The organism is Shinella sp. JR1-6 (assembly GCF_004284735.1).
GTDB lineage: Bacteria > Pseudomonadota > Alphaproteobacteria > Rhizobiales > Rhizobiaceae > Shinella.
This window is the reverse complement of sequence record NZ_SHMI01000018.1, coordinates 55,792-102,579: the sequence shown is the minus strand read 5'-3', so window position 1 is coordinate 102,579 and position 46,788 is coordinate 55,792. Positions and strand designations below refer to the sequence as shown.

47 protein-coding genes (1 of these 47 only partly in view) are annotated in these 46,788 nt (G+C 62.8%); 15 read left to right on the top strand and 32 right to left on the bottom strand.

What is annotated here, in order from left to right:
- The first annotated feature begins 94 nt into the window (after positions 1–94).
- Positions 95–1,293 (top strand): IS3 family transposase gene (locus EXZ48_RS24895; protein ID WP_371687678.1). Its coding sequence is split into 2 segments (ribosomal slippage): positions 95–406 and positions 409–1,293, totalling 1,197 coding nucleotides; the frame shifts between segments, so codons are not numbered across the junction.
- A gap of 304 nt (positions 1,294–1,597) precedes the next feature.
- Here the strand turns inward: EXZ48_RS24895 and EXZ48_RS24890 are convergent.
- The 4 genes from EXZ48_RS24890 to EXZ48_RS35515 all read right to left on the bottom strand — a co-directional run bounded on the left by EXZ48_RS24890 (position 1,598) and on the right by EXZ48_RS35515 (position 3,901).
- On the bottom strand, positions 1,598–1,930 hold the full coding sequence (locus EXZ48_RS24890; RefSeq protein WP_130519047.1) for a hypothetical protein: 333 nt from the start codon (positions 1,928–1,930) through the stop codon (positions 1,598–1,600).
- 621 nt (positions 1,931–2,551) lie between these two features.
- The gene (locus tag EXZ48_RS35520; protein WP_130519065.1) at positions 2,552–2,851 is read right to left on the bottom strand and encodes a hypothetical protein; all 300 of its coding nucleotides are present in this window, start codon (positions 2,849–2,851) and stop codon (positions 2,552–2,554) included.
- 420 nt (positions 2,852–3,271) lie between these two features.
- Positions 3,272–3,490 (bottom strand): hypothetical protein, encoded by a 219-nt coding sequence (locus tag EXZ48_RS24875; protein ID WP_130519043.1) that lies wholly within the window; start codon positions 3,488–3,490, stop codon positions 3,272–3,274.
- A gap of 93 nt (positions 3,491–3,583) precedes the next feature.
- The gene (locus EXZ48_RS35515; RefSeq protein WP_245462351.1) at positions 3,584–3,901 is read right to left on the bottom strand and encodes a hypothetical protein; all 318 of its coding nucleotides are present in this window, start codon (positions 3,899–3,901) and stop codon (positions 3,584–3,586) included.
- A 269-nt stretch (positions 3,902–4,170) separates the two neighbouring features.
- On the opposite strand from EXZ48_RS35515, the gene EXZ48_RS24865 reads away from it, so the two are divergent.
- From EXZ48_RS24865 to EXZ48_RS24850, 4 genes are all read left to right on the top strand, one after another.
- The gene (locus tag EXZ48_RS24865; protein ID WP_023517599.1) at positions 4,171–4,380 is read left to right on the top strand and encodes a cold-shock protein; all 210 of its coding nucleotides are present in this window, start codon (positions 4,171–4,173) and stop codon (positions 4,378–4,380) included.
- A gap of 125 nt (positions 4,381–4,505) precedes the next feature.
- Positions 4,506–4,793 (top strand): hypothetical protein, encoded by a 288-nt coding sequence (locus tag EXZ48_RS24860; protein ID WP_037406336.1) that lies wholly within the window; start codon positions 4,506–4,508, stop codon positions 4,791–4,793.
- A gap of 44 nt (positions 4,794–4,837) precedes the next feature.
- Positions 4,838–5,080: a 30S ribosomal protein S21 gene (gene rpsU / locus EXZ48_RS24855; protein ID WP_130519041.1), complete on the top strand. Its 243-nt coding sequence runs from the start codon at positions 4,838–4,840 to the stop codon at positions 5,078–5,080.
- Positions 5,081–5,114: 34 nt separating this feature from the next.
- Complete coding sequence (locus EXZ48_RS24850; RefSeq protein ID WP_130519039.1) at positions 5,115–5,351, top strand: hypothetical protein; 237 nt, start codon at positions 5,115–5,117, stop codon at positions 5,349–5,351.
- Between the two features lie 1,336 nt (positions 5,352–6,687).
- On the opposite strand, the gene EXZ48_RS24845 is transcribed toward EXZ48_RS24850, so the two are convergent.
- Together EXZ48_RS24845 and EXZ48_RS24840 are read right to left on the bottom strand one after the other, a co-directional pair.
- Positions 6,688–6,954: a hypothetical protein gene (locus EXZ48_RS24845; protein WP_024270345.1), complete on the bottom strand. Its 267-nt coding sequence runs from the start codon at positions 6,952–6,954 to the stop codon at positions 6,688–6,690.
- Entirely contained in the window at positions 6,954–7,244 is a 291-nt protein-coding gene (locus tag EXZ48_RS24840) for a hypothetical protein (RefSeq protein WP_023515404.1), read from the bottom strand. The genes EXZ48_RS24845 and EXZ48_RS24840 overlap by 1 nt, the downstream gene beginning before the upstream one ends.
- A gap of 70 nt (positions 7,245–7,314) precedes the next feature.
- On the opposite strand from EXZ48_RS24840, the gene EXZ48_RS24835 reads away from it, so the two are divergent.
- Positions 7,315–7,776: a hypothetical protein gene (locus tag EXZ48_RS24835; protein WP_023515403.1), complete on the top strand. Its 462-nt coding sequence runs from the start codon at positions 7,315–7,317 to the stop codon at positions 7,774–7,776.
- Between the two features lie 40 nt (positions 7,777–7,816).
- Here the strand turns inward: EXZ48_RS24835 and EXZ48_RS24830 are convergent, their stop codons facing one another.
- A complete protein-coding gene (locus EXZ48_RS24830) occupies positions 7,817–8,026 on the bottom strand; it encodes a hypothetical protein (RefSeq protein WP_130519037.1) in 210 nt (69 codons plus the stop codon).
- A gap of 135 nt (positions 8,027–8,161) precedes the next feature.
- Positions 8,162–9,748, bottom strand: coding sequence for an MFS transporter (locus tag EXZ48_RS24825; RefSeq protein ID WP_130519035.1), 1,587 nt, complete (start codon positions 9,746–9,748; stop codon positions 8,162–8,164).
- 53 nt (positions 9,749–9,801) lie between these two features.
- Between EXZ48_RS24825 and EXZ48_RS24820 the strand changes: the two genes are divergently transcribed.
- The gene (locus EXZ48_RS24820; RefSeq protein WP_245462348.1) at positions 9,802–10,626 is read left to right on the top strand and encodes a helix-turn-helix transcriptional regulator; all 825 of its coding nucleotides are present in this window, start codon (positions 9,802–9,804) and stop codon (positions 10,624–10,626) included.
- A gap of 82 nt (positions 10,627–10,708) precedes the next feature.
- On the opposite strand, the gene EXZ48_RS24815 is transcribed toward EXZ48_RS24820, so the two are convergent.
- A complete protein-coding gene (locus tag EXZ48_RS24815; RefSeq protein WP_130519033.1) occupies positions 10,709–12,166 on the bottom strand; it encodes an MFS transporter in 1,458 nt (485 codons plus the stop codon).
- A gap of 83 nt (positions 12,167–12,249) precedes the next feature.
- Between EXZ48_RS24815 and EXZ48_RS24810 the strand changes: the two genes are divergently transcribed.
- Complete coding sequence (locus EXZ48_RS24810; protein ID WP_245462347.1) at positions 12,250–13,086, top strand: helix-turn-helix transcriptional regulator; 837 nt, start codon at positions 12,250–12,252, stop codon at positions 13,084–13,086.
- A gap of 99 nt (positions 13,087–13,185) precedes the next feature.
- Here EXZ48_RS24810 and EXZ48_RS24805 read toward each other — a convergent pair whose 3' ends face one another.
- Together EXZ48_RS24805 and EXZ48_RS24800 are read right to left on the bottom strand one after the other, a co-directional pair.
- Positions 13,186–13,665 (bottom strand): SRPBCC domain-containing protein, encoded by a 480-nt coding sequence (locus tag EXZ48_RS24805; RefSeq protein WP_130519031.1) that lies wholly within the window; start codon positions 13,663–13,665, stop codon positions 13,186–13,188.
- Between the two features lie 271 nt (positions 13,666–13,936).
- Positions 13,937–14,551 (bottom strand): TetR/AcrR family transcriptional regulator, encoded by a 615-nt coding sequence (locus EXZ48_RS24800; protein ID WP_130519030.1) that lies wholly within the window; start codon positions 14,549–14,551, stop codon positions 13,937–13,939.
- 131 nt (positions 14,552–14,682) lie between these two features.
- On the opposite strand from EXZ48_RS24800, the gene EXZ48_RS24795 reads away from it, so the two are divergent.
- Positions 14,683–16,149, top strand: a complete 1,467-nt coding sequence (locus EXZ48_RS24795) for an MFS transporter (RefSeq protein WP_130519057.1) — start codon at positions 14,683–14,685, stop codon at positions 16,147–16,149.
- A 258-nt stretch (positions 16,150–16,407) separates the two neighbouring features.
- On the opposite strand, the gene EXZ48_RS24790 is transcribed toward EXZ48_RS24795, so the two are convergent.
- Positions 16,408–16,611 carry a hypothetical protein gene (locus EXZ48_RS24790; protein ID WP_207900483.1) on the bottom strand — a complete coding sequence of 68 codons (204 nt, stop codon included), beginning with the start codon at positions 16,609–16,611 and terminating at the stop codon, positions 16,408–16,410.
- Between EXZ48_RS24790 and EXZ48_RS24785 the strand changes: the two genes are divergently transcribed.
- A complete protein-coding gene (locus tag EXZ48_RS24785; RefSeq protein ID WP_245462346.1) occupies positions 16,610–18,073 on the top strand; it encodes a peptidase S41 in 1,464 nt (487 codons plus the stop codon). The genes EXZ48_RS24790 and EXZ48_RS24785 overlap by 2 nt on opposite strands.
- A 68-nt stretch (positions 18,074–18,141) precedes the next feature.
- Here the strand turns inward: EXZ48_RS24785 and EXZ48_RS24780 are convergent, their stop codons facing one another.
- Both EXZ48_RS24780 and EXZ48_RS24775 read right to left on the bottom strand, forming a co-directional pair.
- Positions 18,142–21,315: an efflux RND transporter permease subunit gene (locus EXZ48_RS24780; protein ID WP_130519027.1), complete on the bottom strand. Its 3,174-nt coding sequence runs from the start codon at positions 21,313–21,315 to the stop codon at positions 18,142–18,144.
- Positions 21,312–22,562 carry an efflux RND transporter periplasmic adaptor subunit gene (locus EXZ48_RS24775; RefSeq protein WP_050746217.1) on the bottom strand — a complete coding sequence of 417 codons (1,251 nt, stop codon included), beginning with the start codon at positions 22,560–22,562 and terminating at the stop codon, positions 21,312–21,314. The genes EXZ48_RS24780 and EXZ48_RS24775 overlap by 4 nt, the downstream gene beginning before the upstream one ends.
- A 399-nt stretch (positions 22,563–22,961) precedes the next feature.
- On the opposite strand from EXZ48_RS24775, the gene EXZ48_RS24770 reads away from it, so the two are divergent.
- The gene (locus tag EXZ48_RS24770) at positions 22,962–23,162 is read left to right on the top strand and encodes a glutaredoxin family protein (protein WP_082342705.1); all 201 of its coding nucleotides are present in this window, start codon (positions 22,962–22,964) and stop codon (positions 23,160–23,162) included.
- Positions 23,159–24,190 carry a 2Fe-2S iron-sulfur cluster-binding protein gene (locus EXZ48_RS24765; protein WP_130519025.1) on the top strand — a complete coding sequence of 344 codons (1,032 nt, stop codon included), beginning with the start codon at positions 23,159–23,161 and terminating at the stop codon, positions 24,188–24,190. The genes EXZ48_RS24770 and EXZ48_RS24765 overlap by 4 nt, the downstream gene beginning before the upstream one ends.
- 58 nt (positions 24,191–24,248) lie before the next feature.
- Here the strand turns inward: EXZ48_RS24765 and EXZ48_RS24760 are convergent, their stop codons facing one another.
- Together EXZ48_RS24760 and EXZ48_RS24755 are read right to left on the bottom strand one after the other, a co-directional pair.
- Positions 24,249–24,641 (bottom strand): DUF305 domain-containing protein, encoded by a 393-nt coding sequence (locus tag EXZ48_RS24760; RefSeq protein WP_024270339.1) that lies wholly within the window; start codon positions 24,639–24,641, stop codon positions 24,249–24,251.
- 14 nt (positions 24,642–24,655) lie between these two features.
- The gene (locus EXZ48_RS24755) at positions 24,656–24,850 is read right to left on the bottom strand and encodes a heavy-metal-associated domain-containing protein (RefSeq protein ID WP_023512868.1); all 195 of its coding nucleotides are present in this window, start codon (positions 24,848–24,850) and stop codon (positions 24,656–24,658) included.
- Between the two features lie 160 nt (positions 24,851–25,010).
- Here EXZ48_RS24755 and EXZ48_RS24750 point away from each other — a divergent pair, with 160 nt between their 5' ends.
- Both EXZ48_RS24750 and cueR read left to right on the top strand, forming a co-directional pair.
- Complete coding sequence (locus EXZ48_RS24750; protein ID WP_130519023.1) at positions 25,011–27,506, top strand: heavy metal translocating P-type ATPase; 2,496 nt, start codon at positions 25,011–25,013, stop codon at positions 27,504–27,506.
- 61 nt (positions 27,507–27,567) lie between these two features.
- Positions 27,568–28,017: a Cu(I)-responsive transcriptional regulator gene (gene cueR / locus EXZ48_RS24745; protein ID WP_023512870.1), complete on the top strand. Its 450-nt coding sequence runs from the start codon at positions 27,568–27,570 to the stop codon at positions 28,015–28,017.
- A gap of 171 nt (positions 28,018–28,188) precedes the next feature.
- Here the strand turns inward: cueR and EXZ48_RS24740 are convergent, their stop codons facing one another.
- The 6 genes from EXZ48_RS24740 to EXZ48_RS24715 all read right to left on the bottom strand — a co-directional run bounded on the left by EXZ48_RS24740 (position 28,189) and on the right by EXZ48_RS24715 (position 33,954).
- Positions 28,189–28,974: an inositol monophosphatase family protein gene (locus EXZ48_RS24740; protein ID WP_130519021.1), complete on the bottom strand. Its 786-nt coding sequence runs from the start codon at positions 28,972–28,974 to the stop codon at positions 28,189–28,191.
- Positions 28,971–29,942, bottom strand: coding sequence for a TIM barrel protein (locus EXZ48_RS24735; RefSeq protein WP_165909416.1), 972 nt, complete (start codon positions 29,940–29,942; stop codon positions 28,971–28,973). The genes EXZ48_RS24740 and EXZ48_RS24735 overlap by 4 nt, the downstream gene beginning before the upstream one ends.
- 98 nt (positions 29,943–30,040) lie before the next feature.
- Complete coding sequence (locus EXZ48_RS24730; RefSeq protein ID WP_130519018.1) at positions 30,041–31,099, bottom strand: ABC transporter ATP-binding protein; 1,059 nt, start codon at positions 31,097–31,099, stop codon at positions 30,041–30,043.
- Between the two features lie 2 nt (positions 31,100–31,101).
- Positions 31,102–31,890 carry an ABC transporter permease gene (locus tag EXZ48_RS24725; protein WP_023512874.1) on the bottom strand — a complete coding sequence of 263 codons (789 nt, stop codon included), beginning with the start codon at positions 31,888–31,890 and terminating at the stop codon, positions 31,102–31,104.
- Positions 31,887–32,771, bottom strand: coding sequence for an ABC transporter permease subunit (locus tag EXZ48_RS24720; RefSeq protein ID WP_024270337.1), 885 nt, complete (start codon positions 32,769–32,771; stop codon positions 31,887–31,889). The genes EXZ48_RS24725 and EXZ48_RS24720 overlap by 4 nt, the downstream gene beginning before the upstream one ends.
- 64 nt (positions 32,772–32,835) lie before the next feature.
- Positions 32,836–33,954 (bottom strand): ABC transporter substrate-binding protein, encoded by a 1,119-nt coding sequence (locus EXZ48_RS24715; RefSeq protein WP_130519016.1) that lies wholly within the window; start codon positions 33,952–33,954, stop codon positions 32,836–32,838.
- A gap of 223 nt (positions 33,955–34,177) precedes the next feature.
- Here EXZ48_RS24715 and EXZ48_RS24710 point away from each other — a divergent pair, with 223 nt between their 5' ends.
- Complete coding sequence (locus EXZ48_RS24710) at positions 34,178–35,647, top strand: PLP-dependent aminotransferase family protein (RefSeq protein WP_165909415.1); 1,470 nt, start codon at positions 34,178–34,180, stop codon at positions 35,645–35,647.
- 471 nt (positions 35,648–36,118) lie between these two features.
- On the opposite strand, the gene hisN is transcribed toward EXZ48_RS24710, so the two are convergent.
- The 10 genes from hisN to EXZ48_RS24660 form a co-directional block, all read right to left on the bottom strand.
- The gene (hisN, locus tag EXZ48_RS24705; protein WP_130519012.1) at positions 36,119–36,892 is read right to left on the bottom strand and encodes a histidinol-phosphatase; all 774 of its coding nucleotides are present in this window, start codon (positions 36,890–36,892) and stop codon (positions 36,119–36,121) included.
- Between the two features lie 13 nt (positions 36,893–36,905).
- Positions 36,906–37,844, bottom strand: a complete 939-nt coding sequence (locus EXZ48_RS24700; protein WP_130519010.1) for a choline/ethanolamine kinase family protein — start codon at positions 37,842–37,844, stop codon at positions 36,906–36,908.
- 12 nt (positions 37,845–37,856) lie between these two features.
- Positions 37,857–38,768: a phosphotransferase gene (locus EXZ48_RS24695; protein ID WP_130519008.1), complete on the bottom strand. Its 912-nt coding sequence runs from the start codon at positions 38,766–38,768 to the stop codon at positions 37,857–37,859.
- Positions 38,755–40,023 (bottom strand): Zn-dependent hydrolase, encoded by a 1,269-nt coding sequence (locus EXZ48_RS24690; RefSeq protein WP_165909414.1) that lies wholly within the window; start codon positions 40,021–40,023, stop codon positions 38,755–38,757. Before EXZ48_RS24690 ends, EXZ48_RS24695 begins: the two co-directional genes overlap by 14 nt.
- Positions 40,016–40,774 (bottom strand): DeoR/GlpR family DNA-binding transcription regulator, encoded by a 759-nt coding sequence (locus EXZ48_RS24685; RefSeq protein ID WP_165909413.1) that lies wholly within the window; start codon positions 40,772–40,774, stop codon positions 40,016–40,018. The genes EXZ48_RS24690 and EXZ48_RS24685 overlap by 8 nt, the downstream gene beginning before the upstream one ends.
- The gene (locus tag EXZ48_RS24680) at positions 40,764–42,587 is read right to left on the bottom strand and encodes an ABC transporter ATP-binding protein (protein WP_130519002.1); all 1,824 of its coding nucleotides are present in this window, start codon (positions 42,585–42,587) and stop codon (positions 40,764–40,766) included. Before EXZ48_RS24680 ends, EXZ48_RS24685 begins: the two co-directional genes overlap by 11 nt.
- Positions 42,587–43,504 carry an ABC transporter permease gene (locus EXZ48_RS24675; RefSeq protein ID WP_023516186.1) on the bottom strand — a complete coding sequence of 306 codons (918 nt, stop codon included), beginning with the start codon at positions 43,502–43,504 and terminating at the stop codon, positions 42,587–42,589. Before EXZ48_RS24675 ends, EXZ48_RS24680 begins: the two co-directional genes overlap by 1 nt.
- 1 nt (position 43,505) lies before the next feature.
- A complete protein-coding gene (locus EXZ48_RS24670) occupies positions 43,506–44,486 on the bottom strand; it encodes an ABC transporter permease (RefSeq protein ID WP_050746207.1) in 981 nt (326 codons plus the stop codon).
- Between the two features lie 63 nt (positions 44,487–44,549).
- Complete coding sequence (locus tag EXZ48_RS24665; protein ID WP_023516188.1) at positions 44,550–46,115, bottom strand: ABC transporter substrate-binding protein; 1,566 nt, start codon at positions 46,113–46,115, stop codon at positions 44,550–44,552.
- Positions 46,088–46,788, bottom strand: the 3' end of a protein-coding gene (locus EXZ48_RS24660) for an amidase (RefSeq protein WP_207900481.1). The gene runs 769 nt beyond the window's last position; 701 of the gene's 1,470 nt are visible here — the last part of the coding sequence; its start codon lies off the right edge, out of view; its stop codon occupies positions 46,088–46,090. The genes EXZ48_RS24665 and EXZ48_RS24660 overlap by 28 nt, the downstream gene beginning before the upstream one ends.

The window sequence follows — 46,788 nt, the reverse complement described above, 5'->3', positions numbered from 1 at the left end:
ACTCGATCACACGTCAGAAGGGTTGGAAACTTCTTGCGCAACGGACGGCAACCACAGAAGTAATGTTGGTATTATGACTATCACCACCCATAAGATGCGGGTCCTTTCCGGGCCTGAACGGCGGCGACGCTGGAGCACGGCAGAGAAGCTTGCCATTATCCAGGAAACCTACGAGCCGGACGCGACGGTGAGCATCGTCGCGCGTCGGCATGGCATCCAGCCGAACCAGTTGTTCGCCTGGCGCAAGCTGGCGTCCCAAGGCGCACTGACGGCGACGGCCGCCGAAGAAGAGGTTGTCCCGGCCTCCGAATACCGGGCGCTTCAGAACCAGGTGAAGGAGTTGCAACGCCTGTTGGGCAAGAAGACGATGGAAGGCGAAATCCTCAAGGAAGCCCTCGAAATCGCCACCGGCTCAAAAAAACAGATGTTGCGCTCGCTCTCTCGTCCGAGGGGGATTTTGGGATGAAGACCGTCTGCGAGACTTTGGGTGTCGCCCGGTCGAATATCGCTACGCGTGCTGCGTGCTCCCCTTCCAGAGCCAGAGGACGCCCACCACTCCCGGATCGGGAACTGGTGGAGGAAATCAAGGCCGTCATCGCCGACATGCCCACCTACGGCTATCGGCGTGTCCATGCCATTCTTCGCCGCAACGCCCGGAAAGACGGGCGTTCGTGGCCCAATGCCAAGCGCGTCTACCGGGTCATGAAGGTGCATGATCTGCTGTTGGTGCGCCACACCGGAGTGGTCGACGACCGCCGCCATGACGGCCAGGTCGCCGTCGAACGCTCGAACATCAGATGGTGCTCCGATGGCTTTGAGATCGGCTGCGACAACAAGGAGAAGGTCCGCGTCGCCTTCGCCCTCGACTGCTGCGACCGCGAGGCCATCGCCCATGTCGCCACCACCGAGGGTATCAAGAGCCAGGACGTGCAGGACCTCGTGATCACCGCCGTCGAGAACCGGTTCGGCCGCATCAACATGCTGTCCGAGCCCATCGAATGGCTCACCGACAACGGCTCCTGCTTCATCGCCAGGGACACCGCATCCTTGCTCCGCGAGATCGGCATGGAGCCATGCACGACGCCGGTGCGCAGCCCGCAATCGAACGGGATGGCCGAGGCCTTCGTCAAAACCTTCAAGCGCGATTACGTCTCGGTGAACCCCACCCCGGACGCCGAAACCGTCATGGCGCAACTGCCGTTCTGGTTCGACCACTACAATAATCTTCACCCGCACAAGGCGTTAGGATATCAATCCCCGCGCGAGTTCATCAGCTCGCAATCTCAAACCTGAGCATGTCCGGTCTTTTGGGGGCAACTCCACTTCGCAATTCCGATCAACTGCGCATCAGTGGAGCTCACATCCAACCCAAAGAAAGGAAAGAGCGCGATGAGGGGATGACTCTCCTCACCTCCAAAAACATGTACGAGTACCATCTTAAACATATTGCGTCCTCGCCGGACTTGCCGCGTTCCTGAACCTAAGTCCGCCCCGGTTAGCGACGACCCCACCTTCTATCTTGTTTTCGAAGATGGCGGTCGCCGCCCCCCCCAAAAAAGACGAGTGCCGCTGACACCGGAGGACCACAGGGAAAGCGTTAGGCGTCGTAGTGTCGGCGCAGATATCTGAGTTCGATCACCTCTGTAGCGTCGTCAATGCGATATCCGCAGACGATAGATCGAAGAGGATACATGACGAGCGTTTGCTCGCAGATTGTGAAGGCGGATGTTGTGTCGATACCCAAGAGTTCAACGGGAAAGAGCCGGGTGTTTCCCATCTTATCAATGGTCTCGATCACCACGCGCGCCGTCCTAAGGTAGGAACGGGCGTCATGCGCGACTACTGAAATCAATCGACTTGGAGCCGACTTGCAGCCGGACAGCAAAATTGGGAAACCATCGGGCAGCACAGATGAATGCTCTATACGCATTGGCTTCACGCTCAGTTGGGGCGGAAGCCTTTCGACCCTCAGCGACAGCGCCCGTTTCACAAGCCGTCGATAAGAACCTATACTCTTTTTACCCACACACGTCGAATCTTGAATTTGCTTCGCTATATTTTAGTAATCGGGTGGGGTTCTATAAAATCATCGCCCAGTTTTCAGCATTGAGCTTTGGCAGGCATCACAACAGATAGAGAATACACTCGCTCCGTCTTTCGGAGGCAGGAGGGTGGTAGTGGTGTTTACTTGCGAGGACATTGGTCGCGAACGCTGGCTGCTCTTGGATTTACGTCATTTTGGCAACTGATCGTATGACGTTGGCACACCGTCCCGGCTGAAGCGAACTACGATACTGGCTCCTACGGCTGGCCGTATGCTGCACCCGTTTTGGGTGCAGGAGGAGTTCTTTCTCCACTGCGATCGACCACTCCGGCCATAAAACGCCTCAGCACCGAACGAGACTGTTCTGCCAACGGGCCTGAGAGCGGCGTCAGTCTCGCGGTTACATACCCTGCTTTGTGTAACATCTGTTTGAGAACGCGGTTGCTGGCCGGATTGAAATCAACGTTTCGTATGGCGGAAGACATCTTGTCCTCCTTTCTTTGGGGGTTAAGGCTCGACCCGACCGATAGTCGGCCGCCCATCAGCTTCTCGCTGCCGTTTCGCATCCAAGGTAAGGACGCGGAAGATTTCTTCGTATGAAACCTGGAGACGCTGGCGCGTTCCCGTAGGGACTGAAATCGGTGGTATCTCTAGATGAGTAGCCACCCTCTTATAGGCAGGAAAGCTTAGTCCTTCGATAAGCTCTTCGCCAATCACAAGTCGATAAGTCCCAGCTTCTTGCGGCTCTACGAGCGCATCAAGGTGGAACGGATGGGTAAATGTGATTTCAGTTTCCGTCGATCTCATGCAAAGCCCACCTTGAACACCTGTAGCGTTCGCCTGCTCTTCGTGGGCGACGCTATACATGCGAATCTTGCGGGCTGCGGGGAGAAAGGGGTAGGGACCCCTCTCCCTCCTGAGTCGCGCGAGTGACTTGATATTTTGCAACTTCAGCATCACCACAGCCACCCCTCTGTCAGGAGGTAGACAATCATGAGCAAGCTAGCGGCAACGGCACATTGCGACGCGACCGCGGTAACGTGATATCGGTTTTGCCGGCGTGTAAACAGGGAAGACATTTCGTCCTCCTCTCAGATGGGGCCAGGGTAGTCAGCCCTCACACAGCAGCGCCCGTTTCGATGGCTACTGAAGGTTTAACCCTGCGCCTTCATCGCCGCGTTAGCAAGCAATCAAATAAGGCCATTTGTAGCTTGGAGTAGTCGGCTACTATGGGATGGCAGCGGTGAACAGGTTGTCCAGCTCTCGTTTAGCGGCAGACGCAAGCGTTTCGATTTCCGCGCCGCGCCAGTGAGGCACGCTTAGCCGACCGCTGGCAAACGCCCTGATCTGATCCTGTTCCTTCTGCGGGAGGCGAGCCAGCAGTTGCCTTACAACAAGAGTTATTGCGGCTATCTCGCCAGCCTGCTGAATTGACATCTCATTCATCTCGGCTCCTCCATTTGGAATGGCCGCGATGCGAAGCTAGCGCTGCGAGCAGGCCACACGCAACCAAGTCTGCATGGTGCAGAAAGTTCCGCATCATCCAACGGAAAACCCTACTTCGTCGGCCTCACTGACCTGCGAAACCACTCTAGGCTTCGACGGAGCGTCCAGCCACTCAATCCATTTTCCTCGCTCTTCGATTGTGTCAAAGAACCGCAAGAGTTTGTAACCCCCATCGGTTGTTTCCAACATCTCGCCAAGAGACGCAAGTTCCAAGGGCAACGTCACCTCATTGCCGTCGAAGCGTACAAAGTAAATGCTCTCGGCCGAGAGCTGCACGACTGGCCCGGTTCGATGCGTCGGACGAATACCTTGCACCCCCCCTGGCACGGATTGACCCCTGCTTCGGCAAATAACGGCGAAATCCAAAGGCTCCTCGAAAAAAAAATAACCCGCGCTACCGCTTTGAAAATGAGGGAGTTTAGCAAAAATAAAATGCTGCCTCAGGGTATTGGCAAAAATAAAAACTTGCTTGTGCTGCGGAAAAACCTATCTTTAGCCCATCGAACTTTGCTTGTGACCTTTTGTCTATCGCCCCAGTGGCTCGGTCAGATCTCCTCTCATCGTCGATCTACATGGTTCGTCAATCCGACGACATCAACAACGATTGAAAGGAAATCGTTATGAACACAGGCACTGTAAAGTGGTTCAACAGCACCAAGGGCTTTGGCTTTATCGCACCCGACAACGGTGCAACAGACGTTTTCGTGCACATTTCCGCCATCGAACGCGCGGGCCTCAACTCTCTCGTTGAGGGCCAAAAGGTAAGCTACGATGTCGTGCAGGACCGAAAGTCTGGCAAGAGCTCGGCTGACAATCTGCGCGCAGCATAAGGAATTGTCGTCTCTCTGACGCTGACCACGGATGTACTGGCAGCGCCGATGACGAACGACAGGAAGAGGTCGGGGTGATGCCCGGCCTTTTTGTTTTCAACCACACGCTACGCGAGGACCTGGTCATGAGCCAGACAGTTTATGCCGTTGGCGACATGGTGAAGCTCAAGCCTGATCTATTCCGCCGCGCGGAAGGCAACCGACCCTGCCGAATTGTAGGTGTCCGGCCGTCAGACCGCGGGGAGATCCAGTACCGAGTCCGCCTTGGCGACGAGAAGTTTGAACGCCGCATCCTTGCGAGCGATATCGAGGAACAGGAAAGCGCAACAGCGCGGCCGGCGCCTGCTCCGCGAGGTTCTGAAAGCAACAAAGAGCCTTGGTTCAAAGCTTCGAGCATCCGGATCAGGAAGTAATCAGATCATAACAGCGGCATCGACCGCTATCGGAAGGAAATATCTTGCAGGTTCTCGTACGGGACAACAATGTCGATCAGGCCCTTCGCGTTCTGAAAAAGAAGATGCAGCGGGAAGGCCTCTTCCGCGAAATGAAGGCACGGAGCGCCTTCGAAAAGCCTTCGGAAAAGCGAGTGCGCGAGAAGGCGGAAGCCGTGCGGCGTGCCCGCAAGCTGGCACGCAAGAAAGCGCAACGTGAAGGATTGATTCCCGCGCCAAAGAAGAAGCCGGCCATTGGCCGGCGCTAACGGAAGCTCGGAATTACCCCGAAGGAGGTGACGAATGATGGCTACAAAACAGCAGTTCTTCAAACCCACGAAGGCAAGCGCGGAGCAGAAGTCGGAAGCGACCACTTTCGTTGCGAGAGGAATTATCGAGCAGGAAGCACAGGCACGCGAAATCAAAACCGAAAAGCTCCGTGCGCTTCGTTTAGCGCAAGAGGCTGTTGCCACGCCTGCACTGACGCCACAACGTAAGCGACAGGAAAAGCAAATCCGGCGGAGAGCGGTTGGTAGATAACCGATCATCCGAAGACGAGCTCGGCACCTCTCCCGCTACGAACATCATGGAACGAAAAGTGGGCGCCACTCACTCCTCGAGAGCAACCGGCACCAGGCGCCTAGATTGATAGGGGCCCTTTCAAACCACGGCTCCAAGCCGCTCTCAGGTATCCACTTGAAGAAGTCTTTCATGCACCGCCGCGCCTAGCCACTCAGCATGTCGTCCCCTTAAGGCTACCATCACTGAATGATGCATGCCCCGGCCAATCGCAGCCTTGCGCTCAGCGCTCCACTCGCGCCGACGGCCGCTGCCCGTGAAAACCTCGAACCGGCGCGCCGGCTCTTCGGATCGCCGCGCTTCAGGGTCACTGCGCCCTGGCTGAGAAGGTCGGCAAGCGCCTGAGTGGCGGTTTAGCCCCTGACACGTTCGGTCCCACATTTGGACCGACTGTCTTCGACTGGTGGGCAACGCCTTGCTGCTCTTTTTACGCAATTTGAGGCGTTAAAAACTCGCGCTATGCGTGAATTATTCTTGTTCCGATGCAGAAACTTAGTACCGTTGAGGGAGATTCGGCAACCGATTAGCCGGCGCGCTTCTTAATCAAATCCACCGAAAACGGGAGTTAACCTCGTGAAATGGCCAACTGTTCAGCCAGCGGGAAGCTTGCAGAGGGGGACATTCAATACCCCCGATCATATCCAGGATATGTCCCGGCGGATGCATCAAGAGATTTCTCGGGGAACATTCAATCTGTTTCCAACACAGAATGCTCCCTCGGGAAACAGAGGCCAACGAACGAACCCACTCGGAGCATTCCAGTCGGGCGATAAAAAGCTGGGGCGGCAAAACTATGATGTTCGCTTCAACGTCCACATCTGCAAATACATAATACTTAGCTGGGGCAGAAACGCCTACACTAGCGATACGAAGAAGGGGGGCGCCCCGATAGCCGTATCATATCAGGGGCAGCTTCTGTCGGTCTCGTGCCACATCGACATTACGACGCCCCGGGACAACATGCTTTGGCATGGGATCGAAGGCCCACACGTTGTCATAGAGGGCTACAAGTTGCCAAACGGCACCCACCCTCACAGATATTTCAAGCCCAGAAATTCAACTTTTGAGATTACGCCTAATGATTTGTTCAAGCTATACATTTGGGAGCGAGACAACAATGCGGGCAGAGCGATGAACGATCCCGCGAGAACGTGGCCTGACTGGTTGCTAGAGCGCCTAGGAAGAGGGTGTATCACCGGCTGAACGCTCTCAACGTGGCAGCTCAAATTATGGACTGAGGAGCGAGAGGGCGTGCGCTGCCTGCTCGACGCGAATTCCCTCGGGATTGCAGCTCGCTTCATCCTATCTGCCTCAAGTTCGTATCAGTGAACATGATGAGGTCGAATGCTTCCTGGTCTGCGATACCAGACTCTGCCGGGTCGGCTTCCAGATCATATTCAGGCCGGCCGTTGATGATTGAGGGCCGTACCGACAAAGATGGTTCTTCATCGGCGCCGTCTTCAAGGTCGCAATCACCGTCCATCATGTCGAGAAGCGAAATCATCTTCTCGATGCATCGCTCCAGTTCGGAGCGGCGGAAACGTTCGATTGCCGCGCTCTTCATTATTCGCGCTCCTCGGCAAGAGTTTCCACCAGCGCCCTTAGTTTCGGCTCGACCTGGCTGGCCCAGCGATCCGTGCCAACCAGTAGTATGATAGCCAACTCCCTTGCTGTTGCTGGCTGGCTGCCCTCTATCTGGTCCTGTAGAGCTTGGCACTCGGCAAGGAGAGGCTCGGCGTCCTCGTCTGCGATGGGCAAGGATGCAAGGCGCTCGGCCTCGCACCAACGCCGGAACAGCTCTTCAATGGTTGTGGGCATAGCTGCGCCGGCTACCGGAACGGTTTCGTTCGGCATGATCGTATCTCCAGCATGAATTTGAGGATGTCGGAACGGCTTCTGGCGGCACCGCGTCAATGGTTATCGCATGGCCCGTGATGCCGCTGCGCCTCTCTATCAGGCCGGGCGTGAACGCCTTGCAGCTCGCCAGCTTGCCGACAGCGCGACCGACCTTTCCGCCTTCCGCCGCTCCCTTGAAGATCCGGCCGCCGACCTGGTTTCCGGTTCACAGCCCACCACCTTCCAGGCAACAGGCGACATGGGGGTTGGTGGTCTTGAGCGCGGTATCCAGACGAAACGGCCCGAGGCATTCCAGCAGCGCCGCGTTGATCAGAATTCGGCAAGGCTTGCCGCCCTTGAAGGTGTCCAGCGCGACGGCTCTCCTGAAAAGGTGGCTAATGCCGCTCGCCAGATTGTGCAGGCCGTCAGCGAACGTGCGCAGGCCGCCTATGACGACGTGGTGGCACGATCGACGGCCAACGTGGATGAAGCCGTTTCCGACCCACCCCTCAATCCACCCTTCGTCGTGAGATTGAGTGATAGGCGATAAAAATCCATGATCTGGAACGCATCATGAACGGCGCGGAAGGTCAATAGCTCTGATAGGCAGTGATCGGAGATAAATTACTCTGACATTCCAATTGGATGCCCTTCTGCGGACTGGGAAAGACGAGGCTTGCAGCCAGGCCGCCGCCAACCGCGTCTCCCAAGCCAACCGATCCGCCATGGGTCGACATGACCTGGCTGACAATGGCAAGTCCCATACCGGTTCCCTCGCAGCGGACGACGAAGCCGGCCATCAGCGTCTGCTCGCCACGCCGCCATCGTCCTGTCCCTTCCCCTCCCTGGCCAAAACCGCGCAACCGGGGAGCGATGAAGGAGCGTCGTCGCCGGACGGGCGAAGGCGATGCATCGGAGGTCGGACAATCCTGGGCCTACGGGCCGCGGTGCGAATCGCCGCCTTCGATGGCGCCGACGTGCCGCAGCGAAACAGCGGCAAGAACCGCAAGAATGGCGACGCCTGCGGCACTAAACATCGCCGCATTGCTGAACCCTGCCGTGAATGCGGCCTGTACCGTCTCCATGAGGCCAGGCGGCAGTTCCGAAGCGACCGACATCGCCGCCCACAGGCTGTCACCAACGGCCCTGTGGGCCTCCGCGCCGAGCCCCTCCGGTATTCGACCGGTCATGGCCTGACGATAGATAGCGGTTGCAAGGCTGCCAAGCACCGCAATACCGAGCGATATGCCGAGATCCTGCACCGTCTCGGACATCGCTGAAGCCGAGCCGGCTTTTTCCACGGGAGCCGAGCCGACCACCAGATCCGTGCCAAGCGCCGCAATCGTGCCGAGCCCGAGATAGGCAAGCGAAAATCCGGCGACGACGATAATGACACCGCAAGTGCTGGTATCGATCCGGGTCAGCAACAGGTACCCCACCACCGACAGTCCCAGGGCACCCGCCACGACGAAACCGGGGCGAACGCGCCGCGCGATCAGGGGCGCTGCGACGCCTGCAGCGACCATGGCAAGGGCTGGTGGCCCCATCCAGAGACCGGCGACGAGCGGAGAAAAACCGGCAACGAGCTGCAGGTACTGGGTAACCAGCAGCATCGTGCCGCCAACCGCGACAAGGCCGAACAGCAGCACGACCAGCGCCACGCTGAAAGCCCGACTTGAAAACAGGCTGATGTCGAGCAGCGGATCGGCAAGCCGACGCTGCCGGCGCACGAACAGCACGGCAAAGGCGAGCCCCACCGCAATCGCCCCGATCGGCTGCACCCCAAGATCATCCTTGGCAAACTGCTTGATGCCGTAGATCACCGGCAGCATGGCGGCGAGCGAAAGGCCGACGCTTGCAAGGTCCAGCCTGCCGGCCCGTGGTGCCCGATATTCCGGCAGAAGGGCGGGCGCCAGCACGAGCAAAAGGCCGACAATCGGGACGGCCAGGAGAAACGCGGCGCCCCACCAGAAATACGCCAGGAGCACGCCACCCACCACCGGCCCGAGCGCCATGCCGAGCGCAAACATGGTCGCCCATATGCCAAAGCCGAGCGCACGCTGCCTCGGGTCGGCAAACATGTTCGTGATGAGGGCCAGCGTCGAGGGCATCAATGTTGCACCGGCCATTCCCAGCAGGCCCCGTGCGACAATCAGCATGGTGGCGCTCGTGGAGAAGGCCGCGAGTATCGAGGCAAGCGCGAAGGCGGCTGCGCCGATCATCAGGAGTTTGCGACGCCCGATGCGGTCACCGAGCGTTCCCATGGTGATCAGAAAACCCGCTATCAGGAAGCCGTAGGCATCCATGATCCAGAGAGCCTGCGTGCTGGTCGGCTGCAGATCAGCGGCGAGCGCCGGAAGTGCCAGATGAAGAAGGGTAAGATCGAGGCCGAGCAGGATGGTGGGCAGAGCAAGCAGCGCAAGCCCCAGCCAATCGCGGATACTGGCTGTTGCGGGCGGCGGAGGCAGCCCGGCAGTCAGGGTTCCAGAGGGCGGAAGATCAAGTTCGTCGTGAGAAGTCATGCTGCCTCCTTGTTGCAGGCAGACTTTCCAGGCATGATCATCCTGTTACAATATTGGAAATTATCCTGTTACTGAAGGCAACAGTCTTGTCGACCCGCTCATTTGCACGCACGCGAACCGACCTTTCCGACTTCCTGATGCGTCACCGGACAAAGCTGACGCCAGCCGATGCCGGCCTGCCCGCGACGGGCCAGCGCCGGACGCCCGGCCTCCGGCGCGAGGAAGTGGCTGCGCTCGCGGGGGTGGGGCTCACCTGGTACACCTGGTTCGAGCAGGGGCGCGATATCCAGGTCTCCGAGAGTTTCCTGCTCAAGGTGTCGAAAGCGCTGAAACTCGACGACGCCGAGTGCAGCCATCTCTTCCTGCTCGCACACCGGCGCCCACCGCCACCGGAAGCCTATCAATGGCCGTCCGTCGGCTCGCTCGTTCAGACATTGCTGGACGATCTTGTCATGCGGCCCGCCTATGTGGTCAACCTTCGCTGGGATGTTGTTGCCTGGAACCGCGCGGCCGACGATTTGTTCAGCTTCACATCCCGCGAGCGGCCCGCCCGCAATGTCATGCGCCTCCTCTTTGCCGACCCGCAATTCCGCCACCGCCTCCCCGAATGGCGCGCCGAGGCGCCGAGACTTCTCACGCAGTTTCGCTATGACCTTGCGGGAGCGCCCGACGATCCCGCGATGCTGGGCCTTGTCGATGAACTGAAGCGCCTCTCACCGGATTTCCGCCGTTGGTTCGAGCAGCCGAGCTTGGAAAACTACGCCCGCGGTATCGGCACCCTGTTGGATCGAGACGGAGCCACTCTCCGCTTCCTGCATGAGATGCTTACCGTGGACGAGTACCGACACCTGAGGATGGTCGTCTATTTTCTGCAGTAGCGCCGACCGCCCCTGCCCGCCGATCGCGTTGGAGCGGCCGTGGGATCCGGCCGATCATGCGGCAGGGGCGGACGGAAAGGCGTCAGGTTCGGGGCTTTGGCTTCCCGCGGGCAATGGCGAGGATCACGGCCGCAGCTATGGTGGCGGCTGCAAGATTGTATGTCATTCCGCTCACGAAGGCGGAAGCGTAGAGCTGCGCCGAGCCGCCAGCTCCAAGGGCCGCGCCGAAAAGCATACCGACAACCGCCACTCCAAGGGCAGCACCAACCTGCTGGAGCGTCGCAACGACACCCGAGGCCATGCCGGCCTGGCGTTCCTCGACAAAACCGAGCACGAGATTGAGAAGCGGCGTCATGATGAGCCCCTGGGCCGCGCCAACCAGGATCAGCATCGGGATCAGATGCGCGACGACGAGGTCGATCGCTGCGACCCAGACCTGGGCGATCAGGATGCCAAGCGACAGGGCGTAGAGCAGCGCGCCCGCTGCGATCGCCGATGGGCCGAAGCGGGCGACAAGGCGCGGCGCGACCAGCGATGCCACGACGAAGCCGACGCTGCACGGCACGAAGGCACTGCCCGCCTCGAGGGGGCTCAAGCCAAATCCGGTCTGGGCCAGAAGGGCAAAACACAGGAAGAAAGACGAGGAGGTCGAATAGATCAGGACCACCAGCAGCCCGCCCCGGGCAAAGCGCGGCTGGCGCATGAGCGTCATATCGACCAGCGCTTCGAAACCCGCCTGGCGCCGGCGTTCCTGCTGCAGGTAGAATGCGGCGGCCAGCACGACAGCACAGGCCATCGACGCAAAGGCCCAGAGCGGCCACCCGTGAGCCGGCCCTTCGATCAGCGGCACGAGCAGAAGCGTGAGTCCCAGGCTCACGAGGACGACACCCTGCCAATCGACCGCCGGACGCTCCTGTGCCCGGGTCTCGGGAATGAACCGCGCCATCGCGGTGGCAAAAAGACCTATGGGAATATTGATGAGGAAAATGGTGCGCCAGCCGAGGTCGAAGAGATTGGCTTCGACAAGAAACCCGCCCATGACCTGACCCGCGATGGCCGCAAGACCCAAGGTCATGCCGAGGAGCCCGAAGGCCCGGCGACTGTCATTCGCAGAAAAATTCACCCGGATCGATGCGTAGACCTGCGGAAACAGGAGGGCTGCGGTCAATCCCTGCGCTATCCGCGCGCCGATGAGGGTCTCCACATTGGGCGCCAGCCCGCAAAGTGCTGAGGCGAGCGTGAACCCTGCCATGCCGAGGACGAAAAGCCGCCGTCGTCCATTGATATCCCCCAGCCGCCCGCCCGTGATCAGGAGCACTCCGAAGGCGAGTTCGTAGCCGGCGATGATGAATCCGATCTGCGGCAGGCTTGCACCGAGACTGGCCTGCATGCTCGGGATCGCAACATTGACCACAAAGAGATCGAAGATCGTTACGAAACCGGCAAGCAGGAGAATGGACAGGCCCAGCCATGGTGGACCGGCGGCAATGCCGTCTCCCCGGCTTTGAAAGGGTCGGGGGGTATGGGTATCGGAACTCATCTTGCGTCCTCATGTTACTGACGCAACAGCCATGCCCGAGCATTGACACCCGTACAATTTAACTCATTATGCTATTACTTTTAGTGGCGGCAGAGATGCGTACGTTCGAACGAACCCGGCCTGAACTGGCAGATTTCCTGCGCGCGCAGCGCGAACGCCTGACACCGGCTGATGTCGGCCTGCCCGCCGGCAGACGACGGCGTACGCCCGGCCTGCGACGCGAGGAGGTGGCCGCCCTCGCCGGCGTCGGACTTAGCTGGTACACATGGCTTGAACAGGGGCGAGATATCGGCGTCTCCTCCGGCTTTCTCGACAATCTCGCGCGCGTTCTCAAACTCGATGCGGCCGAGCGGCGACACCTCTTTTTGCTTGCCCAGGAACGTCCGCCGGCGGAACCCGGCAAGACATGGTGCACCGTGCCTTCCCTGGTAGGCCGCCTGATGGACGACCTTTCGCCGCACGCCGCCTATGTGCTCAATCTTCGCTGGGACGTCCTTGCCTATAACCGAGCCGCCGACGACCTGTTCGGCTTCACTCACCAGGCCTCTCCCCGTCGCAACCTTCTATGGATGCTGTTCTGCGACCAGAATCTCCGTGATGTTCTGGTGGATTGGCAAAGCCAGGCGCAAACCATGCTTTCGAGCTTTCGACGGGATTTCGCAGGCGCACGCGACGATACGGATATGCGCGCGCTGGTCGCGGAGCTGGAAACCATCTCACCGGAATTCAAGGCGTTGTGGCAGAACCCCGATGTTCACATGCCCTGCACTGGCACGCGCGCGATCCGCGTCGAGGGCCACCCCGTGACCTTCGAGCACACCTCCCTCACCATCGATGGCGGGCGGCACCTGCGGCTCGTGGTGCATGCTGTCCTTACCGGCCCGGCCGCCGATGAAGGACCTGAGGGTTCCGTACCGTAGCCACAACAAGGATCGGCCTCGCGTCGGCCGCGTCCAATGCGCTAGCGATGGGTGGAGCACTCCAGCTGCATTGCTGCGAGCCCGTTGTCAGCACCGGCTTCAGAACTCAAAGGGCGCCCGCACGCACGCGACCAAATTGTCGAGGGCAGCATTGTTACCAATCTCGACGCCCCCCAACATTCCTTCGCCAAAAAAGGAAACCACCTGCACGGTTACCTTGACCCGTGTCGTATCGGCACTGGCCTCAAGTTCCGTCGTGATCAAGCTCGTCATCAGTGTCCGCCCGCCGGTTTCAACAGTTTCACTACTGACCACGAGCCTGTCCGGCACAATCGAGATATAGGTCGTGCGCCCAGTATATTGCGGATTTTCCTTTGAACCACAGCGGAACTGGTCCTCGCCGCCCTCGCGAAAGTCGGCTTCATCATAGACGAATGCGGCATCGTTGGACGGCGCACTCCATGTCGCACGGTCAGCAGGGTCCGCAAATGCCGCAAACACGCGCTCCACCGGAGCCTCGCACCGCCGTTCGAAAACGAACGTCTTGTGCAAGATCTCATTCCCCTGTCGCTGCTCCATTGGTCACTCCGAAATCTCAGCGCATCAAACTGATTGCAAAACGCAATTGGTCTCATCTACCAAAACTGATTGTGGTTTGCAATCAGTGCAACAGCACTTGCGACGTCCGGAATGGGCTGCAAACCCGGCCGGAGCCCTTTGGCGCGCCTGTCGGGGGGACAGCAATCCTCATTTCCGGGGGAAGGGGCACATTCACCCCCACAGGATCGCTCATGAATGCCTCAGCCTGTTGCCCATGGCCGGCTTGAGAAGCACCGGTTCACCGTCAAAGCTAGCGACCACTCCTGCCGACCATTGCCATGATGGTCTCATAGAGTTCGTCCTGTGCCTGCTGCACCGTGATCTCCCCGCACGCAGCGGCATGGGATAGGCCGTCGGCGGCGCCAAGCATCCCCCAGAAGCCAGCAGGATCGACACCCGCCGTCCCCAAGAACGGGGCCAACACCTTTCGGCATTTCTCGATGAACACGAGTTGATACTCGCGCTTGACGGCCTCCAGTTCGGGGGAGCCGGCAAGGCCGGCCAGAATGCCGGGAATCTCGCGACCTTGCGCCAGCACACATTCGACATAGGACGAGGCGATGACCCTTGCGCGCCCCTCCAATGTCGGCACGCTGGCGGCAATGGCGGCATCGATCAGCACCGTCTGGCGTTCGTCGAAATCCTGGTAAAGCGCCGTCAACAGGCCGTTCCGGGTGCCGAAATGGTCGTAGATCACCGGCTTCGTCACACCGGATTCATTGGCCATACGTGGCAGGGTCAGCGCGTCGGTCCCCTCCTCCCGGGCCAGTCGCCACGCGACGCCCAGAAGCTGGCGGTGCCGCTCGTCACGGCTGAGGCGGACCCGTTTCGCAGTGGAGCTGGCATTCGCAGGAGTGCTTGACATCACTATATACCTTAAGTAACTTACTAAAAGTATATAACAGAAACCCCTTCATATGCAACCACCAAGCCGGCCGGGAGCCGGCGGCGGAAGCGGCGCGCGCCTGTGCGCCGTTTGTAGAGGATCCATGCCCAATGAGTGATATGACATTACCGGATTCCACCAATCGAAACGCATGGCTTGGCCTCCTTGCTGTGCTACCGCTTGTGCTGCTCGTCGCCATGGACGGCTCGATACTTTATCTGGCGATGCCGCATTTGACGTCCGCCCTTACGCCATCGGCCGACCAGGCACTCTGGATTCTCGACATCTACGGATTTGTCGTCGGGTCCCTGCTGATCGCCTTCGGGAATATCGGCGACCGTTACGGCCGGCTCAGGCTCATCATGACCGGCGCGATCGTCTTCGGCACAGGATCGCTCGGGGCGAGCTATGCGCAATCGCCACTTGGCCTGATCATCGCCAGGGCGCTGATGGGACTGGGGGGTGCTACACTGCTGCCTTCGGGCCTGGCAATCGTCAGCGCCCTGTTTCCGGATGCACGCCAGCGCGCGCAGGCCATCGGAATCTTCGCCGCGACATTCGCCGCAGGTTTCGCCATCGGCCCCCTCATCGGCGGCATGTTGCTCAGGCACTTCGAATGGAACATCGTATTCCTGATCAATATCCCGGTTGTCCTCGCCTTCCTGATTGCCGCACCGATACTGCTGCGCGAAGTCCGTTCGACGACCGGCGGGCGCATTGACCTGCCGAGCCTTCTGCTGTCGTTTGCAGGTATCCTGCTGTTCACCTGGTCGCTCAAGACGGCCGCCGCCGACGGCTTCACGCTGAAACAATCCATCGTCGGGATCATCGGCATCCTTTCCGTCGCACTGTTCCTCCGCCGCCAGACGAAAATCGGCGATCCACTGGTCGACCTCGACCTGTTTCGCGACCGCATATTCTCGATCGCCATCCTGACCGGCCTCCTGTCCCTCGTCGTATGGTCCGCCGCCAGCTACCTGTCAGGCATCTATCTGCAGGCGGTGCTCGGTTTCGACGTCTTCACAACCGCGCTGCTGACGCTGCCTGGAGCCGTCGTGCTCACCGCAACCTGCGTCGGCACTGCCCGTGTGGTGGAGTGGGTCGGTCGCAGGACCGCCCTTGTGGCAACCCTGTTGCTCATCAGCGCCGGCGTCTTCCTCTTGCTGCTCACGAGCACGCAGACCGGCGTCACCGCCTTCATCGCCTCAACCATGATCGCGGGCATCGGATTCGGCCTGTCGTTCAGCCTCGTGGCCGAAGTCGCGGTCTCTGCCGTACCGGCCGAGCGCGCTGGCGCTGCCGGATCCCTTGCCGAGACCAGCAATGAACTGGGCAATGCGTTGGGCATCTCGCTTCTGGGGTCACTGGCGACTTTGAGCTTCCGCCTTCTCGGCCCGGGCGTTGCCGGCACGTTGAATGAAACCCTCGATCATGCCGGCGTCACCCCCGAGGCCACCGCACAAGCCAAGGAGGCTTTCCTGACCGGCTTGCACATGGCGGTCGGCGCCGGGGGGCTGATGACACTCACGCTCGGCATCGTCACATGGCTCTGGCTGCCGAGAAAACTGCCGGAATGAGAGAACGACGGCAACCCTCGGCAGGCGATGTTCCGGCACCCGGGCCGTCGGCTTTCGCAGAACATTTGCGGCAGTAGTCCGGCAGGCGCGGGGTGGCCGTTTGGAGATCGATATGCGCTTGCAGCATCGGCAAACTGCACAACCCTGCACCGCCGCTTTCCAATGCGGGAGACAGAATGGGCGGCCGCACAAGGCTACGGCCGCCCACAATCCAACATCAACGGTGGCGCTGCCAGGTCGGCGGCCGCGCCATATCCATCAGCTCGCCGCCCCCCTGACGCTGCGCGGCATGAGGCTCACGAGACCGAGCAGCGCCAGAACGACGCCGATCCACAGCGGGGACCGCAATCCGTAACCGGCGAGAATGCCGATGCCGCCGAACCAGGCACCTGCAGCAAGGCCGATATTGATGACCGACGTATGAACTGTGTTGACCAATGGCCCGGGGTGGGCCGTTTTCATGACCCGCGAGATCATTGCCGGGTTCATCGGCACACCCACGAAACCGATCACGATGAATGCGACAACACTTATGATCCAGTTGTCGGCAAAGACTGCGAAAAGCGCAAGGGTTCGCGCCGCTGCGGCGGGCCTGCTGCTGATTGCCCCGACCTTTGCGCAGGCAGACAGCCCGCCGCTGACACCGGAAAAGATGCGCGAGGACCTGACCTATCTGAAGGAGACATGGGCGCCGCAAGACAGAAGCTTCAACGACAGCCAGAGGAGCGATTTCAACCGACTTGTCGATGAAACCGCCGCGGCCGCTGAGCATCTGACTCCGGAAGAATTCGCGCTCCACGTCATGCGCGCCGTAGCGGTTGCACGCAACGGACACACGAATGCCAATGCCGCAAAGCTCCTCGGCCCGGACATCCCGGTCCGGGTGTGGCTGTTTGCCGACGGGCTCCGTGTCGTCAAGACCCATCCGGATTTCGCGCGGCTGCTCGGCGCACGCATCGATGGGATCGGTGCCCTCACCACACAGGAGGCGCTTGACGCACTTCGGGTCTATCTCCCCGGAACGGACCAGCGGATCCGCTTTCTCTCCCCGGGATATCTGGTCACGCCCAGCGTCCTCAAGCAAATTGGCGCGATCAAGGATACGGCCGCCGTGCCTTTGACCGTTCAGCTTGCCGACGGCCGTTCGGAAACAGTCACGCTTGCGCCCACAGGGGACGAAGACCCGGGCGACGAACGCAAGACGAACCTCAACAGGGGCTACGGCGTGCTCAAACCGGACGAGGCCAGTCTTTCGGGCCGATGGAACCATCTTCTCGATGGCCGCAGCGATCTCCCTGCCGTCTACAGCAAGCGCAGCGATCTGCAGACCCAGTTCCTGGATGAGGCCCGCAAAATCCTCTACATCCGCAGCGACGTGGTCAGAAGCATGGATGATACCGCCCTGTCGGACAAATTCGCCGGCCTCTTCCACGAGAAAATCCTTCCGGTCCAGCCAAAGCACATGGTCGTCGACCTGCGCTTCAACCCGGGTGGGGACCTCTTCAACACGATCCTGTTTTCCCAGGCCTTGCCACGACTTGTCCCGCGCGACGGGCGGGTCTTCGTGCTCGTGGGCAGGGCAACCTTCTCCGCGGCCATTTCCACGGCAGCAATGCTGAAGGGATCGGGCGGCGACAAGGTCACGCTGATCGGAGAGGAGATGGGAGATGCCAGCCGGTTCTGGGCAGAAGGCAAACATCTCGAGCTGCCGAACTCCGGCCTTGCGGTTCGTTACAGCCCGGAATTCCATGACTACGAGACAGGATGCTTCGAGCTCGGCGAGTGCTACTGGGCTACGGTCGCCTTTGGCCCCCGCGGCATTTCCATCGCACCGGAGATCACGGTCGATCTGACCTACGAAGCCTATGCCGAGGGGCGGGATCCAGCGCTGGAGAAGGTCCTGGATCTCATTCGCAACCCTTGATCCCCGTTGCCGGGACCTTGGCCCGGATGGCGGGCGTCGGAACACCCGGCGCCCGCCATTCGTAGATTTCAACCGGGCTCTTCGATTGCTTTGCCGAGCGAAGGGTGACGGCGCCCGAGAGCGAGCTTCCGCACGACAACATAGAAGACCGGCGTCAGCAGGAGGCCGAAAAGCGTGACGCCGAGCATGCCGGCAAAGACCGCAATGCCCATGGCGTGGCGCATCTCGGCACCGGCGCCGGTCGCGACGACAAGCGGGACGACGCCGGCGATGAAGGCGAGCGAGGTCATCAGGATCGGCCGCAGGCGCAGACGCGCCGCTTCAAGCACGGCCGTCAACGGATCGGCACCCTCCTCTTCCTTCGCCCGGGCAAACTCCACGATCAGGATCGCGTTCTTGGCCGCGAGGCCGACGAGAACGACAAAGCCGATCTGCGTGAAGATGTTGTTGTCACTGTCGCTGAACCAGACGCCGGCGATTGCCGAGAGCAACGCCATCGGCGCAATCAACAGGACCGCGAAGGGAAGCGACCAGCTGTTGTATTGTGCTGCGAGGATCAGGAATGCGAGCAGCACGGAAAGCGGAAAGACATACATCGCTGTGTTTCCGGCCAGCTTTTCCTGATAGGCGAGCTCCGTCCATTCGAAGGCCATCCCGGGCGGCAGGGTTTCCGACGCGATACGTTCCATGGCCGCGGTCGCCTGTCCGGACGAATAGCCAAGCGCCGGGCTGCCACTGATATCGGCCGATGGAAACCCGTTGTAGTGCATGACCCGGTCGGGACCTGCGCTTTGCCTGATCGTCAGCAGCGCTGACAGCGGGATCATGTCGCCCGCCGCATTGCGGACCTTCAGGCGGCCTATATCCTCGGGCTGCATGCGGAATGGCGCGTCGGCCTGGACCAGAACACGGTAAGTGCGACCGAACCGATTGAAGTCGTTCACATAGAGCGAGCCGAGATTGACCTGCAACGTCTCGAAGATCGTGTTGAGCGGAACACCCTGCGCCTTGGCCTTCACCCGGTCGATATCGACTTGCACCTGCGGCGCATTCACCTGGAAGCTTGCGAGCATGCCGGCAAGTTCGGGTGTCTGCATCGCCTTGGCCATGAGCGCGCCCTGCGCCTGCGCGAGCGCCTCGAAACCAAGCCCCGACCGATCTTCGATCTGGATCTTGAAACCACCCGTCGAGCCGAGGCCCGGAACCGGTGGCGGTGGGAAGATCCCTGCGAAACCATCCGGAATCCCGGAGAACTTGCCCATCAGCCGGCCGGCAATGGCAAAGGCGGAGAGGGACGGGTCCTTCCGCTCGTCGAACGGCTTGAGCATCGTGAACATGACCGCCGCATTGGGGATATTGACCATGCCGTTGACCGAGAGGCCCGGAAAGGCGACGACGCTCTCGACGCCCGGCTCGGAAAGCGCAATCTCCGACATCGTCTTCACGACGGCTTCGGTGCGGTCGAGCGAAGCGCCGGTCGGAAGCTGGGCGATGCCGACAAGGAAGTACTTGTCCTGCGCCGGGACGAAGCCGTTGGGTACCGTCTGGAAACCGACCCATGTCATGCCGACGAGGCCCGCATAGACGAGCAGGACGAGCGCGCTGAGCCGCACGGCGCGGCGGACCGACCAGACATAGGCATTCGAGGCGCTGTCGAAGAAGCGGTTGAACAACCGGAAGAACCAGCCGAACAGCCCGTCGATCACGCGAGTCAGGAGATCGCGTTTTGCCCCACCGTGGTGCGGCGTCAGCAGCACGCCCGCGAGCGCCGGGGAAAGGGTGAGGGAGTTGATCGCCGACAGGATGGTCGAGATCGCAATGGTCAGTGCGAACTGCCGATAGAATTCGCCCTGCAGGCCGGAGAGAAAGGCCGAGGGAATGAACACGGCCGACAGGACCGACGTAATGGCGATGATCGGCCCGGTCACCTCGTCCATGGCCTTGCGCGCTGCCTCCTTCGGCGTTTGGCCAAGCGCGATGTGGCGTTCCACGTTCTCGACGACCACGATGGCGTCATCGACGACGATGCCGATCGACAGCACGAGGCCGAACAGCGAAAGCGTGTTCAGTGAAAAGCCGAACAGGTAGAGGAAGGCGAAGGTGCCGACCAGGGACACCGGCACGGCAACCAGCGGGATGATCGAGGCGCGCCAGCTCTGAAGGAACAGCAGGACCACGATGACGACCAGGACGATGGCCTCGAGCAGCGTCACCACCACGGCCTCCAGGGAAGCCTTGACGAAGACGGTCGGGTCGTAGGCGATGCGATATTCCAGTCCTTCGGGAAAACCCTTCTGCAGCTCTTCCATGGTGCTGCGGATGGCGGCGGAGACGTCAAGTGCATTCGCCCCGGGGCTCTGGATGACCTGCATCGCCAGTGCCGGTTTGCCGTTCAGAAGGCTGCGCAGCGCGTAGGCGTCCGCGCCGAGTTCGATCCGCGCGACATCGCGCAAGCGGGTGATCTGACCCTCCGACCCCGTCTTGACGATGATATCGCCGAACTGCTCTTCGTTCGAGAGCCTGCCGAGCGTATTGACGGCGACCTGAAACGCCGCCGAGGCTTCAGGCTGCTGGCCGACCGAGCCGGCGGCCACCTGAACATTCTGCTCCTGGATGGAACCGATGACGTCGCTCGCCGTCAGGCCGCGGGCGGCCACCTTGGCGGGATCAAGCCAGATCCGCATCGAATATTCGCCGGCGCCCCAGACCAGGACATCGCCGACTCCCGGCAACCGAGCCAATTGGTCGCGCACCTGCAGGGTCGCGAAATTCGACAGGTAGAGCGGATCATAGCGATCGTCGGGCGAAACGAGATGCACGACCATCAGGATGTCGGGCGAGATCTTCTGCGTCACGACACCGATGCGCTGAACCTCCTGCGGCAGGCGCGGCAGCGCGCGGGAAACGCGGTTCTGCACCTGGATCTGCGCCATGTCCGGGTCGGTGCCTTGTTGGAAGGTCACCGTCAGCGTCATGCGTCCGTCGGTCGCGGCCTGAGAGCTCATGTAGAGCATGTTCTCGACGCCATTGATCACCTGTTCCAGTGGCGCGGCGACCGTTTCAGCGATCACCTCGGGGTTGGCACCCGGATAGCTGGCGGTGACCTGCACGGTTGGCGGGGTCACCTGCGGATACTCGCTCAAGGGCAGCTTCAGCAGTGTCAGTCCGCCGCCGATCAGCATCAGGACGGAGAGAACAACCGCGAAAATGGGGCGGTCGACGAAGAAACGCGGGATGTTCATTGACCTGCCTCCTGCGAGGCAGTTTCGGCGCGTTTATCGTCGGCTGACTGGCCCGGCAGCATGGAGACCATCTGCGGAACGACCTGCATGCCCGGGCGGACCAGCCCCTTCACGATGATCCTTTCTGCCGGGTCGAGGCCTTCCGAAACGACGCGCAGGCCGGCGATCATCGGCCCGGATTCGATAGGGCGGTATTCGACCTTGTCGCCGGCTCCGAGAACCAGGACGTAGCGGCGCCCCTGGTCGACCCCAATCGCTTGATCGTCGACGAGCACGGTCTGCGCCGGTTCGGCAGTCACCAGCCTGACGCGCGCGAAGAGCCCGGGCGTCAGGTGGCTATCAGGATCTTTCAGGATGGCCCTGGCGCGGATCGTTCCGGTGCCGCGATCGACCCGGTTGCCGAGGAAGTCGAGTTCACCCGCATAGGGGAAGCCGGTATCGGTCATCAGCCCCACCTGCACTGGCAGCGTGCCGGTTCCGGATGCCCGCGCCTGCGCGACAAAACCGAGATAGGTGGCCTCGTCGATATCGAAATAGACATGAAGCAGATCGGTCGAGACGATCGTGGTGAGAAGCGTCGCCGCGGCAGCATTTCCACCGGCAACGAGATTGCCTTGCGTGACGAGCACCCGGTCCACCCGCCCTGCAACCGGCGCAGTGACGCGCGTGAAGGACAGGTCGAGTTCCGCAGCAGCGACGGCGGCCCTGGCGATTTCGACCTCGGCCGCGCGTTGGCGGCGGATGGCCTGCGCATCATCGAGCGTCTTGCGCGGCACCGTGCCCTTCGGCGCAAGGGCTTCGGCGCGCTTGAAATCCACCTCGGCCTGATCCAGCAGGGCCCCGGCTTGCCGCAGTTGGGCCTTGGCCGAATTGAGGGTGACTGTGAAGGGTCTCGGGTCGATCTGGAAGAGGAGCTCGCCCGGGCGCACGAGACGACCCTCGGGAACCGTGACAATATCGATCGCGCCACCGACGCGCGGACGAAGCTCCACGATCTCGGCCGCTTCGAGATAGCCGGTGAACTCGGCAGACGGCGCGACCTTGCGCGTGATGACCTCGGCAACGGGCACCTGCGGCAAGGGCATTTCTACCGGCAGGGCCGCGGCCTCGGACGCACCGGTCGAAAGCGCAAGCGCCATGAGATTTCCGGCATAGGGGCCGACATCGTCGCGATAGACGAAGGCAAGGGTGCCCGCGGCTATGGCGACGCCGGCAAGAAGCAGGGTTGAGGAGGCCTTGTTGCTCATTCTCGTTCACTTTCACAAGGGCACCACACTCCGGACCAACGGAGGCGATGACGGTCATTTTTGGCAACGCTGCGGTTTCCAACGATGGAAAGGTCAAGGCCCCGGGGAATTTTTCGGCGGGGTGGTCAATCGTGATGGTGCGCGTGGTGGCCAGCTCCATGCCCCGCACCGCACGCCGTCTGGGAACACGAACATCAGCCCAGCCGAAAGCAGCTGCGCTGCGGCGTTCCGCACGCGGCCTGGCGATCCCAACTCGGAATTGTTCTTTCCGGCGCAAGAACGGTCTTGACCTTACAAGCGCTGGAAGCCGCAGCCTGACGGCAATCCTGTTCGACCCGACCGCCGTTCTGGTCGCCGGCCAGAGAGGAAACGACACCGTGTTTGAAGAAAGGCAAGAGCATGACGGAAAGCAGCACGCCGCATATCGTCCTCTATACAACCCCGGACTGTCCGGACTGCCATGCACTCAGGCTCTGGCTCTCCCACAATGGCGTTGCCTATGAGGAGCGCGATCTCACCGGCCCCAAGGGTACCGACCCGGATGACGGGCCTTGCCCGGACGCATCGCCCTGTGCCGGGCGAGCGAGGAACGACCAATGACAGCCAGAACCGTCGATGTCCGCCAGGCGCGGGCCCGTCTTGACGTAGAGGACGGACAGACCATTCTCGGTGCCGCACTCGCCGCCGGCATTTCCTATCCGCACGGCTGCAAGTCCGGCCGCTGCGGTTCCTGCAAGTCACGCCTGATCGAGGGAACGGTGGAGCTGCTCCCGCATTCCCGTTTTGCGCTCACCGACGAAGAGAAGGCCGATGGCCTGATCCTCGCGTGTCGCGCGCTGCCGCTGGCCGACGCCGCTGTCGCCTGGCTGGGCAGCGACGATGACGTCGAGCCTTCCCGACACCTGCAGGCAACCGTGACAGGCCTCGATGATCTTACGCATGATGTAAAGCGGGTCCGGATCGTGCCTGCGGACGGCTCTTCCCTGTCGTTCATCGCAGGTCAGTACGCACAGCTCGGCTTCACCGGCATGCCTTCGCGCAGCTACTCCATGGCCAACCGTCCCGGACAGAGCAGCCTCGAATTCCACATCCGCCGCGTTCCGGGCGGCGTCACGTCGGAGCATGTGCACAGCAGACTGAAGCCGGGAGACCCGGTAACGCTCGAATGCCCGCTGGGTTCGTCCTACCTGCGCCAGCATCATTCCAACCCGATCTTGTGCATCGCGGGCGGCTCTGGACTTGCGCCGGTCAACTCGATCGTTGAAACCGCCCTCGCCCACGGCATGAAGCAGCCAATTCATGTCTACTTTGGTGCACGAAGCGAGCGCGACCTTTATCTTCTCGACCACCTCGACGCCCTCGTCAGACGACACGGCAATCTTACCTTCACAGCCGTGCTGTCGGAGGCGCATTCGGCACGATACCGGCACGGCTTCGTGACCCGCGCCGTCGCCGAGGACTTTTCCAACCTTGATGGCTGGAAGACCTATGTCGCAGGCCCGCCGCCGATGGTCGATGCCGCAATGGCGGTGGCGTTTGCCCGCGGACTGCGCCGCGAAGATATGCATGCCGACGTATTCTTTACGCCGGAAGCGCAGATGGACGCGGTGCTCCAGCCGGTAAAATGAGATAAACCGCCGTCACATGTCATTCATGACACGTGACGGCGGTTCGACGATGTTCCGATCACTTGCCGCGCGCGGCAAGCCATGCCTTCATCATGGCGATTTCGCCTTCCTGGGCCTTGATGACCTCCTCGGCGAGTTTGCGGACCTCGGGATCCTTGCCGTATTCGAGCGCGACCTTCGCCATATCGATCGCACCCTGGTGGTGCGGGATCATGCCGCGCATGAAGTCAACATCGGCATCACCGGTGTAGTCCGCCATCATACCCTTCATCATGGCGTCCATGGCCATCGTATAGGCCTTCGTCGACGGACTGTCCGCGGCCGGCATCTCCATGCCGGACATATCGTGCCCCTGCATGGCATCGCCCGTCTTCATCTGGCTCTGGGCGATCGCAAGGCCTGCACTGATGGCAAGGGCGCCTGCGATGAAGATCGGCGTGAGCTTGTTCATGATACTGCTCCTGTTCAGCCCGCAGTTGCCGGATATCCGGCCTCTTCGAGAACCTGCTGAAGGGTCGCGAGGTTTGCACTCGTCTCGATCTTGACGCTGCGCGCAGCAGGGTCGGTCTCGACCCTGGCATTCGGATCGACGGACTGGATTGCCCGGGTGACGGATTTGGCGCAACCGCCGCAGGTCATGCTCTCGATCTTGAGTTCCATGAGAAATCTCCTTTGTTGGGTCTCATGCCACTCAAGGTGGGGCTTCCAACGATAGGAAGGTCAAGGGCGTCGATCTGAAAAATCTGCTATTGACCTTCCCATCGCTGGAAGCCCCATCTTCCATCCGAACCTGATTTTCGGAACGACAAAGGAGGCGGCTATGAATGCCCCCGTTCGAACAACAGATCTGTCCGGGACGCTATCGATACCGATCGAGGGGATGACCTGCGCGTCCTGCGTCGGCCGGGTCGAAAAGGCCCTCAAGGCGGTCCCCGGGGTTGCCGACGCGGTTGTCAATCTGGCGACCGAAAAGGCGAGCGTCACCACCAGCCTGCCGGTCGATCATGCCAGGCTGGTCGGCGCAGTCGAGAAAGCCGGCTATACGGTTCCGGCGAGCTTCTCCACGCCGGCCACAGCATCACTTGAGGTGGCGATCGAGGGCATGACCTGCGCATCCTGCGTGGGGCGGGTCGAAAAGGCAATCAAGGCCATTCCCGGCGTCACCAATGCCGTCGTCAACCTTGCGACCGAGAAGGCGACCGTTCAGGGAACAGCCGCTGCAACGGCCATCGTGGCAGCAATTGAAAACGCCGGCTACGACGCCAAACTGATCGCGGCGGCAACCGAGGCAGAAACGGAGGACCGTGCCGAAAAAAAAGAAGCGGAACGCCGTGAGCTGGCGCGCGACTTCACCATCGCGGCAATTCTGACGACACCGGTCTTCATCCTGGAAATGGGATCGCACCTCATACCGGGCGCCCATGAGCTGATTGCCGCAACGATCGGCATGCAGAACAGCTGGTATCTCCAGTTCGTCCTCACCACGCTGGTGCTGTTCGTGCCGGGTATCCGCTTCTATGACAAGGGATTGCCCGCCCTCTGGCGCCTTGCGCCCGACATGAACTCGCTGGTCGCCGTCGGCTCGCTTGCCGCTTATGGCTATTCGCTGGTCGCGACCTTCGCCCCGGCCTTCCTGCCGGCAGAAACCGTCAACGTCTATTTCGAGGCGGCCGCGGTCATCGTGACCCTGATCCTGCTCGGAAGGCTGCTTGAAGCCCGGGCCAAGGGGCGCACATCCGAGGCGATCAAGCGCCTTGTCGGCCTCCAGGCGAAGATGGCGCGCGTGCGCAGAAACGGCAAGACGGTGGAACTGCCGATCGACACGGTCGCATCCGGCGATATCGTCGAGGTTCGCCCCGGCGAGCGCGTGCCAGTCGATGGCGAGGTCGTCGAGGGGGAAAGCTACGTCAACGAATCGATGATCACCGGCGAACCGATCCCGGTTTTCAAGACGAACGGCAGTCCGGTCGTGGCGGGAACTGTGAACCAGAAGGGCGCCTTCGCAATCCGCGCCACGGCGGTTGGCGGCAACACGGTGCTTTCGCAGATCATCCGCATGGTCGAAGAGGCACAGGGCTCCAAGCTGCCGATCCAGGCGATCGTCGACAAGGTGACCATGTGGTTCGTGCCGGCGGTCTTCGCTGTCGCCGCCCTCACCTTCGCCGCGTGGTTCTATTTCGGCCCGTCGCCCGCCCTCACCTTCGCGCTGGTCAATGCCGTCGCCGTCCTGATCATCGCCTGCCCCTGCGCGATGGGCCTGGCGACGCCGACCTCGATCATGGTGGGGACCGGCCGCGGAGCCGAGCTCGGCGTGCTTTTCCGCAAGGGCGAGGCGCTTCAGTTGCTGAAGGACGCAACCGTCGTCGCCGTCGACAAGACTGGCACGCTGACCGAGGGAAAGCCGGCTCTCACCGATCTGGAACTGGCCGTCGGCTTCGAGCGGGCGGATGTTCTCGGACTGGTCGCCGCCGTGGAAGCAAAATCGGAGCATCCGATCGCCCGTGCGATCGTGGATGCAGCTGCGGCGGAAAATGTCGTTCTCCCCGTCATGACGGGCTTTGAATCCGTAACGGGTTTCGGCGTGAGGGCCACGGTCGACGGCAGACCCGTCGAGGTCGGTGCCGACCGGTACATGGTCGAGCTCGGTCATGATGTTGCGGCGTTCTCCGGCATTGCCGAACGTCTCGGCAATGAGGGCAAATCGCCACTCTATGCCGCAATCGACGGCAGGCTTGCGGCAATCATTGCTGTCGCCGACCCGATCAAGGAGACGACACCCGCTGCCATCAAGGCCCTGCACGATCTCGGCCTCAAGGTCGCGATGATCACCGGCGACAACGCGCGCACCGCCAAGGCCATCGCGGCGCGTCTGGGGATCGACGAGGTCGTGGCCGAAGTGCTGCCCGACGGCAAGGTCACCGCGGTTCGCCGTCTCAAGGCCGCGCATGGGAAGGTCGCCTTCGTCGGAGACGGCATCAACGATGCTCCGGCCCTGGCCGAAGCGGATGTCGGCCTTGCCATCGGCACGGGCACGGACATTGCCATCGAGGCGGCCGACGTGGTGCTCATGTCGGGCAGCCTGCAGGGTGTGCCGAACGCCATCGCCCTTTCCAAGGCGACAATCGGCAACATCCGGCAGAACCTGTTCTGGGCTTTCGCCTACAACACGGCCCTGATCCCGGTTGCCGCCGGCCTGCTCTATCCGGCCTACGGCATTCTGCTGTCGCCTGTCTTCGCTGCCGGCGCCATGGCCCTGTCGAGCGTCTTCGTGCTTGGCAACGCCCTCCGGCTCAAGACCTTCACGGCCCCACGCTGACGAAAACCGGCGACCGGTCCCATGTGAAGGATCGGTCGTCGTCGTTTACGGGAGAAAATGCATGAACATTGGACAAGCTTCCAAGGCATCGGGTGTCTCGGCCAAGATGATCCGCTACTACGAGCAGACCGGCCTCATCCCTGCGGCCGGCCGCCGGGCTTCCGGCTACCGCGATTACTCGGACAATGACGTACATATGCTGCGCTTCATCCGACGTTCGCGCGACCTCGGTTTCTCCGTGGCCGAGATCGGCGATCTTCTCGGCCTTTGGCGAGACGAGACACGGCAGAGCGCCGAGGTGAAACGCCTCGCACAAGGCCATATCGACGAATTGGAGAAGAAGATCGCGGACCTGCAGGACATGGCCCAGACGCTCAAGGTGCTGGTCAACGCCTGCCACGGCGACCACCGCCCGCACTGCCCGATCCTCCAGCGCCTCGAAACAGACCGGGAAGGCGAGGACTTTTCCGTTCGCCGGCGTTCGGGCGCCATTGCACGCAACACGCAGTAGGGGCGACAAGGGCCGCTTGCGGAGACCATCTCGAAGCGGCCCTCCTTATGCGGACAAAGTGTTCTCATCCGGATGAAGCGTGGTTGCCGAACCGCGCGATCAGCTGCGCAGCATTCGAGCGACCCGACACGATTGCTTTCGGTAGCCGCCGGATGCCAAATCCTGTGATCACTATCGAGACAGGATATCCAATGCCGCCCGGTGGATTTCCTCATTGGCCGCCATCAACACAGTGCTGTATCGAGACGCGTCGGCAAGTGGCCGCCCCTCCCAATCGGTCACGACCCCGCCCGCCGCCTCTATGATGGGCAGCTGCGGAAGGATGTCATAGTCGAAGACGTTGCTTTCGACGAGAAGGTCGATCCCGCCGAGGGCCAGGAGGCCGGCGGCGTAACAATCGTGTGAAAAGCGAGTGAAGCGGACCCTTGCTGCAAGGGCGTCGAAACGCTCGCGACCCGCACAGCCGAACTGCTCGGGGGCAGACGTGTAGAGGATCGCTTCCTCGAGCCGCATTCTGTCGAGGGTGCGGATCGGCTCACCGTTGAGTGTGGCCACGGCGTCCACACCAAGCCAGCGTTCGCCGGTGATCGGCTGGTTGATCAGGCCGAGAACGGGCTTGTCCCGGTGAAGCAGTGCAATCTGCGTGCCGAAGGCGAACGAGCCAGAGAGGAAAGATTTCGTGCCGTCGATCGGGTCAAGCACCCAAACCCAATCCGCATCGGCCCGGCAGATACCGAATTCCTCGCCTCTTATGCCGTGCTCGGGGCATTCCGCCTCGATCATCCGACGCATGACCGTTTCCGCATCGCGGTCGGCGATGGTGACGGGGCTGGCATCGGCCTTCGCATCGACGGCCATCCGCCTGCGGAACCAGGGGCGGATCACTTCTGCAGCGGCGTCCGCCATCGCATGGGCAAGCGCAAGGAAGACTGGCGGGCAGGTGGTCTGGGCGTTCATCCCTCGGTCCTTTCGGCTTCCTGCGCGATATCGTCGAGCATGGTACGGATCGTCTTTATCTGCCGGTGGGCAGCGGCTGTCTCGCGGACGAGACGCGCCGCAAGATCCCCCGGCCCAAGATCGGTGAAGCTCGCCGTCCGGGCGGGAATGAAGGGGTCCGGCCCATCGGAAGGCCGACGCAGCGCCGGGGCGAAATACCCCTCCTCCTCCTCCAGGCCGAAGGCGAGGACCTGCGGACGATCCTTGCCGAGCAGGAGCAGATCCACGAACATCGCCTGCATCGGCAGATGCCCCGCGCCCGACACGCAGGCCAGATGCGCCCAGCCACCACGGTCAGGCTTGACCAGGCAATCCTTGACATGAACCTCGGTGATCTCTGGCGCCTGGATTGCGAGCGCCGCCATCGGCAGCTCGAAGGCATTGATCATGTTGCCGAAATCGAAGAGCAGGCTGAGGCGCGGATTGGCGACAGCGCCAATGATTTGGACGAGTTCTTCCGATTTCAGATCCTCATGCTGCTCCAGCGTATAACGCAGCCGGCTTGCCGGATCGAAAGCCGCGAGACGCCGGAGATCGGCAATCGTCCAGGCGATGATCTGCGACACCCGTCCCGCGTAGCGCGGATAGCAGCGCAGGGAAGTCGCTCCCGTGGCAAGCGCGATACGCACAGCATCGGCAAGGCCGCTCTCCTCTGTCGTGCTTGTCTCGACATGGAGTTCCAGCGCGCGGGCCTTCAGGTGCCTGGCGAAGGTGGCGAGCGCGTCGTCATCCATGCGGGCGAGGCTGGCCTGTTCCCCATCATCGACATGCAGCTTGAGACCGGGAAGGCGATGCGCCGCGGCAAAGTCCGCAAGGTGCAGCGGCGACATGCCGCCGAAGCGCATGTTGAGGTGAAAGGCATAGGCATGGGCAAAGAGCGGAGCAGAGCGCGCCCGCATGGCAAGCCGGGCGCGACATGCCGATGGCATCGCGGTCACCTTTTTCCGCCAGTCCGGACGTGTTTCGTCGCCCCATGGCATTTCCGTCACGATGACGTTCCCTCCGCAAGGATCGTTGGCTCCATACCTCAGGCCGCCAGCACCAGAAGATCGCGATCCGAGATGCTGACCTTAACGAGCGCACCCACGGCCGGCGGCGGCCGGTCCGGCTGGTTGAACATATCAAGGGAGACCAGCTGGCCCCCGACGTCCACGCGGACGCGGATCACCGAACCGAGGAAATGCACCTCGGCAATGCAGCCGGAAAGCAAGATACCGTGTCCCTCGGCGTGCCCGAGCGCCACTGTCTCCGGCCGCAGCGCCAGACGGATGCGCTCACCGTTACGGGCGGACAACGACCGGTTCAGCACGACGGGCACGTCGCCAATGCGCACCCTGCCGCTCGCAGCCTCGACCACATCGGCATCGACGAGATTGAGCGTGCCGACGAACTCCGCCACGAACCGCGTCGTCGGGCGGTTGTAGATGTCGAAAGGCGTGCCGACCTGATCGGCAATGCCCTGATGCATGACGACGATGCGGTCCGATATGGAGAGCGCTTCCTCCTGGTCATGCGTGACGAAGATGGTGGTGATGCCGAGATCCTGCTGGATACGGCGGATCTCTTCTCGCAGGCTGACACGGATCTTTGCGTCAAGCGCCGAGAGCGGCTCGTCGAGCAGCAGCACCTGCGGGCTCGGTGCCAGCGCACGGGCGAGCGCCACGCGTTGCTGCTGGCCGCCGGAGAGTTGGTAGGGGTAGCGGTCGCCGAGCCGCGGCAATCCGATCAACTCCAGCATTTCGCCGACGCGCCGTGCGATCGCCGCCTTGTCTTCTCCCGCCACCTTGAGGCCGAAGCCGATATTGTCGGCAACGGTCAGGTTGGGAAAGAGGGCATAGGCCTGGAAGACCATACCGATCTTGCGCCGGTTGGCCGGAAGGCCCGTGACGTCGCGCCCGTCGATGCGGATTGCGCCCGATGTCGGCGTCTCGAAGCCGGCGACCATGCGCAGCACCGTCGTCTTGCCGCAGCCGGAAGGGCCGAGGAAGGAGACGAATTCGCCCTTTTCGATGCCGAGGGTGAAGTCTTTCACGACGTGCAGTGCGCCGAAAGACTTTTTCAGGTGGTGAATGTCGAGAAAGGCCATGGTCAGCGCCTCGCGGTGGAAAATTTGGAAAAGCGGGTAACGAGTTGGATCAGCCCCATACAGGCCCAGGTGATGGCGAAGGCGACGACGGCGAGCGCGGAAGGCTCGTAGGCCCGGTTGCCGCCCATCCAGACCATGTAGGGGCCGAAGGTGCTGACGTTCAGCAGCGCCGCGAAGACGTATTCGCCGATGACGATCGCGAAGGTCAGGAAGGCGCCCGACAGCACCGAGACGAAAACGTTCGGCAGGATGACGACGGCAAGGATGCGCGCCCAGCCAGATCCGAGCGACTGCGCCGCCTCGGTGAGGCTGGCGATGTCGATGGTGCGCAGGCCCGTGTCGACCGAGCGGTACATGTAGGGCAGCGCCAGCGTCGCATAGCCGAAGAGCAACAGCAGGTTGGTGCCCCACCAAGTTCCCGTCAACGGCAGGATCGAGGAGGTGTTGTAGATGCGGATGTAGCCAAAGACGATGACGATGGGCGGAATGACCAGCGGCAGGAGCGTGATGAACTCGATGACGGGCCGAAGGCCGGGAAGCCTGAGCCGTACGAAATAGGCCGTCGGCACAACCAGCAGAATGCCGAGCACGATGGTCAGCAGGGCCAGCACGACCGAATAGAGGAAGGTCTGCTGGAACTGCGGGTCGGAAAGCACGATCCGATAGGCTTCCAAGCTGTATTCGCCGCGCTTCATGCGCATCGAGAAATCGACCATGCCGGCAAGCGGCAGCAGGAAATAGACGCCGCCAAGTACAACGGCAATCAAAGACCAGAAGCGTTTTCCCGTCATTTGACCCACCGTTCGGCACGCATGCGCAAGAGGATGTAGATGCCGTTGGCGATCGCGGTGAGCAGGATCATCCCGAAGGCAATGGCATAGCCGAGATGCGGATCGTTGAGCACGTCGCCACGGATCTGCGCAAAGAGCACGATGGGCGCGATGGACAACGAGGAACCGGTGAGCGCGATGGCGGTGGCGACCGCACCGAAGGCATTGGCGAAGAGCAGCGCGAGCGTGCCGAGCAGCGACGGCCACAGCACCGGCAGCGCCACCATCCGCCAGTACTGCGCACCGGTCGCCCCGAGGCTTTCGGCCGCCTCGCGCCATTCGCGGCGCAGGCCCTCCAGCGCGGGCGTGATGATCAGCACCATCAGCGGGATCTGGAAATAGAGATACGTCAGTGCCAGCCCGAGGAACGAAACGATGTTGAAGCCGGAGCCGTAGAGATTGATGCCGAACCAGTTGCGCAGCAGCATCGTCACGAAACCGAGGCGGCCGAGCGTGGCGATGAAGGCGAAGGCAAGCGGCACGCCGGCGAAGTTCGAAGCGACGCCCGAAAAGGTGAGAATGCCGTTGCGAAGCCAGCGCGGCAGGTCACCGAGCGTGATGGCAGCGGCCACAAGGAAGCCGAAAAGGCAACCCAGCGCCGCCGTCAGCAGGCTGAGTTCGATGGAGATCCAGAAGGCCGACCGGATGGAAGGCGACAGGAGCTTGCCGAGATTGTCCAGCGTCACGTGCCCTTCAGGATTGCGGAAGGCGCCGATGACGATGTTGAGCGTCGGCAGGATCAGGAACAGTGTGGCGAAGAGGAAGAACGGGGCAACCCCGAGCCAGTTGAGAAGCTGCCGCGGCCGCAAGGCCGCCGGCAGAGAAGCGGCGCTTGTCGTCATCGGATTGTTTCCTGGGAACAGTGGGTCCGAAGGCTCTGCGGGAAGCCTCCGGACAGGCACGGACTTACTTCACGTTGGCGCCGACCACCTTGTCCCAGCCTTCGACAATGGCGCTCTTGTTGGCATCGAGCGCCTCGACGGTCGGGAAGATCGCTTTTTCATAGGCTTCTGCCGGCGGCAGCTTGTCGAGCAGGTCCTGTGGGAATTTTCCGGCCTTCAGCATGGCGTTGAAGCGTGCCGGGTGACAGTAGCCCTTCAGCCAACCGGTCTGGCCCTCGTCGGAATAAAGATATTCCATCCAGAGCTTTGCCGCATTCGGATGCGGTGCATAGGCCGAGATCGCCTGTACGTAGACACCGGCGACCACACCGGTGGCCGGCACGATGACATCCATCGGCGGATTGCCGTTCAGCGCGTCCCGCCAGGAGAGCAGGTTGTAGTCCCAGGCGGCGATGATCGGCGTCTGGCCCTGGGCGATGGTGCCGGCCTTGCCGAGAACCGGCACGAAATTGCCGGCCTTGTTCAGCTCCGCGAAGAGCTCCAGACCTTTGGCTCCGGAATCGGCCCCCGGCTGCGCACCGCGCGAAATGCCCGCCGACATCAGCGCCAGAATCGCCTGCGCCGAGGAGCGTGGGTCGCCGGTGAGGGCGACGGAACCGGAATATTCCGGCTTGGTGAGGTCGGCCCAGTCGGCCGGCGGGGTCTGGATCAGGTCCTTGTTGATGCCGAAGGCCATGACGCCGTAGTAGTCGCCATACCAATAGCCATCCGCATCCTTGATGTTGTCGGGGATTTCGTCCCAGGTCGCCACCTTGTAGGGCTGCAGCAGGCCTTCCTTCGTAGCGGCGGGCGCAAAGGCAAGGCCGAGATCGACGACATCCGGCGCCTGCGAGCCCGTATTGCCCTTGTTGGAACGGATCGCCTCCAGCTCGTCGGCCGTGCCGGCATCGGGGTTCAGTTCGTTGACGGTGATGCCGGGATATTTCGCCTTGAAACCTTCAATAACCTCACCGTAGTTGCACCAGTCGTGCGGCAGGGCAATGACCGTCAACATGCCTTCCTTCGTGGCAGCATCGACAAGATCCTGCGGCGCCTCTGCACGGGCAAGGCCCGGCAGCGCGGCGGCAATGGCAAGAGTGGAAACGAAAGCCGAGCGGGCGGCATGGGATAGGCGCGTCGTCATGAAGTCCTCCTGTTTGCCGTCTGCGACGGCTGGTGAGCATTGGCTGCCGGTCGGCATCTGCATCCGGCCGCGATCACGGTCCGGGCATTCCGGTTCCCCCGCACTCTGTCTGCGTCCTTCGGGGCTGCATCGGTGCGTTTCGTGTAGGCAGAGCATGTAACAATTGGACAACAATCAAACGTCCATTATTGTGCATTCAACTGTACCAATTTGGAGGTTAGCCTTGGCCAAGCAGCTCGAAGGTCCGATCCTGCCCTTCCTACGTCTGGACACCGGCATCGCCCTGCCGAAATTCCGGCAGGTACAGGACCAGCTGCGCACGGCCATCCTGCAGGGGCACCTGCGTGCCGGCACGCGCCTGCCGGCAAGCCGCATCCTTGCCGAGGAGCTCGGCCTGTCGCGTCAGACCCTCGTGCGGGTGCTGGAGAACCTGAAGGCCGAGGGATATCTGGAGGCGCGGCAAGGGGCCGGCACCTTTGTCTCAGCCGCCCTGCCGCGCCGACCGGCAAAAGCGCGGTTTGCCGAGACCGGGGACGATGTACCGCCGAGACTGTCGCGGATCGGCGTCTTGTCGCGCGGGGTTTCGGCAGAGATCGGCCGCGTTGAACCAAAACCGTTCCTGCCCAACCAGCCGGCGCTCGACCGGTTTCCGTTCGCCATCTGGCGTAAATGCTGGAATACGGTTGTCCGCGGCGGCAGGGCGGGCATGGGCTATGGCGATGTCGCAGGAGAACTGGTCCTGCGTCAGCGGATCGCTGAGTATCTCGCCTTGCACCGGCGCGATCCATGTGACCCGGAGCAGATCGTCATCACGCCCGGCGGGCACGCCGCCTTCACGCTCGCCGTACTGGCATTGGCCGATCCCGGCGACGGTATCTGGTTCGAAGACCCCGGCCCCGTCACCACCTCAAACCTGTTGCGCACACTTGGCCTCAACCTCTGCCTTGCCGATGTCGATGCCGACGGCATGGATGTCGCGGACGCCATGGTGCGTTATCCCGACGCACGGCTCGCCTTCGTCATGCCCTCGCGCCATCACCCGCTCGGCGTTACGCTTTCCCTGCCCCGCCGCCTCGCTCTTCTTGAATGGGCACGGGCAAACGAGGCCTGGATCATCGAAGACGATTACGACAGCGAGTTCCGCTACGATGGCGCACCGCTGCCTTCGATGCGCTCCATAGACAGCCACGGAAGGGTGATCTACGCGGGCAGTTTCAGCAAGGCGCTCTATCCCGGTATCCGTGTCGGCTATCTCGTCTTGCCGCCGGCGCTGGTTGGAACCTTCCGCAATCTTTCGGGCCTGATCCATCGCAGCGTGCCTGTCGAGACGCAGCTCGCTCTCGCAGAGTTCATCGGTGGCGGCCATTTCGCCAGCCACCTGCGCCGTATGCGCAGCCTCTATGCCGAGCGCCGCAACGCGTTTTTCGATGCCGGACGAACAGCCCTTGCCGGGCTTGCCGCTCTCGATTGTTCCGACAGCGGACTGAATGCTCTGGTTTGGCTCGCGAACGGGCGCGAAGACCGGGCCGCGCAGCGCGCCGTACTGGAGGCCGGCCTGCAATGCTACCCGCTTTCAGACTACACTATCGCGACTACGCGCCCCGGCGCCCTGATTCTTGGCTACGCCAACGTGCCGGAGGAACGGATGAAAACCTATTCCCACGTTCTTGCTGAGGCCCTGTCCCGGCCGTGATACCGTGCGATGCTACGAGCGAGTACTATGACGTCGAAGAAGCAAAGGTGGAGGGCATATCGTCTTCGGCCCGCTATTGCCGGCCCACTATACGTTGTCTTCAGCCGCATCGAGCCCCGGACAGCTCCACCTTGCAAAGGCGAGGCGCACCACGCGCTGAAAGGGGCGTGAGAGATCGGGCATCAAGTGAGACTTGCGAATATCGTCAATGGGTTATCCTTCGCAAGGAGGCTGCGGCAAAGCGTGCCTGCTCCCATATTGCTCTCGACGAGCGACACAAGATCGTACCCTTCGAATGGCCTCCAGCGTGTAAGGCGGCACGCGTGCCCCGCGATATCAGGATGCACCACGAGGCTCGCCTTGCACTATCAGATCCCTCACCGGAGTTGGAGGCCCGCTCTTCTTGCAAAAAAGAACCGGTGCCAGAGGCACCGGTCAAAACACAGAGGAAGGATCACTCTGCAGGGGAACTTATGCCGAGTTCAGGATATCCAGCGCTGCAGCGTGCAGCCCGGCCGAGGCGGCGGCGATGATGGCGCCACCCTTTTCTGCCGGTCCACCCGTCCAATCGCTCACCACGCCGCCGGCCTGCTCGATGATCGGGATGAGGGCGACGATGTCGTAAGGTTGCAGGCCCGCCTCCACCACGAGGTCGATCCCTCCGGCGGCGAGCATGCAATAGGCATAACAATCCGTGCCGTAGCGCGACAGGCAGACCTGCCGTTCCAGCCGTTCGAAGGCGGCCCTCTGCCGAGGTTCGAAGATCGCGGGCGTGGTGGTGCAGAGCGTCGCCTCGGCGAGGCTTTTGGTAGCACGCGTGGAAAGCCGGGCCTTGCCGTGCGGTCCCTCATAGTGCGCGCCTTGCCCAGTGGCGTAGAACAGTTCGCCGATGAAGGGCTGCACCATCATCCCGGCGATGGCGTCGCCATGGTCCGCCAGGCCGACAAGCGTGCCCCAGAGCGGGATGCCGGAAATGAAGGAGCGCGTCCCGTCGATCGGATCGATCACCCAGACATGCCGGTTGTCCGCACCCTCCGCGCCAAATTCCTCGCCGAGAATGCCGTGGTCCGGAAATTCGGCGCGGATCAACGCGCGGATCGCCTTTTCCGTTTCGCGGTCAGCCTCCGTCACGGGGTCGAAACCGCCCGCCAGCTTGTTGGCGACGAGGCCCGGCTGACGGAAGCGCGGCAGGGTTTCCCGCGCGGCGACCGCGGCGATCCGGTGCATGAAATCGGCGGAAATCATCGTGTCCCCTTCCTCAGACGGCCTTCAGCCAATCCGGCCAGCGTGGATCGCTCATCACGAAACGCGCCCGCATATGCTTCCAGGAACCATATTTGAAGAAATCGAAATCGAGGCGGGAGATCCGGTTCTGCACCATCGCCCAGGTCGACCACTTGAGATCGACCAGCGCCTTGAACAGCGAGACCCGCGCAAAAAGCGCCGGATCGAGGCGGCCGTAATAGGCCTCGATCATCTCCGTCTCCACCTCGGGCGAAAAACACATTTCGCTGAACCACAGGGCCAATTCGGCGGCCCGGTCGTTGGTCGAGGCATATTCGAAATCGACCAGCAGGACGCGCTGGTCGGCATGCAGCAAAAAGTTGCCGGCGAGCGTGTCGTTCATGCAAGGGGCAAGATCGAGGCCGGAAGCCTCCAAAGCCTGCCGCGCCTCGCGATAGCGCGCATTGAGCCAGCCGAAATCGCCGGGGAATTCGCCGCCGAGCGCAAGGGCCTGCTCGAAATGCTCGTCGATCATGTCGAAGGTCGTCTTGCGCTGGGCGAGCGGCGCGCTGTCGTTGAAGGCCTTCAGCGCGCGAAGGCCATTCGAGCGCACGACCGGATCGAGGAAATCGGCATTGGTGGAGGTGCGCAGCCCCTCGACGAATTCGCTGACCTCGACGCCGGTTTCCGGAAAGAAATCGATGATGCGCGCACCGACACCGGCAGCATGCGCCTTGCGGCCCGCCTCGTTCGCCGTCCGGCGGTCGATGAACATTTCCGTGCCTTCGCCGGGAATCTTGACGAAGAAACTGTGCGGTGCGCCGCTGACAAACACCTGCCAGTTCGGATTGCTGATGCCGCCCGGCACCGGCTCGTAGGAAACCGTCCGGTCCCGCCAGTCCGCGACGGCGAGGATCGCCGTTTCGATCGCCCGTTCCGCCGACGATGTGCCTTCACCCAAGCTGCGCCGCATCGGCTCCCCCCGTCAAACCTGTTTCAGCCATGTTTCGAAGCGCGGTCCCTCGATCACGGTGCGCGCCCGCAAAAGCCGCCATTCGGCATATTTGAAGAACTCCACCTGTTTCCGCGGCGAGCGGGCGGCGCTGATGAAACCCCAGAGCGCCCACATCAGGTCGTCCGCCGCGCCATAGAGGCGGGCGCGGGCGAGCACCTGCGCATCCGGCCTTCCAGTCGCGATCTCGATCGCCAGCAGCGCCTCGCCGTCGAAGGGCAGCAGTTCGGCGAGCACGGTGCCAAGATCGTGCGCGAGATCGGCCTGGCGGGCCCATTCGAAATCGACCAGCCGGATGGCATTTCCAGGCCCCACCATGACATTCGACGACACGCCGTCGGCATGGCAGGGCACGGAATCGACACCGGCAGCGGCGATCGCGGCGGCGACACGCTCGACCGCCGCCAAGACGGTGTGGACCGGCGCGGGCAGGATGACACCGCCTGCCAGTTCTCGATAGGCGGCGACGAGATCGAAAACGCTGCGCTTCTCCTCAAGCGGCGCGGCCTTCTGAAAGGCACGTTTTGCGGCGAGCAGGTTTTCGAGCACCGCGGGACGGCGCAGCACATCCATATGCCCCCAGGCCCATTCCTCGCCGAGCGCCTCGAAGACGAGAACGCCGCGAGCGGGATCGGCCTGCAGCAGCCGGGGCGCGATGCCGAGGTCGCCGGCTTTGCGGCTCGCCTCCGCAACATGCTCCAGCGCGATGAAATCGGCCATGTCCGCGTGCCGGTGCTTGACGAAGACCGGCGGCCGGCCCTGCGCCGTGGCGAAGGTGCAGATGTTCTCGACCGCCCGGTGAACGGGCGAGACGACGCCACCGATCGGCGGGGAAAACGTCGCGCCGGAAAGGTCGGCGGCGGCGAGCGCCTCATCGTTCAGCATCAAAATCCCCCTCGGCAAGGCGGCGCAGGACGGTGGTCAGCACAGCGAGGCCAGCCTCGACATCCTCAGGATGGGTCAGCTCTTCCGGATGGTGCGCGATACCGTCGACGCTTGGAACGAAGATCAGGGCGGACGGGACGCCGCTGTTTTGCAGCGCCACGGCGTCGTGCCCCGCCACCGAACGCAGGGGCAGCGGCTCGAAACCGCAGGCGCGCGCCGCCTCGCCGGTGATCGCCATCAGCCCGATGTCCATGCCGGCCGGTTCCCGCAGCGTATCGGCGATGATTTCCAGCCGTGTGCCGGTCTCGGCCGCGGCCTTTTCGAAGGCTGCGAGAACCGGCTGTCCGGCCCGATCAAGTTCGGCGACATCGAGACCGCGCAACTCGAACCAGACGGTGGCGCGCTCCACCACCACGTTCGGCGAGTTCGGCTCGATGACAAGGCGCGCGGCGGAACGGTGGAGATGGGGATGGCGTGCGGCGATGAGTGCTTCGAAGGCGGCAACGCCCTGCGCGGCGGCGAGAAGCGCATCGCGCCGGTCCGCCATCGGCGTCGGGCCGGTATGGGCGGCGCGGCCGATCCAGCGGACCATCATCTTGCGGGCGGCCCAGGTGCCCTCGACAACACCGATGCGGCGGCCGGCCACCGTCAGGATGCGGCCCTGTTCGACATGTAATTCGACATAGGCTTTTGGACGGGGCGGAACGCCTCCCGTTTCGCCGTCGATGCCGATCGCGGCGAGCGCATCGCTGAGCGTGATGCCGGCACCATCTGTGAGGGAAAGTGCTTCACGCAGCGGCAGAGCACCGGAGAAGACGCCGCTGCCGGTGAGGCTCGGCTGGTAGCGCGCGCCCTCCTCGTTCGTCCAGTTGACGACGGCGAGGTTATGGCGCGGGCGGAAACGGTCGGCCTGTACTTCGGTATGGAGATCGAGTGCCGCACAGCCGGCAGCGAGAACGCCGAGCGTGCCGTCGAAGCGGCCGCCGCGCGGCTGCGTGTCGAGGTGCGAGCCGGCAAAAATCCACGCGGCGTTTTCGCCCGCCCAGTCGAAACAGGCGAACTGGTTGCCCACCGCATCATGCGCCAGGCGCGCGCCGCCGCGGGCCATCCAGTCGGCAAAGATCGCGCGGGCCGCGCCATCCTCGGCGCTCGCCGCAAGCCGCGTCACGCCTTCGCCCGCGCGTGCACCGACGGCGGATATGTGATCGAAGATCGCCGTCAGGCTGGCGGCGTGTTTTTGCGCTGCGCTATCCATGGATGACCTCCAGCTCTTCCGCCTCCAAAGCGCGGGCAATCGTGTCCGGCGGGCGTCGGTCGGTGACGAGCGTTTGGACGCGGGCGAAGGGGGCGGTGATGACATTGCCGACCTTGCCGAACTTCGAATGGTCCGACAGCATGACGCTGTGCGAGGTTTGCTTCAGCAGCACCTGGCGGATGCGCGCCTCGTCCTCCTCGAAATCCATGAAACCGTAATCCGCATTGATGGCGCCGGCGCCCATGAAGACCATGTCGAAATGGAACTGCTGGATGTAGGAGATGGTGTCGTAGCCAACGAGATCCTGCTCCACCGGGCGCATGCTGCCCGGCGTCATCTGCACATGCACGCCAAAATGCTCGCAGGCCGCCTGCGCGATGCGCAGCGAATTGGTGTAGAGCCGGAGCTTCTTGAAGCCGACGAGGCGGCGGGCGAGCGCCAATGTCGTCGTGCCCGTGTCGAGGAAGATGACGCAATCGTCGTTGATGAGGCTGCGCGCCAGACCCGCCACCTCGTCCTTTTCGAGGGCGTTGAGCTTGATGCGCTCGGTGATGGGCGTATCGGCGGTGCGGCCCGCCGGAATGGCGCCGCCATGCACCCGCCGCACGGCGCCCTCGGCCTCCAGATCCTTCAGGTCGCGCCGGATGGTTTCGCCGGAAACGCCGAATTCCGCCGAAAGCTCGAGCACGCTGACGCGCTGGTCGCGGTCCAGGCGCTCCAGGATGACTTCCTTGCGGATCTCACTCGACATGCACGGTTTCCTCCTCATGCAGCGCCTCGTGCCGGTGCAGGCAGGCGGCGTAGTTTTCGCCAGCAAGCGCGAGCAGCGGCGGATCGGTTTTCTGGCAGTCGTTTTGCGCGCGCGGGCAGCGCGAGCGGAACGAACAGCCGAGCGGCAGGTCGATGGGGCTCGGCGGCTCGCCGTCGAGCAGGTAGCGGGGACGCGGGAAACGGTTGTGCTCCAGCGTCGGCATGGCGCTCAGGAGCGCCCGCGTATAGGGGTGGTGCGGGTGTTCGAAGAGGGTCGTATTGTCAGCCAATTCCACGATGCGCCCGAGATACATGACGGCGATACGGTGGCACATCCGGCGTACGAGCGCGAGGTCGTGCGAGATGAACACATAGGAAAATCCGTGGCTCGCCTGGAGCCGGTTGAAGAGGTCGAGAAGCTCGGCCTGCTCCACCTGGTCGAGCGCCGAGAGCGTCTCGTCGAGGATGAGGAGGCGCGGCTTCAAGACCAGCGCGCGGGCGATGTTGATGCGCTGGCGCTGGCCGGCGCTGAGGCCGACCGGCAGCCGCTCGGCAAGCTCGAGGTCGAGCCCCACCTCGGCCATCGCCTCCTGTGCCCGCCGCGCCGCCTCCACCCGGCCGACACCGTGGATCAGCAGCGGCTCCTCGATCATGCGCTGGAGCGGCATGCCCGATGGCAGCGAGCCATAGGGGTCCTGCAACAGGAGCTGGAAGGAGCGCCGCATCTCCGTCAGCGAGCGGGCGGAGAGATGCGAAAGGTCCTTGCCCAGGAAGGCGATGCGGCCGCTGTCCGGCTGTTCCAGCCAGGCGAGAAGCCGCGTCAGGGTGGATTTGCCGCAGCCGCTTTCGCCGACGATGCCAAAGTTCTCGCCGGCCTTCACGGTGAAGGAGACGTCGCGCACCGCCTTCACCTCGTTATAGGCGTTGAACGAGCCGCGCCGGCGCACGAGATAGGTGCGCATGACGTTGTCGACCGTCAGCACCGCCTCGCCCTGCCGCGCGGCCGGCGCCGCCACATCCTTCCAGATCGGCGGAATGCGCGAGATGAGGGTGCGCGTGTAGGATTGCCGGGGGCTCGCGGCCAGCTCCGCCGTGCGCCCCTCCTCGACGATGCGGCCGCGCTGCATGACCAGCGTGCGCTCGGCGATCTGCGCCACGACAGGCAGCGAAGAGGAGATGAAGAGGAAGGCGGTGTCGAGGTTTTGCCGCAGGCCGTCGATCAGGCGGATGATCTGCGCGGCGACGGTCACGTCGAGCGGCTGAGTGATGTTGTCGGCGATGACGAGCGCGGGATCGGAGATCAGCGCATCGACGATCATGACGCGCTGCATCATGCCGCCGGAGAACTGGAACGGCGCTTCGTGGAACCGCGCCCCCGGCGAGGGGATGCGCACGCGGCCGAAGAGGTCGAGCACCTTTTCGCGCGCCTCCGCCCGGCCGGTCCCGGGCCGCACGGAACGCAGCTTTTCGACGATCTGCTGGCCGATCGGCAGGCGCGGATCGAGCGAGCCCATCGGATTGGCGCCGATGAAGCCGATGCGGTTGCCGCGGATGGCCGAAAGGCTGCGCGGCGGAAGGGCGAGGATATCCTTGCCCTCGAAGACGACCGTGCCGGCGGCAATCTCCAGCGGAGGGGCGACCGCCCGCACCAGCGCCCGGGCGAGCACCGACTTGCCGGAGCCCGCCTCGCCAACGAAGCCGAGCACCTCGCCCGGGTCCAGCGAAAAGCTGACATCGTCGACGATGCGCCGGTTGCGGCCTTCGCGCTGGAGATCGACGCTGAGATGGGAGACGGCGAGAATGGAGTCGGTCATCAGGCCTCTCCTCGCAGAACCGCGTTGCGGGCACGCTCCAGGGCGGAGCCCATCAGGTTGAGGCAGGTGAGCGAGACCAGCATGAAGAGCCCCGGCATGGTGGCGATCCACCAGGCGTTCAGCAGGTATTTTCGCGCGTCGGCGATGACATTGCCGAAGGTCGGCGTCGGCGGCTGCACGCCGAGGCCGAGGAAGCCGAGGATGGATTCGAAGATCATCATGCGGGCGATATCGAGCACCGCGACGAAGGCGATCGGCGGCAGCACGACGGGCGCGACGAAGAGCAGCATGATCCTGAGATCCGAGGCGCCGAGCACCCGTTCGCCGAGCACGTAGCCGCGGTTGCGCTCGCCGAGCGCCACTGAGCGGGCGACGCGGGCATAGAGCGGCCAGCCGGAAAGGCCGAGCACGAGGATGATCGCCGGCACCGTAGGGCGGGAGACGCCCAAAATGGTGATGGCGAGGATGATCATGGGGATCGAGAGCTGCGCATCGGTGAGGCGCATGATGATCGCATCCGCCCAGCCGCCGCGAAAGCCGGCGTAAAGGCCGAGGCTGCACCCGACGACGAACATCAGGACAACGGTGGTGACGCCGATGAGCAGCGAGTAACGCAGGCCGACGAGACAGCGCATCAGCACGTCGCGGCCGAGCTGGTCCGTGCCGAGCACATAGGGCCATTGCCAGCCCTCTGCCGGGAACGGCGGCAGCAGCTTGGAACCATACGCGATTTTCACCGGATCGATCGGGCTCACCAGCGGCAGCAGGATGGCAAGGCCAATCAGCAGGCCGAAGCCGATAAGGCCGATGCGGAAATCCGTGCGCGCGGCGGCGATCTGCAGCATGCGGCGGGTGGGTGTGGCGCCGCGTTTGGCGACGGGACGCGGGGCAGCGCTTTGCTGGACGATATCGGTCACGTCAGTACTCCAGCCTCGGATCGATGGTCATGGCGATGAGGTCGACCAGGATGTTGATGACCACGAACATCACGGAAATGAAAATCGCGATGCCCTGGATCAGCGGAAAATCGCGTTGCAGCACGGCGTTGATCGTCAGGAGGCCGAGGCCCGGATAATCGAAGATGAATTCGATGACGAGCACGCCGCCGAGCAGCATGCCGAGCTGCACGCCGATGAGGTTGATGAGGGGAATGGCGGAATTGCCGAGCGCGTGCGAAAAGATCGTGCGGCTGCGGGAAAGGCCGCGGATCGGCGCGAGCTGGATGAAATCCTCCCGCATCACCTGCGCCACCGAGACGGTGAGCGTGCGCAGGATGAAGGGCACGATCTCCACCGCCAGCACGATGGCCGGCAGGATCGTGTAGCTGAAGCCGCGATAACCGATGGCCGGCAGCAGCTTCAGTTTGACCGAGAGGAACAGCGTCAGCACGATGCCGAGCCAGAAATTCGGCGTCGACACGCAGAGCGAGCCGAGCACCAGCGCCAGCTTGTCCGGCCAGCGTCCGGGATAGAGCCCGCCCGCTGTGCCGAGCGGCACGGCGACCAGCAGCGCGATGGCGAGCGCGACCGCCGCCAATTGGAGCGTCATCGGCAGGGTGGCGAGGATGAGGTCCAGCACCGTGGCGCGCTCTTCGCGCGTCGCATCGTCGAAGGATGCGCCGCCAAGGCTCGCCCCGCTCTTCGGCCGCACGAAGGACGTGCCGAGATCGCCGGTGACGAGGTCGCCGAGATAGGAGACGAACTGCACCGGTATCGGCCGGTCGAGGCCGAGTTCCTTGGCCTTCATGGCCACCACCTCGTCGGGCGCCATGCCGCCGACGATGAGGCGCGCCGGATCGCCCGGCACCACGCGCAGCAGCGTGAAGATGATGAAGGTAACGAGCAGGATGATGAGGCTCCCCTGCAGGAGCCGTCTCAACAGGAACGACAGGACGAACATGCGTCTCCCCTTGCGCCGATCGGGATGGAGCGGCCGCCAAATATTGGCGGCCGCCGCGTGCCATCAGGCGAGGCTGGCCTTGTTGGCGTCCATCATACCATTCGGATAGAAGTACATGCCCTCCACCCCCTCGCGCATGGCGTGGATGAAGACGGAGGTGAACAGCGAGAGCGCTGGCACCTTGTCCGCCAGCATCGGCATCACCTCAGTCTGGATCACCGCCTTGCGCGCGGCCGGATCGAGCGTATTGCGCTCCTTGTCGAGCACCGCATCCAGATCCTTGTCCTCGATGCCGGTAATGCGCTTCGAGGAGGAATGGAAATGGGTGCGCAGCACGAGGTCCGGCTCGGGAGAGCCTGTCGACCAACCGCAGTCGATCATGTGGCCCGGCCCGCCGCCCGGCCGGTCGTAGAGCCGCTCGTTCCAGGCGGCGACCTCCATGACGTTCAGCTTTACCGGAAAGCCCTGTTCCTGAAGCATGGCGGTGATGACCTCGCCATATTCCTTGGTCTTCGGGTAGAAGCCGACCGAGGTGATGTATTCGAGTTCCGGCAGGCCCTCGCCTTTCGGGAAGCCGGCCTCGGCCAGCAGCCGCTGGCACTCTTCCGGATTGTATTCCGGATAGTTCGGCGTATCGACGTAACCAAACTTCACCGGCGAGATCCAGGCCTTGGAGGCATGGCCGGAGACGCCCAAAATGTCGAGCAGCACGGCGCGGTCGATGGCATGGGCGGCGGCCTTGCGCAGGCGCGGATCGTTGAAGGGCGGCTTGGAGCAGCGGAACCAGAGATATTTGTTCTCGACCGAGACCGCCTTGTTCAGCTTGAAACCACCGGTGTCCTCGATGGTCTGGACCTGTTCGGCCTCCAGGCGCTCGATGAGGTCGGCCTCGCCGTTGAGCAATGCCAGCGTGCGGGTGGTCGCATCGCCGACGAAGCTGAAATTGATGCCCGGCAGGGTCGGCTTGCCGAGATAGAAGCCGTCGAAGGCTTCGAGCACCGTCGTGTTGCCCTCCTGGCGCGCGAACTTGAAGGCACCGGTGCCGTTCGGCCGGGCGGACAGCGTTTTCGGATCAGCGACGTCCTTGGCCGACAGGATCGGCAGGAAGGCCGACAGGAACCAGAAGAGGCTTGCCGGATAACCGCCCTTCTCCGTCTTGATACGAGCGACATGATCGCTCACCACCTCGACCTCGCAGGGACCGGGATACCAGGCCGCGGGACGATCCGGCTGGCTGGCATATTCGAAGGTCGCCTTCACGTCCTCGGCGGTGAAGGGTTTGCCGTCATGGAAAGTCACGCCCTCGCGCAGCGTGAATTCCAGCGTGTGCTCGTCGACGAGCTTCATGTCGGTCGCCAGCTCCATCACCAGCTCGTCCGGATTGTCCGGCCGCATCGGCGCGCGGGTGAGGTAGCCGAAGACGAAACTCTCCAGGTTGATCTGGGCAAGCGTCGTGTGGGAGGACGGGTCCCAGTTGCCGGTGAGGTTTTCCGCCGACATGAAATTGAGGACCTTGCCCTCGGCGGCATGCGCCGGGTCGACGAAAAAGGCAGTATTGAGGACCGGCAGGCCGATGGCAAGGCCAGCGAGCGCCGAGCTTCTTAGGAATGCTCTCCTGTTGAATTCCATGACGATATCTCCGCAGTTGGATTGCTGGCCGTTCCCCGCCCCGCTTTGTCGCCAGCAACGACAAGCGGAGGTATTTTATTATGGAAAAGGTGGTCTTCGGCCTGCTGGCAGAACGCCATGACAAGCGCATCGGCATGCCGCCGGCCGACGACCTGCAGGCCGACCGGCAGGCCGTTTACCGTCAGGCCCGCCGGCAGCGAGGCCGCCGGGTTGCCCGAGAGGTTGAAGGGATAGGTAAAGGGCGTCCAGCCCGTCCAGGCGAGCACCTCGGAGGGGGACGAAAATCCTTCCGGCGCCTCGCGGTCGGCGGCAAACGGCTCGACCGGCACGGTGGGCAGGAGCAGGAGGTCGATGTCCTCGAAAAGCGCATGCACGCTGCCGGCAAAGTCGGCGCGGGCCTTGGCCGCCGAGAGATAGTCGGCGAGATCATAGCGGGCGGAGGCCTCGACGAGGCCGCGGAAACCGCTGCCGAATGCCGAGAGGTCCGCCTCGGCGCCATAGGCAACGCCGCGGCCGGCGACCCACAGCGTCTCGAAAATGCGGATCGGGTCCTGCCAGTCGAGCAAAACGGGGCGGATATCGAGGTCGAGCGCGCCAGAGAGCGTCGCCACCGCCTCCCTGATGACGCGGTCCACCTCGGGCACAACGGCAAAGCCGAACAGGCTCGGCGCAA

Excerpts from the sequence above, each read along its gene's own strand:
- EXZ48_RS24890 (WP_130519047.1), bottom strand. The coding sequence starts at position 1,930 with ATGCGTATAGAGCATTCATCTGTGCTGCCCGATGGTTTCCCAATTTTG.
- EXZ48_RS35520 (WP_130519065.1), bottom strand. The coding sequence starts at position 2,851 with ATGAGATCGACGGAAACTGAAATCACATTTACCCATCCGTTCCACCTT.
- EXZ48_RS24875 (WP_130519043.1), bottom strand. The coding sequence starts at position 3,490 with ATGAATGAGATGTCAATTCAGCAGGCTGGCGAGATAGCCGCAATAACT.
- EXZ48_RS24865 (WP_023517599.1), top strand. The coding sequence starts at position 4,171 with ATGAACACAGGCACTGTAAAGTGGTTCAACAGCACCAAGGGCTTTGGC.
- EXZ48_RS24860 (WP_037406336.1), top strand. The coding sequence starts at position 4,506 with ATGAGCCAGACAGTTTATGCCGTTGGCGACATGGTGAAGCTCAAGCCT.
- EXZ48_RS24850 (WP_130519039.1), top strand. The coding sequence starts at position 5,115 with ATGATGGCTACAAAACAGCAGTTCTTCAAACCCACGAAGGCAAGCGCG.
- EXZ48_RS24845 (WP_024270345.1), bottom strand. The coding sequence starts at position 6,954 with ATGAAGAGCGCGGCAATCGAACGTTTCCGCCGCTCCGAACTGGAGCGA.
- EXZ48_RS24840 (WP_023515404.1), bottom strand. The coding sequence starts at position 7,244 with ATGCCGAACGAAACCGTTCCGGTAGCCGGCGCAGCTATGCCCACAACC.
- EXZ48_RS24835 (WP_023515403.1), top strand. The coding sequence starts at position 7,315 with ATGGCCCGTGATGCCGCTGCGCCTCTCTATCAGGCCGGGCGTGAACGC.
- EXZ48_RS24830 (WP_130519037.1), bottom strand. The coding sequence starts at position 8,026 with ATGGCCGGCTTCGTCGTCCGCTGCGAGGGAACCGGTATGGGACTTGCC.
- EXZ48_RS24825 (WP_130519035.1), bottom strand. The coding sequence starts at position 9,748 with ATGACTTCTCACGACGAACTTGATCTTCCGCCCTCTGGAACCCTGACT.
- EXZ48_RS24815 (WP_130519033.1), bottom strand. The coding sequence starts at position 12,166 with ATGAGTTCCGATACCCATACCCCCCGACCCTTTCAAAGCCGGGGAGAC.
- EXZ48_RS24805 (WP_130519031.1), bottom strand. The coding sequence starts at position 13,665 with ATGGAGCAGCGACAGGGGAATGAGATCTTGCACAAGACGTTCGTTTTC.
- EXZ48_RS24800 (WP_130519030.1), bottom strand. The coding sequence starts at position 14,551 with ATGTCAAGCACTCCTGCGAATGCCAGCTCCACTGCGAAACGGGTCCGC.
- EXZ48_RS24795 (WP_130519057.1), top strand. The coding sequence starts at position 14,683 with ATGAGTGATATGACATTACCGGATTCCACCAATCGAAACGCATGGCTT.
- EXZ48_RS24785 (WP_245462346.1), top strand. The coding sequence starts at position 16,610 with ATGACCCGCGAGATCATTGCCGGGTTCATCGGCACACCCACGAAACCG.
- EXZ48_RS24790 (WP_207900483.1), bottom strand. The coding sequence starts at position 16,611 with ATGAAAACGGCCCACCCCGGGCCATTGGTCAACACAGTTCATACGTCG.
- EXZ48_RS24780 (WP_130519027.1), bottom strand. The coding sequence starts at position 21,315 with ATGAACATCCCGCGTTTCTTCGTCGACCGCCCCATTTTCGCGGTTGTT.
- EXZ48_RS24775 (WP_050746217.1), bottom strand. The coding sequence starts at position 22,562 with ATGAGCAACAAGGCCTCCTCAACCCTGCTTCTTGCCGGCGTCGCCATA.
- EXZ48_RS24770 (WP_082342705.1), top strand. The coding sequence starts at position 22,962 with ATGACGGAAAGCAGCACGCCGCATATCGTCCTCTATACAACCCCGGAC.
- EXZ48_RS24765 (WP_130519025.1), top strand. The coding sequence starts at position 23,159 with ATGACAGCCAGAACCGTCGATGTCCGCCAGGCGCGGGCCCGTCTTGAC.
- EXZ48_RS24760 (WP_024270339.1), bottom strand. The coding sequence starts at position 24,641 with ATGAACAAGCTCACGCCGATCTTCATCGCAGGCGCCCTTGCCATCAGT.
- EXZ48_RS24755 (WP_023512868.1), bottom strand. The coding sequence starts at position 24,850 with ATGGAACTCAAGATCGAGAGCATGACCTGCGGCGGTTGCGCCAAATCC.
- EXZ48_RS24750 (WP_130519023.1), top strand. The coding sequence starts at position 25,011 with ATGAATGCCCCCGTTCGAACAACAGATCTGTCCGGGACGCTATCGATA.
- cueR (WP_023512870.1), top strand. The coding sequence starts at position 27,568 with ATGAACATTGGACAAGCTTCCAAGGCATCGGGTGTCTCGGCCAAGATG.
- EXZ48_RS24740 (WP_130519021.1), bottom strand. The coding sequence starts at position 28,974 with ATGAACGCCCAGACCACCTGCCCGCCAGTCTTCCTTGCGCTTGCCCAT.
- EXZ48_RS24735 (WP_165909416.1), bottom strand. The coding sequence starts at position 29,942 with ATGCCATCGGCATGTCGCGCCCGGCTTGCCATGCGGGCGCGCTCTGCT.
- EXZ48_RS24730 (WP_130519018.1), bottom strand. The coding sequence starts at position 31,099 with ATGGCCTTTCTCGACATTCACCACCTGAAAAAGTCTTTCGGCGCACTG.
- EXZ48_RS24725 (WP_023512874.1), bottom strand. The coding sequence starts at position 31,890 with ATGACGGGAAAACGCTTCTGGTCTTTGATTGCCGTTGTACTTGGCGGC.
- EXZ48_RS24720 (WP_024270337.1), bottom strand. The coding sequence starts at position 32,771 with ATGACGACAAGCGCCGCTTCTCTGCCGGCGGCCTTGCGGCCGCGGCAG.
- EXZ48_RS24715 (WP_130519016.1), bottom strand. The coding sequence starts at position 33,954 with ATGACGACGCGCCTATCCCATGCCGCCCGCTCGGCTTTCGTTTCCACT.
- hisN (WP_130519012.1), bottom strand. The coding sequence starts at position 36,892 with ATGATTTCCGCCGATTTCATGCACCGGATCGCCGCGGTCGCCGCGCGG.
- EXZ48_RS24700 (WP_130519010.1), bottom strand. The coding sequence starts at position 37,844 with ATGCGGCGCAGCTTGGGTGAAGGCACATCGTCGGCGGAACGGGCGATC.
- EXZ48_RS24695 (WP_130519008.1), bottom strand. The coding sequence starts at position 38,768 with ATGCTGAACGATGAGGCGCTCGCCGCCGCCGACCTTTCCGGCGCGACG.
- EXZ48_RS24690 (WP_165909414.1), bottom strand. The coding sequence starts at position 40,023 with ATGGATAGCGCAGCGCAAAAACACGCCGCCAGCCTGACGGCGATCTTC.
- EXZ48_RS24685 (WP_165909413.1), bottom strand. The coding sequence starts at position 40,774 with ATGTCGAGTGAGATCCGCAAGGAAGTCATCCTGGAGCGCCTGGACCGC.
- EXZ48_RS24680 (WP_130519002.1), bottom strand. The coding sequence starts at position 42,587 with ATGACCGACTCCATTCTCGCCGTCTCCCATCTCAGCGTCGATCTCCAG.
- EXZ48_RS24670 (WP_050746207.1), bottom strand. The coding sequence starts at position 44,486 with ATGTTCGTCCTGTCGTTCCTGTTGAGACGGCTCCTGCAGGGGAGCCTC.
- EXZ48_RS24665 (WP_023516188.1), bottom strand. The coding sequence starts at position 46,115 with ATGGAATTCAACAGGAGAGCATTCCTAAGAAGCTCGGCGCTCGCTGGC.